This is a genomic window from Kaistia granuli DSM 23481, from assembly GCF_000380505.1.
In the GTDB taxonomy this organism is placed as follows: domain Bacteria; phylum Pseudomonadota; class Alphaproteobacteria; order Rhizobiales; family Kaistiaceae; genus Kaistia; species Kaistia granuli.
Genome location: NZ_AQYH01000003.1, coordinates 171,087 through 227,029, shown reverse-complemented (window position 1 = coordinate 227,029; position 55,943 = coordinate 171,087). Strand labels below are relative to the sequence as shown.

At 65.0% G+C, this 55,943-nt stretch carries 57 protein-coding genes and 1 tRNA gene (2 of these 58 cut by a window edge); 27 read left to right on the top strand and 31 right to left on the bottom strand.

The features are described from left to right. The 10 genes from xdhB to G342_RS0103400 form a co-directional block, all read left to right on the top strand. Window positions 1-2,071: the 3' portion of a xanthine dehydrogenase molybdopterin binding subunit gene (xdhB, locus tag G342_RS0103445; RefSeq protein ID WP_018181706.1), read on the top strand. Its footprint begins 248 nt before the window's first position; 2,071 of the gene's 2,319 nt are visible here — the last part of the coding sequence; its start codon lies beyond the left edge, outside the window; its stop codon occupies window positions 2,069-2,071. Window positions 2,072-2,074: 3 nt separating this feature from the next. Beyond that, window positions 2,075-3,085, top strand: a complete 1,011-nt coding sequence (gene xdhC / locus G342_RS0103440; RefSeq protein WP_018181705.1) for a xanthine dehydrogenase accessory protein XdhC — start codon at window positions 2,075-2,077, stop codon at window positions 3,083-3,085. Window positions 3,086-3,179: 94 nt separating this feature from the next. Next, entirely contained in the window at window positions 3,180-4,688 is a 1,509-nt protein-coding gene (locus G342_RS0103435; RefSeq protein WP_051094098.1) for an ABC transporter ATP-binding protein, read from the top strand. Next, entirely contained in the window at window positions 4,678-5,835 is a 1,158-nt protein-coding gene (locus G342_RS0103430) for an ABC transporter permease (protein WP_018181703.1), read from the top strand. Before G342_RS0103435 ends, G342_RS0103430 begins: the two co-directional genes overlap by 11 nt. 8 nt (window positions 5,836-5,843) lie before the next feature. Next, window positions 5,844-6,755, top strand: a complete 912-nt coding sequence (locus tag G342_RS0103425; protein ID WP_026304076.1) for an ABC transporter permease — start codon at window positions 5,844-5,846, stop codon at window positions 6,753-6,755. A gap of 90 nt (window positions 6,756-6,845) precedes the next feature. After that, complete coding sequence (locus G342_RS0103420; protein WP_026304075.1) at window positions 6,846-7,916, top strand: BMP family ABC transporter substrate-binding protein; 1,071 nt, start codon at window positions 6,846-6,848, stop codon at window positions 7,914-7,916. 169 nt (window positions 7,917-8,085) lie between these two features. Then, window positions 8,086-9,267 (top strand): urate hydroxylase PuuD, encoded by a 1,182-nt coding sequence (locus tag G342_RS0103415; RefSeq protein ID WP_018181700.1) that lies wholly within the window; start codon window positions 8,086-8,088, stop codon window positions 9,265-9,267. A gap of 33 nt (window positions 9,268-9,300) precedes the next feature. Beyond that, window positions 9,301-9,822: a 2-oxo-4-hydroxy-4-carboxy-5-ureidoimidazoline decarboxylase gene (uraD, locus tag G342_RS0103410; RefSeq protein ID WP_026304074.1), complete on the top strand. Its 522-nt coding sequence runs from the start codon at window positions 9,301-9,303 to the stop codon at window positions 9,820-9,822. Further along, entirely contained in the window at window positions 9,819-11,108 is a 1,290-nt protein-coding gene (locus G342_RS0103405) for an allantoate amidohydrolase (RefSeq protein WP_018181698.1), read from the top strand. Before uraD ends, G342_RS0103405 begins: the two co-directional genes overlap by 4 nt. Beyond that, a complete protein-coding gene (locus G342_RS0103400; protein WP_018181697.1) occupies window positions 11,105-12,322 on the top strand; it encodes an ArgE/DapE family deacylase in 1,218 nt (405 codons plus the stop codon). Before G342_RS0103405 ends, G342_RS0103400 begins: the two co-directional genes overlap by 4 nt. Here the strand turns inward: G342_RS0103400 and G342_RS0103395 are convergent. The 4 genes from G342_RS0103395 to G342_RS25100 form a co-directional block, all read right to left on the bottom strand. Beyond that, window positions 12,253-12,816: an isoprenylcysteine carboxyl methyltransferase family protein gene (locus G342_RS0103395; protein ID WP_018181696.1), complete on the bottom strand. Its 564-nt coding sequence runs from the start codon at window positions 12,814-12,816 to the stop codon at window positions 12,253-12,255. The genes G342_RS0103400 and G342_RS0103395 overlap by 70 nt on opposite strands. Before the next feature lie 7 nt (window positions 12,817-12,823). Then, the gene (locus tag G342_RS0103390; RefSeq protein WP_018181695.1) at window positions 12,824-13,954 is read right to left on the bottom strand and encodes a type III polyketide synthase; all 1,131 of its coding nucleotides are present in this window, start codon (window positions 13,952-13,954) and stop codon (window positions 12,824-12,826) included. 120 nt (window positions 13,955-14,074) lie between these two features. Next, entirely contained in the window at window positions 14,075-14,647 is a 573-nt protein-coding gene (locus G342_RS0103385; protein WP_018181694.1) for a tetratricopeptide repeat protein, read from the bottom strand. Window positions 14,648-14,837: 190 nt separating this feature from the next. Further along, window positions 14,838-15,512, bottom strand: coding sequence for a tetratricopeptide repeat protein (locus G342_RS25100; RefSeq protein ID WP_018181693.1), 675 nt, complete (start codon window positions 15,510-15,512; stop codon window positions 14,838-14,840). Between the two features lie 82 nt (window positions 15,513-15,594). Here G342_RS25100 and G342_RS0103375 point away from each other — a divergent pair, with 82 nt between their 5' ends. Both G342_RS0103375 and G342_RS0103370 read left to right on the top strand, forming a co-directional pair. Further along, window positions 15,595-16,134: an RNA polymerase sigma factor gene (locus tag G342_RS0103375; RefSeq protein WP_083931044.1), complete on the top strand. Its 540-nt coding sequence runs from the start codon at window positions 15,595-15,597 to the stop codon at window positions 16,132-16,134. Then, window positions 16,124-16,954, top strand: a complete 831-nt coding sequence (locus G342_RS0103370; RefSeq protein WP_156830770.1) for an anti-sigma factor — start codon at window positions 16,124-16,126, stop codon at window positions 16,952-16,954. The genes G342_RS0103375 and G342_RS0103370 overlap by 11 nt, the downstream gene beginning before the upstream one ends. A 39-nt stretch (window positions 16,955-16,993) precedes the next feature. Here G342_RS0103370 and rimO read toward each other — a convergent pair whose 3' ends face one another. Further along, on the bottom strand, window positions 16,994-18,310 hold the full coding sequence (gene rimO / locus G342_RS0103365) for a 30S ribosomal protein S12 methylthiotransferase RimO (protein WP_018181690.1): 1,317 nt from the start codon (window positions 18,308-18,310) through the stop codon (window positions 16,994-16,996). Window positions 18,311-18,558: 248 nt separating this feature from the next. Between rimO and G342_RS0103360 the strand changes: the two genes are divergently transcribed. The 3 genes from G342_RS0103360 to G342_RS23105 all read left to right on the top strand — a co-directional run bounded on the left by G342_RS0103360 (window position 18,559) and on the right by G342_RS23105 (window position 20,982). Beyond that, entirely contained in the window at window positions 18,559-18,984 is a 426-nt protein-coding gene (locus G342_RS0103360; protein ID WP_018181689.1) for a group III truncated hemoglobin, read from the top strand. A gap of 103 nt (window positions 18,985-19,087) precedes the next feature. Further along, window positions 19,088-20,149 carry an alkene reductase gene (locus G342_RS0103355; protein ID WP_018181688.1) on the top strand — a complete coding sequence of 354 codons (1,062 nt, stop codon included), beginning with the start codon at window positions 19,088-19,090 and terminating at the stop codon, window positions 20,147-20,149. 173 nt (window positions 20,150-20,322) lie between these two features. Beyond that, window positions 20,323-20,982: a GIY-YIG nuclease family protein gene (locus tag G342_RS23105; protein ID WP_018181687.1), complete on the top strand. Its 660-nt coding sequence runs from the start codon at window positions 20,323-20,325 to the stop codon at window positions 20,980-20,982. 16 nt (window positions 20,983-20,998) lie between these two features. On the opposite strand, the gene G342_RS0103345 is transcribed toward G342_RS23105, so the two are convergent. Then, on the bottom strand, window positions 20,999-21,715 hold the full coding sequence (locus G342_RS0103345) for a DUF1868 domain-containing protein (protein ID WP_018181686.1): 717 nt from the start codon (window positions 21,713-21,715) through the stop codon (window positions 20,999-21,001). A gap of 153 nt (window positions 21,716-21,868) precedes the next feature. After that, window positions 21,869-22,270 carry a RidA family protein gene (locus G342_RS0103340; RefSeq protein WP_018181685.1) on the bottom strand — a complete coding sequence of 134 codons (402 nt, stop codon included), beginning with the start codon at window positions 22,268-22,270 and terminating at the stop codon, window positions 21,869-21,871. 165 nt (window positions 22,271-22,435) lie between these two features. On the opposite strand from G342_RS0103340, the gene G342_RS0103335 reads away from it, so the two are divergent. After that, window positions 22,436-23,038 carry a TetR/AcrR family transcriptional regulator gene (locus tag G342_RS0103335; protein ID WP_040878127.1) on the top strand — a complete coding sequence of 201 codons (603 nt, stop codon included), beginning with the start codon at window positions 22,436-22,438 and terminating at the stop codon, window positions 23,036-23,038. Between the two features lie 181 nt (window positions 23,039-23,219). On the opposite strand, the gene G342_RS0103330 is transcribed toward G342_RS0103335, so the two are convergent. Next, entirely contained in the window at window positions 23,220-23,921 is a 702-nt protein-coding gene (locus tag G342_RS0103330) for a hypothetical protein (protein ID WP_026304068.1), read from the bottom strand. Window positions 23,922-24,220: 299 nt separating this feature from the next. Here G342_RS0103330 and G342_RS0103325 point away from each other — a divergent pair, with 299 nt between their 5' ends. Next, window positions 24,221-26,050 carry a glycoside hydrolase family 2 protein gene (locus G342_RS0103325; RefSeq protein ID WP_018181683.1) on the top strand — a complete coding sequence of 610 codons (1,830 nt, stop codon included), beginning with the start codon at window positions 24,221-24,223 and terminating at the stop codon, window positions 26,048-26,050. 145 nt (window positions 26,051-26,195) lie between these two features. Here the strand turns inward: G342_RS0103325 and G342_RS0103320 are convergent, their stop codons facing one another. The 3 genes from G342_RS0103320 to G342_RS0103310 form a co-directional block, all read right to left on the bottom strand. After that, window positions 26,196-27,128 (bottom strand): lysylphosphatidylglycerol synthase transmembrane domain-containing protein, encoded by a 933-nt coding sequence (locus G342_RS0103320; RefSeq protein WP_018181682.1) that lies wholly within the window; start codon window positions 27,126-27,128, stop codon window positions 26,196-26,198. A 121-nt stretch (window positions 27,129-27,249) separates the two neighbouring features. Further along, window positions 27,250-28,089: an MBL fold metallo-hydrolase gene (locus G342_RS0103315; protein ID WP_018181681.1), complete on the bottom strand. Its 840-nt coding sequence runs from the start codon at window positions 28,087-28,089 to the stop codon at window positions 27,250-27,252. Then, entirely contained in the window at window positions 28,082-28,894 is an 813-nt protein-coding gene (locus G342_RS0103310) for a TatD family hydrolase (RefSeq protein ID WP_018181680.1), read from the bottom strand. The genes G342_RS0103315 and G342_RS0103310 overlap by 8 nt, the downstream gene beginning before the upstream one ends. Before the next feature lie 157 nt (window positions 28,895-29,051). Between G342_RS0103310 and G342_RS0103305 the strand changes: the two genes are divergently transcribed. Beyond that, a complete protein-coding gene (locus tag G342_RS0103305) occupies window positions 29,052-30,095 on the top strand; it encodes a glycosyl transferase family 90 (protein WP_018181679.1) in 1,044 nt (347 codons plus the stop codon). A gap of 54 nt (window positions 30,096-30,149) precedes the next feature. On the opposite strand, the gene metG is transcribed toward G342_RS0103305, so the two are convergent. The 10 genes from metG to G342_RS0103255 form a co-directional block, all read right to left on the bottom strand. Next, window positions 30,150-31,712, bottom strand: coding sequence for a methionine--tRNA ligase (gene metG, locus G342_RS0103300; RefSeq protein ID WP_018181678.1), 1,563 nt, complete (start codon window positions 31,710-31,712; stop codon window positions 30,150-30,152). Window positions 31,713-31,781: 69 nt separating this feature from the next. Continuing rightward, window positions 31,782-32,852 (bottom strand): DNA polymerase III subunit delta', encoded by a 1,071-nt coding sequence (locus G342_RS0103295; protein ID WP_018181677.1) that lies wholly within the window; start codon window positions 32,850-32,852, stop codon window positions 31,782-31,784. 2 nt (window positions 32,853-32,854) lie between these two features. Beyond that, on the bottom strand, window positions 32,855-33,517 hold the full coding sequence (gene tmk, locus G342_RS0103290) for a dTMP kinase (protein ID WP_051094075.1): 663 nt from the start codon (window positions 33,515-33,517) through the stop codon (window positions 32,855-32,857). Then, window positions 33,508-34,695, bottom strand: a complete 1,188-nt coding sequence (locus G342_RS0103285) for a D-alanyl-D-alanine carboxypeptidase family protein (protein WP_156830768.1) — start codon at window positions 34,693-34,695, stop codon at window positions 33,508-33,510. The genes tmk and G342_RS0103285 overlap by 10 nt, the downstream gene beginning before the upstream one ends. Window positions 34,696-34,783: 88 nt before the next feature. After that, complete coding sequence (locus G342_RS25095) at window positions 34,784-36,127, bottom strand: septal ring lytic transglycosylase RlpA family protein (protein ID WP_051094073.1); 1,344 nt, start codon at window positions 36,125-36,127, stop codon at window positions 34,784-34,786. A gap of 308 nt (window positions 36,128-36,435) precedes the next feature. Continuing rightward, window positions 36,436-37,137 carry a VIT1/CCC1 transporter family protein gene (locus tag G342_RS0103275; protein WP_018181673.1) on the bottom strand — a complete coding sequence of 234 codons (702 nt, stop codon included), beginning with the start codon at window positions 37,135-37,137 and terminating at the stop codon, window positions 36,436-36,438. A gap of 35 nt (window positions 37,138-37,172) precedes the next feature. After that, a complete protein-coding gene (locus G342_RS23095; RefSeq protein WP_018181672.1) occupies window positions 37,173-38,540 on the bottom strand; it encodes a sensor histidine kinase in 1,368 nt (455 codons plus the stop codon). Further along, window positions 38,533-39,213: a response regulator gene (locus G342_RS0103265; RefSeq protein WP_018181671.1), complete on the bottom strand. Its 681-nt coding sequence runs from the start codon at window positions 39,211-39,213 to the stop codon at window positions 38,533-38,535. The genes G342_RS23095 and G342_RS0103265 overlap by 8 nt, the downstream gene beginning before the upstream one ends. Further along, the gene (locus tag G342_RS0103260; protein ID WP_018181670.1) at window positions 39,210-39,785 is read right to left on the bottom strand and encodes a cytochrome b/b6 domain-containing protein; all 576 of its coding nucleotides are present in this window, start codon (window positions 39,783-39,785) and stop codon (window positions 39,210-39,212) included. The genes G342_RS0103265 and G342_RS0103260 overlap by 4 nt, the downstream gene beginning before the upstream one ends. Continuing rightward, on the bottom strand, window positions 39,778-40,059 hold the full coding sequence (locus tag G342_RS0103255) for a PepSY domain-containing protein (protein WP_018181669.1): 282 nt from the start codon (window positions 40,057-40,059) through the stop codon (window positions 39,778-39,780). The genes G342_RS0103260 and G342_RS0103255 overlap by 8 nt, the downstream gene beginning before the upstream one ends. A gap of 269 nt (window positions 40,060-40,328) precedes the next feature. On the opposite strand from G342_RS0103255, the gene G342_RS0103250 reads away from it, so the two are divergent. Beyond that, window positions 40,329-40,418 (top strand) — tRNA-Ser (locus G342_RS0103250). A 353-nt stretch (window positions 40,419-40,771) separates the two neighbouring features. Beyond that, window positions 40,772-41,041 (top strand): hypothetical protein, encoded by a 270-nt coding sequence (locus G342_RS0103245; RefSeq protein ID WP_156830767.1) that lies wholly within the window; start codon window positions 40,772-40,774, stop codon window positions 41,039-41,041. 607 nt (window positions 41,042-41,648) lie between these two features. Here G342_RS0103245 and G342_RS0103235 read toward each other — a convergent pair. The 9 genes from G342_RS0103235 to G342_RS0103195 form a co-directional block, all read right to left on the bottom strand. After that, window positions 41,649-41,927, bottom strand: coding sequence for a hypothetical protein (locus G342_RS0103235; RefSeq protein WP_245557205.1), 279 nt, complete (start codon window positions 41,925-41,927; stop codon window positions 41,649-41,651). Continuing rightward, the gene (locus tag G342_RS26220; protein ID WP_198010727.1) at window positions 41,903-42,046 is read right to left on the bottom strand and encodes a hypothetical protein; all 144 of its coding nucleotides are present in this window, start codon (window positions 42,044-42,046) and stop codon (window positions 41,903-41,905) included. Before G342_RS26220 ends, G342_RS0103235 begins: the two co-directional genes overlap by 25 nt. Continuing rightward, complete coding sequence (locus tag G342_RS23090; protein ID WP_040878126.1) at window positions 42,030-42,227, bottom strand: hypothetical protein; 198 nt, start codon at window positions 42,225-42,227, stop codon at window positions 42,030-42,032. Before G342_RS23090 ends, G342_RS26220 begins: the two co-directional genes overlap by 17 nt. Window positions 42,228-42,274: 47 nt before the next feature. Continuing rightward, window positions 42,275-42,535, bottom strand: coding sequence for a hypothetical protein (locus tag G342_RS26390; protein ID WP_245557204.1), 261 nt, complete (start codon window positions 42,533-42,535; stop codon window positions 42,275-42,277). After that, window positions 42,532-42,936, bottom strand: coding sequence for a lysozyme (locus G342_RS26385; protein WP_245557203.1), 405 nt, complete (start codon window positions 42,934-42,936; stop codon window positions 42,532-42,534). The genes G342_RS26390 and G342_RS26385 overlap by 4 nt, the downstream gene beginning before the upstream one ends. Before the next feature lie 1,094 nt (window positions 42,937-44,030). Next, complete coding sequence (locus tag G342_RS0103215) at window positions 44,031-45,158, bottom strand: helix-turn-helix transcriptional regulator (protein WP_018181663.1); 1,128 nt, start codon at window positions 45,156-45,158, stop codon at window positions 44,031-44,033. A gap of 869 nt (window positions 45,159-46,027) precedes the next feature. Continuing rightward, window positions 46,028-46,156 (bottom strand): C40 family peptidase, encoded by a 129-nt coding sequence (locus tag G342_RS26540; protein WP_018181662.1) that lies wholly within the window; start codon window positions 46,154-46,156, stop codon window positions 46,028-46,030. A gap of 826 nt (window positions 46,157-46,982) precedes the next feature. Beyond that, entirely contained in the window at window positions 46,983-47,801 is an 819-nt protein-coding gene (locus G342_RS0103205; RefSeq protein WP_018181661.1) for a hypothetical protein, read from the bottom strand. Window positions 47,802-48,341: 540 nt separating this feature from the next. Then, window positions 48,342-49,274, bottom strand: coding sequence for a hypothetical protein (locus tag G342_RS0103195; protein WP_018181659.1), 933 nt, complete (start codon window positions 49,272-49,274; stop codon window positions 48,342-48,344). 282 nt (window positions 49,275-49,556) lie between these two features. Between G342_RS0103195 and G342_RS23070 the strand changes: the two genes are divergently transcribed. Further along, window positions 49,557-50,078: a tyrosine-type recombinase/integrase gene (locus G342_RS23070; RefSeq protein WP_018181657.1), complete on the top strand. Its 522-nt coding sequence runs from the start codon at window positions 49,557-49,559 to the stop codon at window positions 50,076-50,078. Here the strand turns inward: G342_RS23070 and G342_RS26630 are convergent. Next, on the bottom strand, window positions 50,029-50,544 hold the full coding sequence (locus tag G342_RS26630) for a transposase (protein WP_083931042.1): 516 nt from the start codon (window positions 50,542-50,544) through the stop codon (window positions 50,029-50,031). The genes G342_RS23070 and G342_RS26630 overlap by 50 nt on opposite strands. Before the next feature lie 295 nt (window positions 50,545-50,839). On the opposite strand from G342_RS26630, the gene kdpF reads away from it, so the two are divergent. The 6 genes from kdpF to G342_RS0103150 all read left to right on the top strand — a co-directional run. Next, window positions 50,840-50,929, top strand: a complete 90-nt coding sequence (kdpF, locus tag G342_RS26625; protein WP_018181656.1) for a K(+)-transporting ATPase subunit F — start codon at window positions 50,840-50,842, stop codon at window positions 50,927-50,929. Window positions 50,930-50,942: 13 nt separating this feature from the next. Then, window positions 50,943-52,658 carry a potassium-transporting ATPase subunit KdpA gene (kdpA, locus tag G342_RS0103170; RefSeq protein ID WP_018181655.1) on the top strand — a complete coding sequence of 572 codons (1,716 nt, stop codon included), beginning with the start codon at window positions 50,943-50,945 and terminating at the stop codon, window positions 52,656-52,658. A 3-nt stretch (window positions 52,659-52,661) separates the two neighbouring features. After that, the gene (locus tag G342_RS25910; RefSeq protein ID WP_018181654.1) at window positions 52,662-52,829 is read left to right on the top strand and encodes a hypothetical protein; all 168 of its coding nucleotides are present in this window, start codon (window positions 52,662-52,664) and stop codon (window positions 52,827-52,829) included. A 33-nt stretch (window positions 52,830-52,862) separates the two neighbouring features. Next, window positions 52,863-54,953 carry a potassium-transporting ATPase subunit KdpB gene (kdpB, locus tag G342_RS0103160; RefSeq protein ID WP_026304066.1) on the top strand — a complete coding sequence of 697 codons (2,091 nt, stop codon included), beginning with the start codon at window positions 52,863-52,865 and terminating at the stop codon, window positions 54,951-54,953. 11 nt (window positions 54,954-54,964) lie between these two features. Beyond that, the gene (locus tag G342_RS0103155) at window positions 54,965-55,570 is read left to right on the top strand and encodes a K(+)-transporting ATPase subunit C (protein WP_018181652.1); all 606 of its coding nucleotides are present in this window, start codon (window positions 54,965-54,967) and stop codon (window positions 55,568-55,570) included. 115 nt (window positions 55,571-55,685) lie between these two features. Beyond that, window positions 55,686-55,943, top strand: the 5' portion of a protein-coding gene (locus G342_RS0103150) for a sensor histidine kinase (RefSeq protein WP_018181651.1). The gene runs 2,463 nt beyond the window's last position; only the first 258 of its 2,721 coding nucleotides appear in the window; its start codon is at window positions 55,686-55,688; its stop codon lies off the right edge, out of view.

The following is a 55,943-nucleotide window of genomic DNA, read 5'->3' as shown; positions in this document are numbered from 1 at the left end:
TATTCCCGGCAGCAACGATGTGAGCCCGAAGCTGATCGGCGATGACCCGGCCCTGGCTGTCGATCGGGTCCGCTTCCACGGCCAGGTGGTGTTCATCGTCGTCGCCGAGACGCGCGACCAGGCTCGCCGCGCCGCCAAGAAGGCGAAATTCGTCACGGTCGCGGAGACGCCGGTCGTCGCGATCGCCGAAGCGACCGAGACCGTCCTGCCGGAATATTCGTTCGGGCGGGGCGACGTCGAAATGGGCCTCGCGGCAGCGCCGCTGAAGCTCGACGGCCAGTTCAGCATCGGCGGTCAGGAGCATTTCTACCTCGAGGGCCAGATCGCGCTTGCCGTGCCCGGCGAGGCGGGCGAGATGCATGTATATTCCTCGACCCAGCATCCAAGCGAAGTCCAGCATCTGGTCGCGCACGCCCTGCATGTGCCCTCCAGCGCCGTGACCGTGGAGATCCGCCGCATGGGCGGCGGCTTCGGCGGCAAGGAAAGCCAGGCTTCGCAATGGGCGGTGCTCGCGGCGGTCGCGGCGGTGAAGACGGGACGGCCCTGCAAGTTCCGCCTCGATCGCGACGACGACATGATGATGACCGGCAAGCGGCATGAGTTCGATGTCGAGTATCGCGTCGGCGCGACGTCGGACGGCATCCTGCGTTCCGTCGACGTGGCGCTCAACGCGCGCTGCGGCCATTCGGAAGATCTGTCGATGGGCGTCGTCGACCGGACGATGTTCCATTCCGACAATTCCTATTTCTATCCGACCTGCCGCATCCTGACCCGGCGTTTCCGTACCAACACGGTCTCCAACACCGCCTTCCGCGGTTTCGGCGGCCCGCAGGGCATGCTGTTCGCCGAGCGGATGATGGATCATCTTGCCTATACGCTGCAGAAGGACCCGCTCGACGTCCGCAAGGAGAATTTCTACCGGGCCGGCCGCGACCACACCCCCTATGGCATGCAGGTCACCGACAATCTGCTGCACGATCTCGTCGGTCAGTTGGAGCGGACCAGCGACTATCGGGCGCGCCGCGAGGAGATTACGGCCTGGAACGCCAAGAGCCGGATCCTGAAGCGCGGGCTGGCGCTGACGCCGGTCAAGTTCGGCATCTCCTTCACGCTGATGATGCTGAACCAGGCCGGCGCGCTGATCCATCTCTATCGCGATGGGTCGCTGCATCTGAACCATGGCGGCACCGAGATGGGGCAGGGGCTGTACCAGAAGGTGGCGCAGGTGGTGGCCGAGGCGTTCGGCGTCGATACGGCCAAGGTGGCGATCACCGCGACCCGCACCGACAAGGTGCCGAACACGTCGCCGACGGCGGCCTCTTCCGGTACCGATCTCAATGCCATGGCGGCGCAGAACGCCTGCAACATCATCAAGGATCGCCTCTTCGCCTTCATCGAGGAGAAGTGGCATGTCCGCCGCACCCAGGTGACGTTCCGCGACAACCAGGTCGTCTTTGGCAATCACGTGATGAGTCTGGCCGAGCTTGCCAACGCCGCCTATGTCGAGCGCGTGCAGCTTTCGGCTGCCGGCTTCTACAAGACGCCGAAGATCGCCTGGAACCGCGACAAGGCCGAGGGCCGGCCGTTCTTCTATTTCGCCTATGGCGCGGCCTGCTCGGAAGTCACGATCGACACCATGACCGGCGAGATGAAGGTTGATCGCGTCGACGTCCTGCACGATGTCGGCAAGTCGCTCAATCCGGCCATCGACATCGGCCAGATCGAGGGCGGTTTCGTCCAGGGCATGGGCTGGCTGACGACCGAGGAACTGGTCTGGGACAAGCAGGGGCGGCTGCGCACCCATGCGCCCTCCACCTACAAGATCCCCGCCGCCTCGGACATTCCCGAGCATTTCAAGGTCGAGCTTTTCCAGTCGGAAGGGCCGCGCGAAGACACTATCTTTAAGTCGAAGGCCGTGGGCGAGCCGCCCCTGATGCTCGGCATCTCGGTCTTCTGTGCGATCGCCAATGCGATCGCCAGCCTGAAACCGGGCGTGATGCCCGCCCTCAACGCGCCGGCGACGCCGGAGGCCATCATGCGGGCGGTTCGAGGGATGACGACGACAGGATAGAACATGCTGGTCTGGCAGCGCCTTCTCGAAGCGATCGATCGCCACGGCAAGGCCGCCATGGCGACGGTGGTGGAGACACGCGGGTCGGCGCCGCGCGAGGCCGGTGCCCGCATCGTGGTGCTGCCGGATGCCTCTTTTTTCGGCACGATCGGCGGCGGTACGCTCGAATGGCGGGCGATTGCGGATTTGCAGGCGGCGCTGGCGCGGCCGGTGCCGCATTTCTACGAGAACCGGCGCGTCGCGCTCGGCCCTGAGCTCGGCCAGTGCTGTGGCGGCCGAGTCGACCTTGCGCTCGAGGTGTTCGATCGGACGCGGCGGCAGGAAGTCGCCGAGCTGGCGGAGGCCGAACGGGCGGGCCTGTTCCGCACCCGGGCCGAGCAGAAATCGGACGGCAAGCTGCACCGGATCCCGGACGGCGCGAGCACGGTTCCGATCGGCTCGGTGCATGTCGATCACGGCATCATCGAAGAGGGATTTGGCGACGACCGGCGGGTTCTCTACCTGTTCGGCGCCGGCCATGTCGGCCGCGCGCTGGTGCTGGCGCTGGCGCCGCTGCCCTTCCAGGTCGTCTGGGTCGATCCGCGCCCCGACGCCTTTCCACAGCATGTTCCGGCCAATGTGCGCTGCGTCCAGCCGGCCGACACGCCGGCGACGCTCGACGGCGCGCCGCGTGACAGCCTGGTTCTGGTGATGTCGCATAGCCATGCCCTCGACCTCGCCATCGTCGCCAAGGCGCTGAAAGGCCAGCATTTCGCCTATGTCGGGCTGATCGGCAGCGAAACCAAGCGTGCCCGCTTCGCGAGCCAGCTCTCTGGCGCGGGTCTTGCGAGGGAGGAAATCGACCGCTTGGTATCGCCGATCGGTGTCGAGGGGATCCGGTCGAAACTGCCGGCGGCTATTGCGGCTTCGGTCGCCGCCGATCTACTGGTGCGCGATGAGGCCATGCGGCAGGTTCTTGCGGACGGGGCGCTGAGGCAGGCCGAGCTGGGGAAGCGCGGATTGAGGGGACGCTGAGGTGGAGCTTATCAGGAGTGGGGCAGGGAGCGCGGGGCCGGGACGACAACGTCCGGACAGCGCGCCGCTGTTGCGGGCGATCGGCATCACCAAGATGTTCGGCAGCTTCACGGCCAACGACACCATCGACCTGACGATCCGCCCGGGCGAGATCCATGCGCTGCTCGGCGAGAACGGCGCCGGCAAGTCCACTTTGGTCAAGATCCTGTATGGCTCGCTGCAGCCGACCGATGGCAGCATCGAGTGGAAGGGACGGCCGGTCGGCATATCCAGCCCCTCCGCCGCGCGAAAGCTCGGCATCGGCATGGTGTTCCAGCATTTCTCGCTGTTCGAGGCGCTGACCGTCGTCGAGAACATCGCACTGGCATTGTCCGACCGGAAGAGCCGCTCCGCGCTGTCGCGCGAGATCGAGACGATCTCGGCCGAATACGGCCTGCCGCTCAATCCCAATTCGGTGATCGCCGATCTCTCGGTCGGCGAGCGCCAGCGCGTCGAGATCGTGCGCTGCCTGCTGCAGAACCCCGAACTGATCATCATGGACGAGCCGACCTCGGTGCTGACGCCACAGGAGGCCGACGATCTCTTCCTCACCCTCGACAAGCTGACCGCGCGCGGCTGCGCCGTGCTCTACATCAGCCATCGGCTCGAAGAGGTGAAGCGGATCTGCCATCACGCGACGATCCTGCGCCACGGCAAGGTGGTGGCGGAATGTGATCCGCAGAAGGAGACCGCAGCCCGCCTGGCGACCATGATGGTCGGCGCCGAGGTGCGCAGCCTGACGGCCGACATCCCGCCGCCGCAGAACGCCCGGACGCGTCTCGCCGTCCAGGACCTGTCGTTGCCGAAGCCGCATCCCTTCGCGGTCGCGCTCCATGCGATCTCGTTCGAGGTCAAGGCGGGTGAGGTGATGGCGATCGCCGGCATCGCCGGCAACGGTCAGGGCGAGCTGTTCGATGCGCTGTCCGGCGAACGCCTGTCCGACGGAGCCGCCACGGTGGTGATCGACGGCAAGGCCTGTGGCGGGCTGGGCGTCACCGCGCGGCGAAAGCTTGGCGCGGCCTTCGTTCCGGAAGAGCGCATGGGCCATGGCGCCGTTCCGCGCATGAAGCTCTCCGACAACGCGCTGCTGACGCGCCATGCAACCGGAGATCATTTGCTGCGCGGCGGCGTCATCAATCCGGAGGCGTCGCGGCAGCTCGCCGAGCGCATCAGCCGCTCCTTCGATGTGCGCAAGGGGGCGCCGGATCCGGAAGCCGGATCGCTTTCGGGCGGCAACCTGCAGAAATTCGTCGTCGGCCGCGAGATCGACCGCCAGCCCGGCGTGCTGGTCGTCAGCCAGCCAACCTGGGGCGTCGACGCCGGCGCCGCGGCGATCATCCGCCAGGCCCTGATCGACCTGGCCCGGTCGGGCTCGGCGATCCTGGTGATCAGTCAGGATCTCGACGAGGTATTGGAGATCGCCGACCACGTCGCGGTGATCTCGAAGGGTCATCTTTCGCCGTCGCGGCCGACCTCCGGGTTGACGCGCGAGGAAATCGGCCTGTTGATGGGCGGTGTCGGCGAACCGACGATGACGGGCCGGGGGGCTGTTCATGCGGGTTGAGTTGGTCCGCCGTGGCGAGCGTTCCGCCGCCATGGCCTATCTGTCGCCCTTGCTGGCGCTGCTGTTGACGCTGATCGGCGGGGCGCTAATCGTCATCGTCTGGCGCGTCGTCGCGATGGATACGTCGGCGCCGGATTCGGGCGGTCTGTTCGGCGCGATCCAGCAGGGCTTCGCCGACTACGGCCGGTTTCTCTACGTCTTCTTCATCGAGCCGCTGACGGCGATGTGGTCGATCGAGGACCTGATCGCCAAGGCGACGCCGATCATCCTGGTGGCGATCGGCCTGTCCTTCTGCTTCCTCTCCAACACCTGGAACATCGGCGCGGAAGGCCAGATCGCCGTCGGCGCGATCACCGGTTCGTTCCTGCCGATCTTCTTCCCTGAATGGCAGGGGCCGTTCATCCTGCCGGCGATGCTGATCCTCGGCATGCTGGGCGGCATGGCCTATGCCTCAATCCCGGCACTCCTGAAGATCCGCTTCGGCACCAACGAGATCCTGACCAGCCTGATGCTGGTCTATGTGGCGCAGCTCTTCCTCGACTGGCTGGCGCGCGGGCCTTGGCGCAATCCCGAGGGACACAATTTCCCGGACAGCCGCCCCTTCGACGGCGACCAGCTGCTGCCCACGCTGTTCGGCACCAATATCCGCATCAGCGTCCTCTTCGTGTTCGTCGCCGCGTTTGCCGCCTGGTTCCTGATGCGCTGGACCAAGACGGGCTTCCAGATCCGCGTGCTCGGCCAGGCGCCACGGGCAGGGGCCTTTGCCGGCTTCAGCCAGAAGCGGATGGTGCTGCTGACCTTCCTGATCTCGGGCGCGCTGGCGGGGCTTGCCGGCGCTTCGGAGATCGCCGGGCCGGTCGGCCAGTTGCGCACCACGGTGTCGCCCGGCTACGGCTTCACGGCGATCATCGTCGCGTTTCTCGGCCGGCTGAACCCGATTGGCGCCATCTTTGCCGGCTTCCTGCTGGCGCTTTCCTATCTCGGCGGCGAGGGCGCGCAGATCGCGCTCGGCATGTCCGACCAGACGACGCGGGTGTTCCAGGGCATGCTCCTGTTCTTCGTGCTCGCCTGCGACAGCTTCATCTTCTACCGGCTGCAGATCGTGCGCCGTCCCGTCGTCCCCCAGACCCAGGCGGTGGCGTCATGACCGCGCTCATGCTGGAAGGGATCCTGCTCACCATCATCACGGCGGCGACGCCGTTGCTGTTCGCCTCGATCGGCGAGCTGGTGACCGAACGATCCGGCGTTCTCAACCTCGGCGTCGAGGGCATGATGGCGATGGGCGCGGTGATCGGCTTTGCCGTCGCCCACACCACGGGAAATGTCGCGCTCGGCGTTGTCGGCGCCATCCTCGCCGGCATGGCAATGGCGGCCCTGTTCGGCGTCGTGACGCTGATCTTTGTCGCCAACCAGGTCGCTTCCGGCCTGGCCTTGACCCTGTTTGGCCTCGGCCTGTCCGGCCTGATCGGCGACGCCTTCGTCGGCGTTCCCGGCGCCGGCCTCGCCCGTGTCTCGATCCCGGTCCTCAGCGACCTGCCCGTCATCGGCCTGCTGTTCCGCCTGGATCCGCTCACCTATCTCGCCATCGCGATCACCATCGGCGTGTCGTGGTTCCTGTTCCGGATGCGCGGCGGGCTGATCCTGCGCGCCGTCGGCGACAGCCACACCTCGGCGCATGCGCTCGGCTACAGCGTCATCCGCGTCCGTTTCATGGCGGTGCTGTTCGGCGGCGCCTGCTCGGGGCTTGCCGGCGCCTATCTGTCGCTCGTCTACACGCCGCAATGGACCCAGGCGATGACGGCGGGCCGCGGCTGGATCGCCCTGGCGCTGGTGGTGTTCGGCACCTGGCTGCCGCGGCGCGTGCTGGTGGGGGCGCTGCTGTTCGGCGGCGTCAGCATCCTGCAGCTGCATGCCCAGGCGCTGGGCGTCGGCGTGCCGTCGCAGTTCCTGTCGGCGCTGCCCTATCTGACGACGATCGTCGTGCTGGTGATCATTTCGCGCAATCGCGCGCTCGTCCGGGCCAACACGCCGGCGGCGCTCGGTCAATCCTTCGTTCCCGACCGCTAGGGAACATCTTGCCGGGACGTGCCGCAGCGATCCGCGGCGATCTCCTGAACGAGTGGATCGCACTGTAAGACGTACAGAGGGGAACAGGCCTTGAAACATATTCTGACCGCAGCCACAGCAGTGATTGCACTCACCATCGGCATCGGCTCCGCCAACGCGGCCGACAAGCTGAAGGCATGCTGGATGTATGTCGGCCCGCACAATGACGGCGGCTACAGCGAGGGCCACAATACCGGTCGCCTGATGGTCGAAAAGGAGCTCGGCGACAAGGTAGAGACGTCCTATGTCGAGAGCATCGCCGAGGGTCCGGACGCCGAGCGCGCGCTCGAGCGCCTCGCCCGTTCCGGCTGCCAGATCATCTTCTCGACCTCGTTCGGCTTCATGGACCCGACCATCAAGGTCGCGGCGAAGTTCCCTGACGTGAAGTTCGAGCACGCCACCGGCTTCAAGTCGGCACCGAATGTCGGCACCTACAACGCCCGCTTCTACGAGGGCCGCTACATCGCCGGCCAGATCGCCGCCAAGCAGTCGAAGTCCGGCGTCGCCGGCTACATCGTCTCCTTCCCGATCCCCGAAGTGGTGATGGGCATCAACTCGTTCATGCTCGGCGCGCAGTCGATCAACCCGGACTTCAAGATCAAGGTGGTCTGGGTCAACTCCTGGTTCGATCCCGCCAAGGAGGCCGACGCGGCCAAGGCGCTGTTCGACCAGGGCGCCGACATCATCACGCAGCACACGGATTCGCCCGCGCCGCTGCAGATCGCCCAGGAGCGCGGCCTGCACGGCTTCGGCCAGGCGCATGACATGTACAAATTCGCCCCCAAGGCACAGTACACCGCCATCGTCGACACCTGGGGCCCGTACTACGTCAAGCGTGTCAACGCCGTGCTGGATGGAACCTGGAAGGCCGAGCAGATCTGGGACGGCCTGAAGGACGGCATCATGGAGATGGCCGACTACACCAACTTGCCGGACGATGTCGTCGCTTCGGCCAAGAAGACCCAGGCCGAGATCGAGGCCGGCACGCTGCATCCGTTCAAGGGACCGATCTTCAAGCAGGACGGCACCGAGGCGATCGGCGAGGGCAAGGTGCTCGACGACGGCACGCTCCTCAGCATGAACTGGTACGTCAAGGGAATCGACGACCAGCTGCCCAAGTAGTCGCTGCGCGACCGATCGCCCGGAACGCTTTGCCGCGCTTCCGGGCGATTTTCTCCGCTCCACCGGCCTTGCGCCGCTCGATCCGGATGCGGCAGCGCAGGATTGGGCGACGCCGGGCTCTCCTCCGATCTTTCGGAACCGGCACAACAACGAGACCGAAGCCCGCCCGATGTCCGCATTCTATGTCGACTGGTTGAACCTCCTGATCCGCTGGGCCCACATGGTCGTCGGCATCGGCTGGATCGGAACCTCCTTCTATTTCATCGCGCTCGACCTCTCGCTGAAGAAGCGCGAGCAGATGAAGGAAGGCGTCTACGGCACCGCCTGGGAGGTGCATGGCGGCGGCTTCTATCACGTCGAGAAATACCTGATCGCGCCGCCGGCGCTGCCCTCCGACCTGATCTGGTACAAGTGGGAGGCCTACCTCACCTGGGTCACCGGCTTCCTGCTTCTGGTCGTCCAGTACTACTGGAACGCCAACACCTATCTGATCGACCAGTCCGTTCTGCCGATGCTGCCGTCGCAGGCGATCGTCATCTCGATGCTGTCGCTCGTGGGCGGCTGGGTCCTCTACGACCAGCTCTGCAAGTCGATCATCGGCCGCAACACGCCGCTGCTCGCCGTCTGCCTGTTCGTGCTGATCGTCGGCGCCGCCTACATGTTCACCCATGTCTATTCGGGCCGCGGCGCGCTGATCCATGTCGGCGCCTTCATCGGCACGATCATGGCGGTCAACGTCTTCGGCGTGATCATCCCGAACCAGAAGAAGATCGTTGCCTCGCTTTTGAAGCACGAGAAGCCCGATCCGCGCCTCGGCGCCATCGGCAAGCAGCGCTCGGTGCACAACAACTACCTGACGCTGCCCGTGCTGCTGATGATGGTCTCGAACCATTATCCGATGCTGTCGAGCCACCCGAACAGCTGGATCCTCGTTGCCTTCGTGCTGCTGCTGGGCGGCTCGATCCGACATTTCCTCAATCGACACGAGGCGCATGATCCGTTCCGCAAATTCGCCTGGACGATCCCCGCTGCGGCGGTGGCGTTCGGCGCCCTGCTGGTCATGACGGCGCCGCGCCCGGTCGAGATCGACCCGAGCCTGATGGTGTCGGACGCCGACGTGTTGACGCTGACGGCGAAGCATTGCGCCGCCTGCCACGCCACCAAGCCGACGCATGACGGCTTCGACGCGGCGCCCAAGGGCGTCGTCCTGACCTCGACCGACCAGCTGGCGGCGCACAAGCAGCAGATCATGGCGCAGGCGGTGAACGGGACCGCCATGCCGCTCGGCAACGAGAACGGCATGACCGAGGACGACCGCAAGAGGCTTGGCGCGTGGCTGCAAAGCCATTAGACAGACCGGAGTATGGCCTGCAACCGGGATGAAATGTCGACCCAACCGCTGACGCTCGCCGCGGTCAACCGCATGGATGAGGAAGCCTTCGTGACGCGTTTCGGCGATATCGCCGAACATTCGCCATGGGTGGCAGACGTGGCGGGGAGGGCGCGGCCCTATCCCGACAGGGAAGCGATGGTGGCGGCCTTTGCCGACGCCGTGCAGGCCGCCGGCGTCGAGGCGCAGCGGGCGCTGCTCCTGGCCCATCCCGATCTCGCCGGTCGCGCCGCGATCGCCAACGAACTGGCGCCGGAATCGCGCAACGAGCAGGCGAGCGCCGGGCTCGACCGCATGAACGCCGCCGAATACGCTGAGTTCTCCGAGCTGAACGCGGCCTATCGCGCGCGGCACGGCATTCCCTTCATCCTCGCCGTCAAGGGTGCCACCAAGCAGCAGGTGCTTGATGCCTTTGCCGCGCGGGTCGGCAACGATCCGGAGGTCGAGTTCGCGACCGCCCTAGCGCAGGTGGAACGGATCATCCGCTTCCGTCTCGAAGACCGGGTCGCAGCATGACCGATACCCAGACGACGAACGCGGCGACGATGCGCGCCATGGGGGAACGCGCGCAGCAGAAGATCGACGCGCTGGCCGCGATCTCCGCCGATCCCGATCGATTGACCCGCCTATATCTGACGCCCGAGCACAAGCGCGCCGCCAAACTGGTTGGCAGCTGGATGGACGAGGCGGGGCTTTCTGTCCGCATGGACGCCGCCGGCACCATGCGCGGCGTGCTGCCTCCGGGCCGTCCCGGCCGCAGCGGCAACAAGACCCTCCTGATCGGCTCGCATATCGACACCGTCATCGACGGCGGCCGCTATGACGGCAATCTTGGCGTCGTGGTCGGCCTGCTCGCCGTCGAGGCGCTGAAGGCGCGCGGCGAGACACTGCCCTTCGCCGTCGAGATCCTCGCCTTCGGTGACGAGGAGGGCGTGCGCTATCCGGTCACGCTGACCTCCTCGGCGGTCGCCGCCGGCGTGTTCGATCCGGCCACGCTCGACCAGAAGGACCGCTCGGGGACGACGCTGCGCGATGCCCTGGTCGCGTTCGGCGGCGATCCGGCTGCTCTGGCCGGCGAAGCCTTCCAGCCTTCTTCGGTGCTCGGCTATCTCGAGGTGCATATCGAGCAGGGACCGGTGCTGGAGCGTATCAACGCGCCGCTCGGCGTCGTCACGGCGATTGCCAGCCAGAGCCGCCACCGGATCCGCATCCGGGGCGAGGCGGGTCATGCCGGCACGGTGCCGATGGCGATGCGGCGCGATGCGCTGGTCGCCGCTTCCGAGCTGATCGTTGGCATCGAGGCGATCGCCCGCAAGGACCGCAAGAACGCGCTGGTGGCGACCGTCGGCGAAATCGAGGCCCTGCCGGGTGCGTCGAACGTCATTCCGGCCGAAGTCCGGCTTTCGCTCGATGTTCGCGCCGCCAGCGACGAGGCGCGCCGCGAGGCCGTCGCCGCGATCCTGTCGCTCGCCCGCAAGACCGAAGCGGTGCGCCAGGTGGCGCTGACCTTCGAGACCGTGCTGGAGAAGCCGGTGGCGGCCTGCGGCCGGCGCATGATGGCGGCGATCCAGGAAGGCGCCTCGCGCGTGATGGGCAAGCCGGCGCAAACGCTGCTTTCGGGCGCCGGGCATGACGGGCTGTCGATGGTGCGTCTCTGCGAATACGGCATGATCTTCGTGCGCTGCCGGGGCGGCATCAGCCACAACCCGGCCGAGTTCGTCACGATCGACGACATGGGGGCGGCCGTCGAGGGGCTGGTCGAGACGATCCTCGCGCTGGCGCGGCAGGAAGACGACCAATGATCCGCGAAACCGTCACCGCCAATTGGGAGCGCGAGGTCGCGTTCCTGAAGGGCCTGATCCAGATCCCGAGCGACAATCCGCCCGGCCATTGCGCCCCGCATGCCGAGGCCACGGCGGCCGCGCTCGAGGCGCTCGGCTTCATGGTCGAGCAGCATCCGGTCGCCGAGCCCTATGTTCGCCAGCACGGCATGAAGAGCGTCACCAACCTGATCGTCCGCAAGAGTTTCGGCGACGGCGAGGGGCCGGTCATCGCCTTGAACGCGCATGGCGACGTGGTGCCGCCCGGGCTTGGCTGGACCGCCGATCCCTATGGCGCCGAGGAGCGAAACGGCGCGCTTTACGGGCGTGGCGCGGCTGTCTCGAAGTCGGATTTCGCCACCTATGCCTTTGCGCTGCTCGCGCTGGAGCAATCGGAAAAGCGCCTTTCGGGCGGCGTCGAGCTGCACCTGACCTATGACGAGGAGACGGGTGGTTTCGTCGGGCCGCAATGGCTGCTGGCGCACGATCTCTCGAAGGCCGACTTCGCCATTTCGGCTGGATTCTCCTATGCTATCACCACCGCGCATAACGGCGCGCTGCACCTCGAAGTCGTCGTGCGCGGCCGCCAGGCCCACGCGGCGATGCCGTCCTCCGGTGTCGACGCGCTGGAAGCCGCGACGCCGATCCTGACCGCCATCTATGCCGAGCGGCGACGCCTCGCGGAGCGGGTCTCGACCGAGCGCGGCATCGGCTCGCCGCAGATCACCGTCGGGCTGATCTCGGGCGGCATCAACACCAATGTCGTGCCGGACAGGATCTCATTCCGGATCGATCGCCGGCTGATCCCGGAAGAGCAGGGTGAAGCCGTCGAGGCCGAACTGATCGCGCTGATCGAGGCGGCGACGCCTGACACCGAAGGTGTAGAAGTCGAATGCCGCCGGATCATGCTGGCCGAACCCCTCCGGCCACTGCCGGGCGTCGAGCGCCTCGTCGCCGCGATCCAGGGACCGGCCAAGGCCGTGCTCGGCTTCCCGATCGAACCGACCGGGGCACCGCTCTACACCGATGCGCGGCACTATTCGGCGGCCGGCATCCCGACGATCCTCTATGGCGCCGGCCCGCGCTCGATCCTGGAAGCGAACGCGCATTCGGCCGACGAGCACATTCAGCTGTCGGACCTGCGCGCAGCCACCGAGATCGTCGCTCTGGCGCTGGAGGACCTGCTGTCGGCCTGACTTCTTCGGCCCGAAAGGGCCGCGTTCTCGACCCGGATCCGGATGCCGAGCAGGATGAGATTCAGCGTGCCGAATACCAGCGCGACAACAGGCAGATCGAGCACGAGCGCCAGCAGCGGGATTTCCAGCGCGACGACCACGTAGTTCGGGTGGCGCAGGAAGCGATAGGGGCCGGTCGCTCGCAGCGGCGCATCGTCGAGCGTGATGATGCGCGTCGTCCAGTAGGGGCCGAGCGTCGCGAGCACCCAGAGGCGCAGGACCTGCAGCAGCGCGAAGGCGGCGATGAGGATCCAGTTCACCGGCGGGCTCGGCGCAGTCCAGGCGGCAAGCGTCACTAGCCAAGCGGCGTGCAGCAGCACGATAATCGGATAGTGCTCCGCCCCGACCTCTCGACCGCCCCGCGCCAGCAGGTCGCGCGTGTTGCGCCGGGCATAGGCGAGCTCGACGCCCCGTTGCAGCGCCACCGCGAGAAGCAGCCAGTAGCCCCAGCCCATATGCATGTCAGCCTGCCACCCGGACCATCTGGAAGGCCGCGGTGAATCCGGGGCCCAGCGACGACATCAGCAGATTGCCCTTTGCGCCCGATCCGAGCAACTCGTCGAGAACGAAGAGCACGGTCGGCGCCGACATGTTGCCATAGGCGGCGAGCACGCGCCGCTCGGCCTCGAGGCCGAATTTCGGATAGTTGAACACTTTTTCCAGTTCATCCATCACCTTGGCGCCGCCTGGGTGGCAGCAGGGGCGATCGATATCGGCCATCGTCAGGCCGTGGCCATCGAGAAAACCGGACAGCGCCGCCGGATAGTCGTCGGCGATGATCTGCGGGATGCTCTGCTGGAAAATGACGTCGAAGCCCTGCGCGTCGATGTTCCAGCCCATCACGTCGAGCGTTTCCGGCCAGCAATGCTCGCCGCCGAGGCCGAGAGACGCGAGTTTCGCCGGGGCGGCATCGGATGTGGCAAGGCCGGCCGGACCGGTGGTGACGACCGCCGCTGCTGCGCCGTCGCCGAACAGTGCGCTCGCGACCAGATTGCTCTTGGTCAGCCGATCATAGCGGAAGGCGAGGCTGGAGAGCTCGACGACGATCAGCAGGCAATTGAGACCGGGTTGGGAGCGCGCCATCTGGGCGGTGCGGGTCAGGCCGAGCACGCCGCCGGCGCAGCCGAGCCCGAACACCGGCAGGCGCATGACATCGGTGCGAAACGGGATCAGGTTCAGCAGCCGCGCGTCGATGCTGGGCGTCGAGATGCCGGTCGACGACACGAAGACGATGACGTCGATATCCTGCGGCCGGAGCACGGCCTGGTCCAGCGCCCGATTGGCGGCCTCGAAGGCGAGGGCGGTTGCGTGTTGCTGGTACAGTCGCGTCTTCTCCTCGAAATCCGCCGGGCCGAGGAACCATTCGACCGGCAGGCAGCTGTAGCGCGCCTCAATGGCGGCGTTGTCGAACACCTGCTCGAGCTGGTCGAAGAACGGCATCCGCGAACCGAACACCTCGCGCGCCCGTTCCTTGGCGATGGTCTGCGGGATCCGGTGCTCTGGCACAACCGTGACCAGCGACCGTAGCAATGCCTCGACCACCGGCGCCTTGCCGAACGGCGCCGCGCTATCCGGCATGCGGATCACATTCATGAAAGTCCCCTCAGCGAAATGGCACGACGTAGGGCGGAGCGGCGAAGTGGGACGACCGCCGCTCCGGCTGGTTGCGACATCGGACCGATGGCCGACAGGCCATCCGATGCGCGGCTGGCTTCAGTCGACCGGATTGCCCGCGATCGCGGCGGCCAGATCCTCGTACTGCTCGCAATCCTTGCCGCCGCAAAGCTTCTCGACGATGCCGAGCTCTGCCTTGGCAAGCTCCATCCGGCCGGCGCTGGCATAGCCCTCGCCGAGATATTCATGCGTGTTCAGATTGTCCGGATCGATGGCCAAAGCCTGCTTGTAGTAAGCGATGCCGGTGTCGGTATCGCCCTTCTTGCGGTGGCTGTAGCCGATATAGGTCAGCACCATCGCGTCCTGCTTGTTCTTCACCGCGTCGAGCACGATCAGGGCATCGTCATAATGGCCGGCAAGGGCGAGGGCGCGGCCCTGCTCCAGCAATTCCTTGTCCGGCAGGTTGCTGGCCTGGGCCTTGACGCAACGCCCCACCTTCTGGTCCCAGACGAGACCCTGGCGGCATTTCGGCGGTGTGCTGCTGCCCGAGGATCCGCCACCACCGCCGCCGCTGGCGGCGAAGGCCGGCATCGCGGCCCCGAGGCCGATCAGGCCGGCGAAGGCAACCACGATCGTCGCGCGGGTGATGCTGTCGAAAGAAGTCCGAGTCATTGTCGCTACCCTCTGACGTTGTTGGCAGACGCGGTAACGTTCATAGGTGGCGTCCTATTCGGCGCCGGCAGGCTGGACGTCGATCACGAAGCGGTGAGGCGAGGGGCCCAATAGCTTGGCCGGCGGCACCTGGCGGGCGTCGCCGGCCCTGGGACCCGCCGGAGAGCGGGTCTTCGACGGCAACCGGCTGCTATTCGACCGGCTTGCCGGCGACTGCGGCAGCGAGGTCTTCATATTGCTCGCAGGAGGTATTGCCGCAGAGCTTCTGGACGATGACCAGCTCGTCCTTGGCGAGTTGGATACGGCCGGCGCTGGCATAGCCCTCGCCGAGATATTCATGCGTGTTGACGTTGTTCGGATCGATCGCCAAAGCCTGCTTGTAGAAGCCGATGCCGACGTCGGTATCGCCCATCTTGCGGTGGCTGTAGCCGATATAGGTCAGCACCATCGCGTCATGCTTGTTCTGCACGGCGTCGAGCACGTCGAGCGCGTTGACGTGATAGCCGGCAAGGGCGAGCTGGCGGCCTTGCTGGAACAGCTCCTGGTCGGTGAGCCCGCTCGATTTCGCCTTCACGCAGCGATGGACTCTCTGGCTGTAGACGAGGCCGCGACGGCAGACCTGATCGCTCGGCATGAAGTGGCTGCTGCCGCTGCTGGCTCCCCCTCCGCCCATGCTGCCGCCGCCGCTGCTTCCGCCGCCTCCACCGCCGTTGCTGCTACCGCCGCCACCACCGCTGCTGCCTCCCCCGCCGCCGCCGCCACCGCCACCACTGCTGTGGCCGAGCGCAGCGCCCGTCGAAGCGAGCAGGCCAATGAACGCGATCGTGAGGACGGAACGCGTCGTCTTTTCGAACATGGTTGTCATCGGAGCCTCCGACTGATTTCCTCTCGCCTCTGAGACGAGTCGCGGCAAGAACAGCAGGGGCGGGAGCCCTATTCGTTCGCCCATGTCGAGAACCGGTAACGATGCGGTGAAGCAAGGCCTGGCGCTCCATCTCGAAGCGCTGTGGCGCTATGGACTTGTGCTGTCGCGGAACCGCGATGCGGCGGAGGATCTGGTGCAGGCCACTTGCCTGCGCGCGCTGGAGCGCTCGGACCAGTTCGAACCGGGCACCCGGCTCGACCGCTGGCTATTCGCCATCGAGCGCTCCATCTGGATCAATGAGCTGCGGTCCCAGCGGGTCCGGCAGGGTAGCGGCGTCGTCGACGCCGAGATCGCGCTCGTCTTCGACGGCGAACAGGCGGTTGAAACGAATATTATGGCTGCTCAGGTGTTAAGGGAGATCGGACGGCTGGCCGAGGCACAGCGGGAAACCGTCCTGCTCGTCTACGCGGAGGGCTTCTCCTATCGCGAGGCAGCGGAATTCCTCGGCGTGCCGATAGGAACGATCATGAGCAGGCTGGCAGCCATCCGCGAACGACTGAGTCCCCTGGCGGAAAGCGCCGGGCATGCGACGCCGGACGCAAGGCGAGGGGATGATGGCTGAGCACACCCATCCCGATGACGAGCGGATCGTCGCCTATCTCGACGGCGAGCTGGACGAGCCCGGCCACAGCGAATTTGCGGCGCGGCTCGCGTCCGAGCCGGATCTGCGCGCCCGGCTGGACCTGCTCGAAAGCGGCGGCGCCGGCATATCGGCTGCCATGGAATCACTGAAGGCGCAGGCGCCGAAGGCCAGGCTGGACGACATCCTGGCGCAGGCGATCGAGCAGAGCCGGGACAGCGGGGACAATGTCGTGCCGCTCCGGCGGATGTGGCCGCAGGCGCCGCTGACCACCCGGCAGATGGTCGCCGCCGCTGTGGCGCTGTTCCTGCTCGGCGGTATCGCCAACGAATTCGTTCGCGGTCGGGAAGCGCCGCGGCCGGCCGCACCGGTGGCGGAGGTCGCCTCGGTCGAGGACTGGCGTCAGGCGGTCGCCGAATACTGGTCGCTGACGACGCCCGACACACTGGCGATCGCGCCGACGCCGGAGCGCGCGGCGGCCGAGCTTAGCCTCGCCTCGCAGAAGCTGGGCGTCGACCTCGCCGACGTGCCGGAGGCCTTTCCCGGTCTCTCCTTCCGGGGAGCGCAACTCTTCGATTTTCGCGGCAAAGCCTTGGTGCAGATGGCGTTTCTCGACCCGGAGCATGGACCGATCGCCTATTGCGTCATCGAGAACCCGACGCGCGCCGAGATCCCACCGACGACGGAGACGCTTGACGGCTTCACCATCGTCCACTGGGCATCCGGCGGTCAGTCGCGCCTACTGATCGGCCGCGCCCCGGCCGAGCGGCTGCAGGCGCTCGCCGGAAAGGTCGCCGGCTGAGAGTAGGCGGGCAGGGCCTCCCTTCAGACCGACCGATTCTCACACCACCACGCCGTGCAGGTCGTAGGCGTCGGCGCCTTCTACCTTCGCCGTATAGATCTCGCCGACGCGCATCGGACGACGCGATGTCAGGTGGATGGCGCCATCGATCTCCGGCGCGTCCCAGACCGTACGCCCCTTGGCGGTGAGGCCGTTCGACTCGTCGATGATCACCGGGATCCGGCGGCCGACCTTCTTGGCGAGCCGCTTGGCGCTGATTTCCTGCTGGCGCTTCATGAAGCGGTGCCAGCGGATTTCCTTGACCTCTTCCGGAACCGGATTGGCCAGTTCGTTCGCCGGCGCGCCGTCGACCGGCTCGAACTTGAAGCAGCCGACACGGTCGAGCTTCACGTCGTCCAGCCATTCGAGAAGGAACTCGAAATCCTCGTCCGTCTCGCCGGGGAAGCCGACGATGAAGGTCGAGCGCACGGCGAGATCCGGGCAGATTTCGCGCCACTTGTGGATGCGGTCGGCGGTCTTCACCTGGTTGCCAGGGCGGCGCATCGCCTTCAGGACGTTCGGGCTCGCATGCTGGAACGGGATGTCGATATAAGGAAGGATCTTGCCCTCGGCCATCAGCTCGACGACTTCGTCGACATGGGGGTAGGGGTAGACATAGTGCATGCGCACCCAGGCGCCGAGCTCGCCGAGCGCCTGCGACAGATCGAGGAACTTCGCCCGGACCTCGCGGTCGCGCCACTTGCTGGCTTCGTATTTCAGGTCGACGCCATAGGCGCTCGTATCCTGCGAGATGACGAGCAGTTCCTTGACGCCGGCCTTCACCAGCCGCTCCGCCTCGCGCAGCACGTCGCCGGCCGGCCGGCTGACCAGGTCGCCGCGCAGCTTCGGGATGATGCAGAAGGTGCAGCGGTTGTTGCAGCCTTCGGAGATCTTGAGATAGGCGTAGTGGCGCGGCGTCAGCTTGATGCCCTGCGGCGGCACCAGGTCGACGAACGGGTCGTGCGCCGGCGGCACGGCCGTGTGCACCGCGCCGAGCACGCTCTCATATTGCTGCGGTCCGGTGATCGCCAGAACGTTCGGGAAGGCTTCGCGGATCTGCTCGGGCTCGGCGCCCATGCAGCCGGTGACGATCACCTTGCCGTTCTCCTTCATCGCCGTGCCAATGGCTTCGAGCGATTCCGCCTTGGCGCTGTCGAGGAAGCCGCAGGTGTTGACGATGACGACATCGGCGCCGTCATGGTGACGCGACAGCTCGTAGCCCTCGGCGCGCAGATGCGTCAGGATCCGCTCGGAATCAACCAGGGCCTTGGGGCAGCCGAGGCTGACAAAGGAAATGCGCGGCGCTTCGCTGTTCATGCAAGATGTCTCGGTTGTTCTGCGGCGGGTCCGGTGCGACGGGGCGTCAGGCGCGGCCAGCGCTTTTGCGCGGTCGGGTCGACGGGACGGCCACCTTTTCATCATTCTATTCTGGCGCGTTTTCTGTCGAACTGGCCGGTATCTGTCAATTGAAACATTGGCAAACCTTGCGGCGGCTTGTCGCCCGGGCTTGTCCGGCCGCGCTCGCGCGCCTAGCTGTGGGACGATCGGGCGCATCGGAGAAGGACATGACCGTGGAGACCAGCGGGTTCGGGCACAGCATCGCCGGCGTGGACGAAGCCTCGATCCGCACCCTGGTGCATACGTTCTATGACCGCGTCCGTCGCGACGAACTGATCGGTCCCGTTTTCGAGGCCCAGGTCGACGACTGGCCGGAGCATCTCGAAAAGCTCTGCGCCTTCTGGTCCAACGTCGTGCTGCGGACGGGGCGCTATCAGGGACGGCCGATGCAGAAGCATCTGCGGCTGCCGATCGAGGCGGCGCATTTCGACCGCTGGCTGGCGCTGTTCCGCGCCACGGCCACCGAGATCATGCCGCCGGACGGCGCGGCGATCTTCATCGACCGCGCCAATCGCATCGCCGACAGCTTCGAGCTCGGCATCGGCAGCGTGCGCGGCGAAATCCGGGCGCCCCGGCACGCCTTCAAGCTCTAGCCAGCGGCCGCGAGCCCGGCAGAGATTGCGGCTCTCGAGGCGTTCCCTATATTTGCTCAGGAAGCCTAACCAATCGGCGCGCGCCGCGAGGAATTCTCAACTCATGTCTCTGCTTTTCGAACCGCTTCGGGCGGGAGCCCTCCGCCTGCCCAACCGTATCATCATGGCGCCGCTGACCCGAAGCCGGGCAGGGGCCGAGCGCGTGCCGAACGCGCTGATGGCCGAATATTATGCGCAGCGCGCCGCTGCCGGCCTGATCATCAGCGAGGCGACCAGCGTCACCGCGCAGGGCGTCGGCTATCACGGCACGCCGGGGCTCTGGTCCGACGAGCAGGTCGAAGGCTGGAAGCTCGTCACCAAGGCGGTGCATGACGCCGGCGGCCGCATGGTCGCGCAGCTCTGGCATGTCGGCCGCATCTCCGATCCCGAACTTCTCGGCGGCGATCTCCCGGTCGCTCCCTCAGCCATCCGTATCCCCGGGCATGTCAGCCTGCTGCGCCCGATCCGGCCCTATGTCGTGCCCCGCGCGCTGGAGACGGACGAGATCCCCGGCATTGTCGAGGATTTCCGGCGCGGCGCCGAGAATGCCAAGCGGGCCGGCTTCGACGCCGTCGACGTGCATGGCGCCAATGGCTATCTGATCGACCAGTTCCTGCAGGACAGCAGCAACCAGCGCACCGACCGCTATGGCGGATCGATCGAGAACCGAGTCCGCTTCATGCTGGAGATCGTCGACGCGGCGATCTCGGTCTGGGGTCCGGATCGCGTGGCGGCCCATATCCGTCCGCGCGGCGACGATCACGGCATGGGCGACAGCAACCCGCGCGCGCTGTTCACCTATCTCGCCGAGCAACTCAAGGCGCGCGGCATCGCCTTCCTGTTCGTGATCGAGCGCGAGGGGCCGGATAGCCTGCTCGTCGAGATCAAGCGCGCTTTCGGCGGGGTTGTCATCGCCAACCAGGGCATGAGCCAGGCCGATGCCGAGCGACTGATCGCCGACGGCACGGCCGACGCGGTGGCCTTCGGGCGCAACTACATCGCCTCGCCGGATCTCGTGCGTCGCTTCTCCCTCGGCGTACCGCTCAACCAGCCGGACCCTTCGACCTTCTATACCGCCGGCAGCCGGGGCTACACCGACTATCCCATGCTCGAGACGGTCGACTGAGGGTCGCGCCGCGCCGCAATTTCAGACAGAATGGCGCGGGTAACGACCGCGCCATTCCCGCATTCTGGCGCGTATTGCGTGCAAATCTTCATATGATACAACTGGACTGACAGACGGTGCGCTTCGGCTTCCCCCGGGCCGAGCGTGACGGATCGGGATGACGGGGAGGGCGCATGGACACCATCTCGGCAATCTGGCTCGATGCTCTGGTGATGCTGGTCGTGACGCCGGTGCCTTTGCTCGCGGCTTCGATCCGGCTTCGGCGCAGCTGCGCGGAAAAGCGCCGGTTGGAGGCTCGGATCCATGCCGCCTTGGCACAGGGCGACGACGCGCTCGCCAGGCTGGTATCCGATGGGCAGGGCCGGGCAGGGTGGAACGGCCCTGCTCCGCGGCGGGCGCAGGCGATGGCCGAGCGGACCCGCTCTGGATATGTCTATGTCATCTCGAACAACGGGTCGTTCGGCAGCGATGTCGTAAAAATCGGCCTGAGCCGTCGTCTCGACCCGGCCGAACGGGTGCGGGAGCTTGGCGACGCCAGCGTTCCCTTCGATTTCGACGTGCATGCCATGATCTACAGCGACGACGCCCCGGCGCTGGAGCGGGCGCTGCACAGCGAGTTCCACCGGCTGCGCGTCAACCGGCAGAACGACCGCAAGGAATTCTTCCGGACCGGTCTCGACGATGTCGAGCGGGCCGTTCGCCGGCTCGAGCCGGCGGCCGTCTTCTTTCGCGATATCGAAGCGCGGGAATTCCTCGAACTGCGATCGCGACGGCGGCAAGCGCTGCTGGCGCGGGCCGGGAAGGGGCGGCGGCTTTATCCCGCCCTGACGTGAGCCGATCGCCGTGATCCTATTCGGCCAGGACCCGCAGAACCTCGAAATGGTTCATGTCGTCGAAGCTGCAGAAGCTCGGCGGATCGAGCTCCAGCACCGGGGCTTCGCGGGCGAGCAAGGCGCGGCAATCGTCGAACAGCGCCTGCCAGGCGGGCAGTCGATCATCCGGGAGCCAGTCGATCATATAGGCTAGCGTCACGTGGAAGACGTAGTCGTCATGGTCGGGATGGCGGTAGCCGAAGGTATCCGCCAACCGGTCCCGCCACGCCTTCATGCAGCGCCGGTCGGCGTCCGTGGCGCCGGCGACGGTCAGGCCGGTCGGCACGACATCGACGACTTCGACGCGAAACGGTCCGGCATCCTGAAAAACTTCTAGCCGGTCCAGATAATGATGCGTCATGGCATCGATCCCGGTATCGAGCGGCATCGATTGCGGCCAATAGGGAAGGTGGCGCCGATCTTCGAGGATGCCCTGAAACAGCGTCATATGCAGGCTGGAGACGGGCGTGAAGGCAAGCTGGCCGGCATCGGGCATCGCCATCATCCGCCGCCGAACTTCTGCGACAGCCGCCTGCGAGCGCGATCCTTCGACCAGGTGGCATACCACCGTGTTGCCCGGCTCCGGCAGGAAGACGCCGCTCTGGTCATAGCGCCGTCCGAGATGCCTGGGTGGCGTCGTGTGAGCGCTGACGGCATAGCGGGTGAGCGAGGCGGAGGCGAGCGTCGTTGTCATCAAGAAGACCGTTCGTTGGCGTCAGGAGCCGGCAAGGGCACGTCGACGCCATATAGCGCGCGACCGTGAAGCGTACGTGACGATGCCGCCGGCGACCGTCCGGCGGGCGCGGGCAGGGCGGACGGGCGCCCTGCCCGATCCGCCGCCGCACAATCAGCCGCGCTTGTCAGGAATACGCGCGATGACCTTGATTTCGAACTCAAATCCAGCGAGCCAGCTCACGCCGATCGCAGTCCAGTTCGGGTAGGGCGCCTCGGTGAAGATCTCATTTTTCACGGTCATGATGGTTGCGAACTGACGCTCAGGATCCGTGTGAAACGTCGTGACATCGATAATGTCCTCAAACGTGCAGCCGGCGGCAGCAAGCGTTGCCCGGAGGTTTGCGAAGGCAAGACGCACCTGGGCGTCAAAGTCGGGTTCGGGCGTGCCGTCGCCGCGGCTGCCGACTTGGCCGGAGACAAATAGCAGGTCGCCTGATTTGATCGCGGCAGAATAGCCGTGCGCCTCGTAGAGGGCGTGGCGGTTGGCGGGGAATACCGGCTCAGGTTTCGTCATATTGCGGTTCCTTGCATTGGCGTCGTCCGGCGTGGCGCAAACCACCCGCGAGTGGGCCGGGTTTCCAAACGAGATCGACTTTTATATACGAGCGGTATGTGAATAGTTCAGATACGCACCGTATGTCAATTTGGTATACGCGCCGTATGTGAGAAGGGGAATTGAATGCCACCGAAAAGTCGCGCCGAAGCCATGGGGGAAACCCGGGAGAAGTTGATAGCCGCGGCCCGTAAGGCCTTCGCGCAAAAGGGTTTTTCTGCGGCCTCCATGGATGATCTGACCGCCGATGCCGGGCTCACGCGCGGCGCGCTCTATCACAATTTCGGTGACAAGAAGGGACTTCTGGCCGCTGTCGTTGCCCAGATGGATGGCGAGATGGCAAGTCGCGCGCAAGCTGTGGCGTCGCAGGCCACGGACGAATGGGCTGGGCTGCTTGCGGAGGGTACGGTCTATATCGAGATGGCGCTCGATCCAGAAGTGCGGCGGATTGTGTTGCTGGATGGGCCCGCGTTCCTGGGAGATCCGTCGCAATGGCCGAGCCAGAATGCCTGCCTCGAACTGACAAAGCAGACCGTCGGGCGGTTGCTCGAAGCTGGCAGGATGAAGCCGGTAGATGTCGAGGCAGCGGCGCGTCTGCTCAACGGCGCCGCGTTGAATGCCGCCTTGTGGGTGGCCGCCAGCGATGAACCTCGGTCGGTCTTGCCCAAGGCTATCGAGGCGTTCCACGTGCTGGTGTCCGGCCTGTTGCTGGATCCGGGTCAGGCATAGTCGCAAGACCGGACAGGTGCGATCTAGCGAACCCGCCGGCAAGCTCGTCCTGTGGCACAGGCGAGCCGAGGCTTCTTCAGTTAAGCCGGAAGCCCTTCAGAAGCGTTGAGGGGGCTTGGTCGTCCTGCAAACTCCCATCCCCCTCTGCACATCCTCAATTCGCATAAGATATATTATGGAACTAGTTTGGCACTGCTTCTGGCGGCGTATGGTCCCGCCGGATGCCGACGCCCGAAACCGCCGTCTCGCTCCAGCGCATCAGATTGTCGACCAGCTTGCTGCTCTGCGTGACGACGGTTGCCGCGGCCGACGTGGTTGCCGAGCGCGCCATGCCGCCGATCGATGTCGGGCCTTCGCGTTCGATGACGCGCGGCTCGTTCGCCGAGAACTCGGCGGCCATGGGTGCTGCCGAGCTTGCCGGATCGAACGGCAGCGCTTCACGTGGCGCCGAGGCCTGGATTGGCGCCGGACGGCTCTGCGTCGTCGGTCCGGTGGCCAGCGCCTTGTTGACGATCGATTCCCAGGATGGGCAGTCGCCGCCTTCGCAGGACTTGGCCGCCGCCTTGATGGCGGGCCTGGCGACCGGCTTGGGCGGGATCGGCGCCTCGGCGACTGGCTTCGGCACGGCGTCCGTGCCAGCGGCGGTTACCGGCGCAGCGGTGCCCTGCGACGGGGCCATATCCGGCTGGGAGGCGTCTGGCAGCACATAGATCTGCGCCGTGGCAGGTGCCGCCGTCATCGGGCGCGGATCCTCAGACGCCATCATCATGTGACCGACCAGGCCGGCGCCGATGATGGCGACGAGCCCGGCGGAGCCGTGAATCGCCAGCCGTGGGAGAATGTTGGGGCGCTGCCGAGATGCGCCGTCATGGATCGTATCCATCGCGAATCCTCTGCTCGATCGAACCGATGCCAGAGAGATTGCCAGCGATTCCCGACGTCAATGGGGCTGCTTTCGGGCGAAGCCGCGACAGAAGTGGGTTCTTCGGGAGACGTGGCCGATCGGCAACGGCAGCGAATTGACACCTCAGAACGCCAATCTTATCATAATACCATTGATCCGGTTGATCATCGCAGGTTGGAGGAGGGCAGTCCCCTGCCCTTGGGTTTGCTGACGGGATGCTTCCGGCATCGCGGCTGTGGCCCGCTGCGTCTTGTCTGGTTGGATTTGGAGGAAGTCCCTTGGTCTACAGTACCCATCCGCGGCCGCAGATGGAGCGCAGCCTATGGCAATCGCTCGATGGCGCCTGGCAGTTTGCCTATGACGATTCGGCCGCCTGGCAGCGACCGGATCAACCGGATTTCAAGCTGACCATCGAGGTCCCCTATGTGCCGGAATCGCCGCGCAGCGGCATCCATGACGAAGGCTTTCATCCCGTCGTCTGGTATCGTCGCACCGTAGAGCTGCCGGAAGCACTGGCGCTGGACGACGGGCATGACCTGATCCTGCATTTCGGCGCTATCGATTATAAGAGCGACATCTGGATCGACGGTCAGCACGCCGCCTCGCATACGGGCGGTCACACGCCGGTCCGCGTCGCGCTCGCCGCCCTGGTCAAGGGCCGCTCCTTCGAGATCGTCGTGCGCGCCGAGGACGATCCGGCCGACATGCACAAGCCGCGGGGCAAGCAGGACTGGCTCGCCGCGCCGCATGGCATCTGGTATCCGCGCACGACCGGCATCTGGCAGAGCGTCTGGATCGAGCGGGTGGCGAAGAGCCATGTCGACCGGCTGCACTGGACTCCGGATTTCGGCCGCTTCGAGATCCGCCTCGACGCCCGTGTCGCGCGACCGGAAGGCTGCCGCCTCCGCGTAAAACTCTCGATCGAGGGGCGGGTGCTGGTCGAGGACGAATACACCCTCACCGGCAAGGATACGGGCAGGGTGCTCGCCCTCCCCGACCCCGGCATCGACGATGCGCGGGCCGAGTTCGTCTGGTCGCCCGAGCATCCGCAGCTGATCGACGCGGAAGTGACGCTGGTCGATGCCTCCGGCGCCGTGATCGACACGCTGAAGAGCTATACGGCGATGCGCGGTGTCTCGACGGCCAATGGCCGTTTCGTCATGAATGGCCGCTCCTATTTTCTGCGGCTCGTGCTCGACCAGGGCTATTGGCGCGAAGGCATCATGACGGCCAGCGACGATGAACTGCGTCGCGACGTGGAGTTGACCAAGCAGCTCGGCTTCAACGGCGCCCGCAAGCACCAGAAGATCGAGAATCCGCGCTACCTCTATTGGGCCGACGTGCTCGGCCTGCTGGTCTGGGAGGAAATGCCGAGCGCCTATGCCTTCTCCAGCGAGGCGGTGACGCGGGTGACGGCTGAATGGCAGGAAGCAATCGAACGGGACTATTCGCATCCCTCGATCGTCACCTGGGTGCCGTTCAACGAGTCCTGGGGCATTCCGGAACTGCCGCATGATGCGCGCCAGCGCAGCTATCAGCAGTCGCTCTATCACCTGACCAAGTCGCTCGACGCGACGCGCCCGGTGAGCGGCAATGACGGCTGGGAGCAGATCGAGACCGACATCTTCGCCGTGCACGACTATCACCACGACGGCGACGTCCTCGATGGCCGCTATCGGTCGGAGACGGTGTTTCGCGATACGCTGACGACCTTCCGCTCGGCCGGTCGCGCGCTGGCGATCGACGGCCATGCATGGGCCGGCCAGCCGGTCATGCTGACCGAGTTCGGCGGCATCGCCTTCTTCATGGGGCAGGAAAAGGGCTGGGGCTACAGCCAGGCCACGGACGCCGAGGACTTCCTCGTGCGCTATGCCGACGTGCTGCGCGGCACGACGGGTTCGACCCTCCTCGCCGGCTATTGCTACACGCAGCTGACGGACACCTACCAGGAGCAGAACGGCGTTCTGACCATGGATCGCAAGCCGAAGGCGGATGTCGCGCGCATCCGCGCCGCCAATCTCGGCGTGCCGGTCGAACGGCTGCCGGCGCATCCGCTCGGCTACAATGCCCGCTGGCTCGCCCGACATGGGGAAGGGCAGGCTGGCTAGCCCCCTGCCCTTGTTTACGGATTGAGAAAGGCCGCGGACGAGCCATCGCCGCGGCCTTTTTTGTCAGCACGAAAGCGGATAATTCGCTCTAGAATATCGTCATATCTATTTGATATTTAACAAATATGCTGGAGTCGAAAGTGAGCTACTCGGTGTCCTTGCGGGCGAGCTGGGTGCGCTCGAAAAGCAGCACCACGACGAGCGCGATGGCGAACGGGACCAGCAGATAGAGCAGCCGGAAGACGATCAGCGCGGCCAAGACGTCGTTCGGATCCATCTCGTGCAGGGCCGCCAGGAAGGTCACTTCCAGCACACCGAGGCCTCCGGGCGCATGCGACAGCAGCGCCAGGGTGAAGGACGCCAGGAAGATGCCGAGAATAACCAGATAGCCGGGATTGCCTGCTGCCGGCAGCGCGAAATAGATGATGGCGGCGGCGGCGGCGAGCTCCAGCGGCCCGGCAACCAGCTGCCGCATCACGATCGGCAGGCGGGGATATTGCAGCGTGAAACGCTTGTACTGCCAGGCCGGGAAATGGCGCCAGGATCCGAGCACGTAGAGGCCTACCAGTCCAAGCAGGACGAGGCCGAGCGCGAAGGAGATCCAGATCGGGATATCAGCCAGGCGCAGCACGATTTCCGGCTCGATCGTCAGCACGAAGCCGCCCATCAGCACGGTGCCGAGCGCGAAGGTGAACGAGCAGAAGACGATCAGCAGGCCGATTTCCTGGGGCGTCAGGCCACGCGTCGAATAGGCCCTGTAGCGGACCACCGCGCCGGAGATCACCGAGGCGCCGATATTGTGCGACAGCGCGTAGGTGGTGAAGGAGCACAGGGCGATGAACAGCCAGGAGACCTTCTTGCCGAGATGCTGGATGGCGATCCGGTCGTACCAGGCGAGCGCGCCATAGGCGACCAGCGTGGCGCAGATGGCCAGGCCCCAATTGCCAAGGGTGATCGCCCTCAGACTGTCGGCGACCTCGGCGAAGGATATCCGCCGGAACTCCTGGTAGAGAATGAAGACAGAGACAGCGACCGCGCCGATCCCGAAGATGGACCAGGCAGCGTTTCGAACTTTCATTAGGCAGCATCTCCCCTTCGATCCACTCTGAACGAGATACTGCCGCATCCCGAATCCAAGATTGGCACGTCCTTTTCCGTGGAGCCAGACCGAAGCTCGCCGTGCCGTGTCGTTTTCTCGACTACAGGCCGACGGTCAGGACCATGCCGTCATAGGCGGGTTCGACATCGCCCGGGACGTAGGCTGCGAGCGTCTTGTAGTCGAGGTCGCCATGCATGTGGGTCAAAATGGTCCGGCGCGGCCGGAGACGTTCATGCCAGGCGAGCGTGTCGTCGACGCTGAAATGGCTCGGATGCGGCCGCCAGCGCAGCGCGTCCACCATCCAGAGCGAGAGGCCGGCGAGATGCGGCAGGGTCTCGTCGGGCACGGCGCTGATGTCGCTCGAATAGACGAAATCGCCGATCCGGAAGCCGAGGCTGTCGATGTCGCCATGGACCTGGCGCAGCGGCAGGATATCGAGCCGGCCGCCCGGGCCGTCGATGGCGAACCCCTGCCCCGCCTCGATCCGCGTGCGGCCCAGAATCGGCGGATAGCTGCCGCCGGTCGGTGTGCGGAAGCAGTAGCCGAAGGCTTCCTCCAGCCGCTCCTGGGTGAAGTCGTCCGAATAGATCGGCACCAAGCGGTGCGTGTCGAGCCAGAACGAGCGCAGGTCGTCGATGCCGTGGGTATGATCGGCATGCGGATGGGTGAACAGCACGGCGTCGAGCCGGTCCACCCGCGCATCGAGCATCTGGCTACGGAGATCCGGTCCGGCATCGACGAGTATGCGCGTCGGATAGGGATGATCGCCGCGAAAGCCGTCGATCAGGATCGACGAGCGCGTGCGCCGGTTCTTCGGCTCGGATGGGTCGCAGGCGCCCCAGTCATTGCCGATCCGTGGCACGCCGGGCGACGCGCCGCAGCCGAGCACGGTGATGCGCAGGCGGTCGGCCCGGGGGCTCTCCGGCGCGCCATCAGCCATGGTGGGGCACCGCCGCTTCCGCCAGCGCGTCGCGCGGGACCTTGGTGAACAGGCGCAGGAAGTTTTCCGTCGTGATCCCGGCCATCTCGTCGAGCGAGACGCCCTTCACCTCGGCGAGGACGGCGGCGGTGTCGCGCACATAGGCCGGCTCGTTGCGCTGGCCGCGATGCGGCACGGGCGCCAGATAGGGCGCGTCAGTCTCGACCAGCAGCCGGTCGAGCGGCACGTCGCCGGCGATGTCGCGCAGCGCCTGGGCGCTGCGGAACGTCAGGATACCGGAGAAGGAGACATAGAGACCGAGCTCGAGCCCGACCCTGGCCAGCTCCGGGCCGGAAGAGAAGCAGTGCAGGATGGCCGGGAAGGCTCCCTTCCCCATCTCGTCGCGCAGGATCGCGATCATGTCCTCGTCGGCGTCGCGGGCGTGGATGACCAGCGGCAACTGGGTGATGCGGGCGGCGGCGATATGGCGGCGCAGGCCCTGGGCCTGCAGCGCCTTGTGCTCGGCGCCGTAGAAATAGTCGAGCCCGGCCTCGCCGATCGCCACTACCTTCGGGTGCTTCGACAGTTCCACCAGTTCGTCGGTGGTGATGTCCGGCTCTTCATGGGCGCTGTTCGGATGAGTGCCGACCGAGCAATAGACCTCGGGATGCGCCTCGGCTAGCGCGCGGATCTTGTCGAACTGGCGGACACGGGTCGAGATCGTGACCATCAGGCCGACGCCGGCGGCGCGCGCACGCTCCATCAGCGCCGCGCGGTCGGCTTCGAAATCCGCGAAATCCAGATGGCAATGACTGTCGACCAGCATTCTCTTCGACCGTTCGGATGATTGCATAAGGGCAAATATGGGGTGTTTCGTGTGCAGTCAGTAGCGGCTATGCGGCGCTCTGTCGACCGTTGTGGACAGTCGCGAGATCGCCCCACTAGAGTGCGGCTTGTGACAGCACGCGGCCGGGGATTCGTACGTGCAATTCAGCCAGCGTACCCTCTATCGACTTCTGCCGCGCCGCTTCAAGGAAGAGGCTCTGGTGCGGAAGCTGGCCGCCGAATTGCCAACCATCGCCGGCGCCCCCGCCTCGATCGTCATCAACCAGGCCAGCGAGCCGGGACGGCATCGCTTCCAGATCGATTTCCAGCGGATCGGCAACCAGCTGCACGTCAATCTCGATCGCGACCTGATGGCGCGCGACGCCTTCCAGTTCGAGATGATGTGGCGGCGCCTGCCCGCCTTCGTCCGGATCATGAGCCGCACCGCCGCCGGCGTGACCTCGGCGACCGCCAACGTCTCGGATGGCGGCGACAACATTCCCAACGAGCTCGCCTACGCCACCAACGAGCCGCAATCGATCCTGGTGCCGGATCCCGGCTTCATGACGCCGGAATATTATCAGCCCTACCGGACGCTGGCGGAGAACCGCCCGGGCCAGTGGGCGAGCCGGCAGGACACCCTGCTCTGGCGCGGCGACATTTCGGGGCATGGCGACACGACGACCGAGCAGATGGACATTGACGATCCCAACCTGAAGCAGCGGGTTCGGCTTTGCCTGGCCCTGCGCGGGATCGATGACGTCGACGTGCGGCTGATCGTGCCGGAACGCGATCGCGCCCACCACGCGACGCGGGAAGCGATGGAGGCGCATGGCATTCTCGGCAATCACGTAGCCCCGTCGCGCTGGATCGACATCAAGTTCGCCATCGACATCGACGGGTCCAGCACCAGCTGGGGTAATCTCTACACCCGGCTGCTGCTCGGCTGCTGCGTGCTGAAGGTGGCGTCGCCGGTCGGTTTCAAGCAGTGGTTCTACGACGAGTTCGTGCCGTGGACGCATTTCGTCCCTGTGGCGGCCGATCTGTCGGATGTGATCGAGAAGGTGGAATGGTGCCGCGCGCACGATCAGGCCTGCCGCGAGATCGCGGCGGCCGGCCAGGATTTCGCCCTGCGCCGCACGCGTGAATCGGAGACCGTGGTGACGGTGCAGCGGATCAACGAGATCCTGGGACCGGGATAGCTCCGAGGCGAGAGAAGGGTCCCGACCGATCGCCGATCGATCGGGACGATGGTCTCAGGCGGTTTCGGCGCCCTCTTCCCGCTCGACATAGCGCGGGAACACGCCCGACGGCGTCGGCAGGGCCGAGCCGGACGCCAGGCGTCCGGCGGCCCCGAGCGAGGCGAAGCTGCGGCTCTCGGCCGGAATGGCCAGCAGATCGAGCAGCTTGGCCGCCGAACCCGGCATCACCGGCTGCGACAGGATCGCGATCTGCCGCACGACTTCCGCCGTGACGTAGAGCACGGTGGCCATGCGGGCCGGATCGGTCTTCTTCAGCTCCCACGGCGCCTGGCCGGCGATATAGCGGTTCGCTTCGGCCACCACGCCCCAGATCGCGTTCAGCGCCTGATGGATCTGCTGCGTCTCCATCGCGGCGCGGCAGAGCTGCAGCAGACCGTCGGCAGCCCTGAGGATCGCCTCGTCGGCCTCGGTCAAGGCGCCCGGCTCCGGCACGACGCCGCCGAGATTCTTGCCGATCATCGACAGCGAGCGTTGCGCCAGATTGCCGAAATCGTTGGCGAGATCGGCATTGATCCGCGTGATGATCGCCTCGTGGCTGTAATTGCCGTCCTGGCCGAAAGGCACTTCGCGCAGGAAGAAGAAGCGCACCGGATCGACGCCGTAATGCTCGATCAGCGCCATCGGATCGATGACGTTGCCGAGCGACTTCGACATTTTCTCGCCGCGGTTGAAGAGGAAGCCGTGCGCGAATACCCGCTTCGGCAGCGGCAGACCGGCGGACAGCAGGAAGGCGGGCCAGTAGACCGAATGGAAGCGGACGATGTCCTTGCCGATGACATGGACGTCGGCCGGCCAGTAGCGCTTGAAGGTCTCGCTGTCGGCATCCGGATAGCCGACGGCCGTGATGTAGTTGGTCAGCGCGTCGACCCAGACATACATCACATGCTTCGGATCGCCGGGAACAGGGATGCCCCAGTCGAAGGTCGTGCGCGAGATCGAGAGATCCTTGAGACCGCCCTTGACGAAGCTGACCACCTCGTTGCGCCGTTCGTCCGGCCCGATGAAGTCGCGGTTGCCCTCGTAGAGAGCGAGCAGGCGATCCTCGTAGGCCGAGAGGCGGAAGAAATAGCTCTCCTCCTCGACCCAGTCGACCGGCGTTCCCTGCGGCCCATAGCGGACGCCGTCGGGACGGACCTCGGTCTCCGATTCGGCGTAGTACGCCTCGTCGCGAACCGAATACCAGCCGGCATAGGCATCCTTGTAGATGTCGCCATTCGCTTCCATCCGCCGCCAGATCTCTTGCGAGGCCGCGTAGTGGCGCGGCTCGGTCGTGCGGATGAAGTCGTCATGCGAGCAGTTCAGCGCCGCCGCCATCGCCTGGAAGCGCGGCACGTTGCGATCGGCCAGCTCGCGGGCGGTGATGCCGTCGCGCCCGGCCGTCTGCACCATCTTGATGCCGTGCTCGTCCGTTCCCGTCAGGAAGAAGACGTCATAGCCATCCAGGCGCTTGAAGCGCGCCAGCGTGTCCGTCGCCAGAAGCTCGTAGGCATGGCCGATATGCGGCGCGCCGTTCGGATAGGAAATGGCTGTCGTGATATAGAATTTCGGCGCTGTCACCGCTGTCTCGCTTTTCTTTGAACCCGACCAATAGTCTCATAACCAGCAATCGCCGGTCGCTCGACAGCTTCACATTCGGGTCGCGCGAGCGAGGATGTTCATGGTCGTGAGCACAAACTGTTTGCGGTCGAGATTGAGCGCCTCGACATCCGCCGAAGACTGACGGAGCTTTTCCCACACCTCCGCCCAAGTCGCAAGCGGGGTCGCTGCAACGCTTTGGGGTATCGCGGCACCGTCGGGTTCGGCCTCGCCACGGGCGCGGCGGCTGAGCCAGGCGAAGACGAGGTCGGTGAAATTGGCGAAGGCTTCGTCGGCGCCGCGCTGGGCGACGAGATCGCCGAGTGCGTGGGCGCCCTGCCCGTCCAGTTGCGGAAAGCGCGCCACCACGCGTGAAAAGGCGCGGCCGATGGCGGCGGCGTCCTCGTCGAGGAAACCGATCGCCTTGCGCAGGCTGCCCTGCCCGGCCTCGGCGGCGAAACGGCGGATATCGGCGGGACCGTCATCACGCTGCGCGAGCGCGCCCTCGATGGCCGACGGGGTCAGCGGCGCCAGATCGAGGCGCCGGCAGCGCGAGCGGATGGTCGGCAACAGCCGGCCGGGTGCGTGCGAGATGACGAGGAAGAGCGACCGCCGCGGCGGCTCCTCCAGGATCTTCAGCAGCGCGTTGGCCGCATTGGCGTTCATGTCGTCGGCCGAATCGACGATGGCGATCCGCCATCCCGCCTCGCCCGCCGTCGAACCGAAGAACGGAATGGTCCGGCGAATCTCGTCGATGGTCAGGCTCGCCTTGAAGCGCTTGCCCTGCTCGTCCCAGGGGCGCGACAGCGTCAGGATGTTCGGATGCGATCGCGCCGCGATCTTGGCCGCGGCCTTCGACGTGGCGGGCACGGCCAGCGTCTCGGCATCCGGCGCGCTGGCCGGGTCCGGATAGGTCAGCGCGAACCGGGCGAAGCGATAGGCGAGCGTCGCCTTGCCGATGCCGCGCGGTCCGCCGATCATCCAGCCATGATGCATGCGGCCGCCGCGATAGGCTTCGACCAGAAGCCGTTCGACGGCGGGATCGCCATACCACTCGGTCTGCTCTTCCGGCAGCGGCCAGCCTTCGATGGCATCGGGGCGCGTGACGTCGGGTCCGGCCATACTCAATTCACGCTTTCGTTCACACGTTGCAGGACGGCCTGCCAGATCGCGTCGGCGACCTGGTCCTGGCTCTGGTTGGCGTCAATGACGAGACACCGCTCGGGCTCGCGCGCCGCGATTGCCAGGAATAGGTCCCGGCGGCGCTGATGCCGCTCGATGGTTTCGCGCTCGAAGCGGTCGGCGGGGCCGGTCTCGCCGCTGCGCCGCCGCGCCGCCCGGTCGAGACCGATCTCGACGGGAAGGTCGAGGATGAGGGTCAGATCGGGGCGCGCCTCGCCGATGGCGATCTTCTCGAGGCTGTCGAGCAGATGCGCGTCGACGCCGTCCGAACCCTGATAGGCGCGGGTCGAGTCGATGAAGCGGTCGCAGAGGACCCAGTTGCCGCGCTCGAGCGCCGGTCGGATGACGCGGTCGACGTGATCGGCTCGCGCCGCCGCGAACAGCATCGTCTCGGCTTCCGGGCCGAGCGGTTCGGCGGCGCCGGAGAGAATGAAGCCGCGGATCGCCTCGGCGAGCTCGGTGCCGCCCGGCTCGCGCGTCACGACGACGGTGCGGCCTCCGGCCTGGAGCCTCTCCGCGAGGCGGCGGATCTGGGTGGATTTGCCCGATCCCTCCCCGCCTTCGAAGGTGATGAAACGGCCCGGCAATCTTGACGTCATTTCCATTGCGGCAACCAGCCGATCAGCAATTGCTGGACCGCATCGAGCGCTCGCTGGTCCATCGATCCCTTGTCGATGGCCGCCATCGTGTAGACCGGCTTTTCCAGCACCTGGACGTCGCCGACCGAGACGCGAACGACGCCGACCTGCGCGCCCTGCCGGACCGGAGCGACAAGGGGGCCGTCATAGACGACCCGGGCGCGGATCCGTTCGCGGTTGCCGCGCAGGAGCAGGATGTCGAGCGGCTCTTCGGTCGCGAGCCCCACGCCCCGCGTCGTGCCGCCATAGACGCGTGCCTGGGCCACCGCCTCGCCGCGATCAAAGAAGCGAAGGCGCTCGAAGGCGGTATTGCCCCATTCGAAAAGCTTGCGCGCTTCCTCGGCACGCTCCTTGTCCGTCGGAAGTCCGCTCACCACCAGCGTCATGCGATGGCCGTCGCGGATCGCCGACGCGGTGAGCCCATAGCCCGATTCCGGGGTGAAGCCGGTCGAGAGCCCGTCGACGCCGATCCCGGCGGACAGCAGCGGATTGCGGTTGCGCTGGTAGATCTTGTTCCAGGTGAAGTCCGGCTCCGCGTAGATCTTGTAGAGGTCCGGATAGGTGTGAATGATGTGATCGGCGATCTTGTATAGGTCGTCGGCGGTGACCTTCTGGGCCGGATCGGTCAGGCCCGAGACATTGGTGAAATGGGAGCCGGTCAGGCCGAGCTCCGCCGCCTTGCGGTTCATCATGTCGACAAAGGCGCCCTCGGAGCCGGCGATGCCCTCGGCCAGGATGATGCAGGCGTCGTTGCCGGCCTGGACGATGGCGCCGCGCAGCAGGTCGGCGACGGGGATCGAGGATTTAAGCGCGGCGAACATGGTGGCGCTGCCGGACGGCGCGCCGCCTGTCCGCCAGGCATGCTCGCTCACCGGAAAACTGTCGTCGAGCTTGAGCTTGCCGGACTGGATGGCGTCGAACACGACGACCATGGTCATCATCTTGGCCATGGCCGCGGGCTGGAACGCCGCGTCTGCGGCCTTGCGGTAGAGGATGGTGCCGGAATCGACGTCGACGAGGATTGCGCTGGTGGCCTTGCTCTCATACGGCGTGGCGGCGACCGCGCGCAGTTCCGCCGTCGCGCCGAGGACCGTGAGCACGGCCGGCGCGATCAGCAATCGCAGCGGAAACCAGCGAGACATCATGACAAACTGCCGGGCGCCATAGCCAAATCACGGATGGCCGATGGCCACCCTGCTCTGGTTAACAGGCGAGACGCCCTGCGATCAATGGTCAGTGGTTGACCAGATAGGCGCCAGAGAGACCCGCCGCCCGGACCTGGGCGATGGCGGCCTCGCCCGTCGTTGCCGGATCCGCGATGACCAGGCGCACCGATTGCATCGTCCTGCCGCCGACCGCAATCTCGGTCGTGGTGACGCGGCCGAGATCGGCAAAGCGGCCTGCCAGCGTTTCCGCGTTGGCGCTGTTCGAGAAGACGCCGAGCTGGATCACCGGAACGTCGGTGCTGCGCTCCGCCGCTGCGCGGGCAACGGCGGCATCGAGCGCCGCCTGCAGACGGTTGCCATGGCCCGACGCCATCTCGGCGACGGCGCGCTGCGCCGGCGAGGCGGTCGGATCGGCCGCATAGGACGAGCGGGCCGAACGGGGAACCGGCGGATAGTAGTCGTCCTCGGTGGCCGAGGCGGGCGTGACGCCCTGGTCGTAGCCGACGGGATCGGAAATCGTGTAGGTGCCGAGCGAACGCTCGCCGTAATTGCTGCCGGCCGGCGCCGGACGCGCCTCGGCGACGACGCGCGCCTGCGGCTGCGCGTCATAGACGGCGAGCGCCGGATCATAGGCGTTGCCGCCATAGTCCATCTCGGGACGCGAGCGGGGCAACGGCGCCAGCGCCGCCATCATAACGGCCGGGCTCGCGGTCGGCGCGCGCATCGTCGGCGCCTGCAGGGCCAGCATGGTGCCGCCGGAAACACTGCTGCCGGGCCCCTTGTAGGTCGCCATCAGCATCTTCTGGTCATGCCCTTCCATGCGGGCCGGGCCGACATATTCGACCTTCACCTTGGCGGTGCCGTGGTGCTTCATGTCGAGCACATCGGCCGTCTTCGACGAAAGATCGATGACGCGGTCGCTGGCATAGGGACCGCGATCGTTGACGCGGACGACCACGGAGCGGCCGTTGCGCGTGTTGGTAACGCGGGCATAGCTCGGCAGCGGCATCGTCGGATGGGCGGCCGACAGTCCGTCCATATCGTAGACCTCGCCATTGGCCGTATAGCGGCCATGGAAGGCGGAACCGTACCAGGAAGCGAGGCCGACAGCCTTGTAGCGCGGGTTCTCACGCGGCGTGTAGACCCGGCCCCTGACCGTATAGGGTTTGCCGACCATGTAGCGGCCGCCGCCCTGCGGCACGGCCTGGCCGTGCTGAACGACACGGGGGCTGGCTTTGACGCCGTATTCCTTCTCGGAGAAATATTCCTTGCTGCGCTTGGCAGGCTTGGACGGGGCGGTGGCGCAGGAGGCAAGCAGAGCGGCAGCTGCGACGGCGGTCGCGACCCTCAGCAAAACCCTGCCCTGCGGCGCTTCCGAGCGCAAAAGGCTCAGAATCTGAATTTTGGACATCCCCATCTCGCCTAATCCGATAGCAGCAACCGCGGTATTTGTCGATCGTTCTCGACCGGTGCCGACGCCTTTCGGGTCCAAACGGGCCTTTGCGCTGTCGCGCGGAGCCCACCGGACATGAGATGGCATTCAGCCGACCGCGCCTTTCCGGCCGGTTAACGAACCATGGCCGAATTGCGTCAATTGCGCGGAACATCGGCGGCAGGGCCCGTCGCCCCTGCGGAACCTACCGGAAGCCCGACTTCATCCTGCTGCGTTCAAGCGTTCTGCCTGCATTCAGCCCTGGCAGAGGGTTGGCCCAGAGCCCCTCAGACAACCGTGCCGAACAAGGCGCCGATTCCGGCCGTGACCGCCATGGCCATCGCGCCCCAGAAACTCACGCGGATGGTCGCCTTCAGGACATCGGCCCCGCCGGCTCTCGCCCCTATCGCCCCGAGCACGGCAAGAAACGCGAGCGATGCCACCGACACGGCCGGAACCAGCCAGTCTGTCGGGGAAATGAGAACCATCAGGAGTGGCATCAGTGCTCCGAAGGCAAAAGTAGCCGCCGAGGCCAGCGCCGCCTGGACAGGCCGCGCCGTCGTGATCTCGGAAATTCCGAGCTCATCACGCGCATGGGCGCCGAGAGCGTCCTTTGCCATCAACTGCTCGGCCACGCGTCGGGCGAGTTCCTTGTCCAGCCCTCGCTGCTCGTAGATCTGCGCAAGTTCCCGATGCTCCGCCTCAACATCGCTTGCCAGTTCCGCCCGCTCGCGGGCGAGGTCGGCATTCTCGGTATCCGATTGCGAACTGACGGAGACATATTCTCCCGCCGCCATCGACATGGCGCCTGCCACCAGTCCCGCGATACCGGCGAGCAGGATCTCGTTCGGACCCGAAGCCGCGGTGGCCACCCCGACGATCAGGCTGGATGTCGACAGAATGCCATCATTGGCACCCAGGACTGCGGCCCGCAGCCAGCCGATGCGATGGACGAGATGGTTTTCCCGATGGGTCAAATGACGCGGCATCTTTGCGTTCCTGAATGCGAGGACTGAATCCGGATCTATGGGTGGCGGCTCGCGCCCTGTGTGGGCGACGACGGAAAGTTGAGCACCGCCATCGTGCCGATCGCGGGATCTACCGAGATCGCGAAGGTGCCACCGTGAATGGCGGCGATGCGTTTGACGATTTCAAGTCCAACGCCAAGGCTGTCACCTGCCCTGGCCATCGGCGACTTATCACAATCGCCGGGGCGATAGAGGCCTGCCTTATCGATCACCGCGATGCGGGGGCCTGGACCGGCACAGACCTCAATCTTGGTGCCGGCCGGCGTGTGGGTGACAGCGTTCGTGATGAGGTTCGTCAAGGCATCCTCCAGCAGCCCGCCATCGCCCTGGATCGACATCGCAGCACTCTCGCAGAAGGCGATGGAGTGGGCATGGTCATAGACCCACGGTCCGACCGAGGCGACGACGCTCCGCCCAAGTCCGGCCAGGTCAACCGGCTGGAAGCCCTTGCGCTCAATGGCCTCCAGGCGACCAAGGGCCGTGATCTGGCCGACCAAACGGGCCAAGCTCTCGACGTCCCGTTCCATCCGCCTTGCGCGGGGACTATCGATTTGGCCGAGCTCGAGCTGCATCATGGCCAGCGGGGTGCGGATCTCGTGCGCGACGGCGGTGGTGAAAAGGCGCTGGTCCCTCATGAGGCGCCCAATGCGCGCGAGCGAGCGATTGACGGCAGCGCCGAGCTCGGCGACCTCCCTCGGCATTTCGCTGACGTCGATCCGGTGTTCCGGATCGAGCGGGTCGATGGAGCCGGCCTGGCGGGCCGCCGCCTTGACCGGCCTGAGCGCCAGCCAGGTCGAGACCAGCGAGCCACCGAGAACGAGAACGAGCTGCAGCAGCATCGGGATGGCAAGATGATCGGCGAACTCGTGCCCCAGTGCCCGCCACATCACCGCTTCGTTCCGGTCCAGGATGGCAATCTCGATAATGATCTGCTTGCCGTCGATCCATACCGAGCGTCCGCCGGCCACGGCGATCGGCTTGCCCTGGCCGAGGAGCCGCGTCCAGCGGTCGGGCGGATCGACCTCCTCCGGCAGCAGATGGAGCAGGCATTGCGTGCCGCAATTCGAGAAGATAATGCCGCCATCGACCGCCCGGATACGGGCGAGCCGGGTGGCGCTGCCGGGGTCATAGCCCTCGATCCCTTCGGGAAGCCGGAAGGTCCAGCGTCCATCCTGCGCGGACACGCCCCGCGCCAGCAGGGTGGATTCCCGCTCGATCATCAGCGAGCCAAGCTCGGAATTGTCGAAATAATAATCGGCAAAGACGATGACGACCTGCGCCGCCATCGCAATGATCGCGAAGAAGACGATGCGCCAGGCAATGGTTGCAACCAGGCCGGGCCGACGCGCTGCCTGATCAGGCATTCGTCAGGTCTCGAAGTAGGTAGCCGGCCCCGCGCACCGTCTCGATCGATAGGCCGGCTTCGATGCCGTCCAGCCGCCGGCGAAGCCGTGAGACCGCGAGCTCGATGGCATTGGCGGACAGCTCATCGCCAAATTCCGACAATTTCGCTTCGATCCGCTCCTTCGGCACGACGGAACCGGCATTGCGAAGCAGCACGGCGAGCACCGAGCGCTCGCGCGGCGACAGCGCAACGGTCTTCCCGGCGCAGGACAGGACAGCGCTCGTCGGATCAAAGGCGACATGGCCCAACTCGATCAGGTCGGCGACATGCGCCGGCGCCCGCCGCAGCAGAGCGCGGCAGCGGGCCAGCAGCTCATGATGGTTGAAAGGCTTCACCAGATAGTCGTCCGCGCCCGCATCGAGACCGGTGATCCGTTCATCCACCGCGCCTCGCGCGGTCAGGATGAGGACCGGGGTCGTCTGGCCCTCGGCCCGAATGCCCCGGATCAGATCAAGCCCGTCGCCGTCGGGCAGACCCAGATCGACGAGCAGGAGGTCATAGGGCGCGACCGCGATGGCGGCTTGCGCGTTGGCAACCGTGTCGACGGCGTCAACGCGCCACTCCACCTTGTGGATGGTTTCAACGAGGAGCTCGCGAAGGCGCGGGCTGTCTTCGACGAGCAGGATTCTCATGCTTTCTTGCGACCCGTCACCATCGACAGAACCAGATTTTCGCGATGCCGGAAGCTCTCGAAGAGCGCGGCGGCGGCGTGAAATAGCGCGAGCACCAGAATGGAATTGGCCAGAGTGCCGTGCAGTTCCTGCAGCCAGTCCTCGCCCCAGAAGGCGTCGAGCCCCATCATCCAACCGGTCAAGCATACGCCGGACAGAAGGAGCATGAGAAGGATCATCATAACCGCGCCGGCCGGATTGTGTCCGAGATGCCGCGGCTCCCGGCGTTGAGCCAGAGCGCGCAGATACGGCACGAGCCGGCTTGGTGTGGGAAAGAAGTCGGCAAAGCGTGCATGGCGGGTGCCGATGAAGCCCCACACCAGTCGGATCGCCAGGGCGGCGGCAACCGTGTAGCCGGCCGCGCGATGCAGAGCGTGGCCAGGTTCCAGTACGAACAGGTTGAGGATGCAGGCGGTGACGACCGTCCAGTGAAAGAGCCGGACGACCGGGTCCCAGACGCGGATCGTGGCCGCCCCTTCCGGGGCGACCGTGACATCGACGAGCGAGACACTTGCTTCGTCGCGATCAATCACCGATCTCGGCCTTCACGATGGAGCCGTCGACCGGGTTGAAATAGACCTCGGCCTTCTTGTTGTTCTTGTCGTAGCCATAGATCTCATAGCAGGAACCGGTGACCTTGAAGGCCTTGATCTTCTGGTAGCCCATCTCGGCGATCTTGGCCTTCATGGCGTCCTGGCTCATCCAGGCGGATTTTGGCTCCTTGGTGCAAGCCGGGCTGGCAAGGGCAGCGCCGGCCATGATGGGAAGCGAGAGGGCGGCGATAGCGACAGTCGAGAGAATGCGCATGGTAGCTCCGGGGTTGGGTTGGACCGGCCAGGGCCGGCAACGGCAATGTGACGGAGCAAGCTGTCAGTCCGCTGTCAGGCGAACGCGTTCAGCGCTGGTGCATTTTTCCCCAGCCTTCCCCGGCATGGGCGCCGAGGCGGCCGAGCGTGTTGACGCCGTCGTGCGGAGCGCGGTAAAGCCCACCCCGCAAAGTCGTTCGGTCGCAATTCGGTAGCAAGCTATTCTAGGTTCCTCTGCCGAGAGGGCACTCACCAACGATTGCAAGGCTTGGATGGGTGGCCGAGTGGTTTAAGGCAGCGGTCTTGAAAACCGCCGTGGGTGCAAGCCCACCGTGGGTTCGAATCCCACCCCATCCGCCACAACCTGCTGATCTTATTGATTTATTTAGCCGGTTTCGGAAACGGCATTCCGCATTCTTTCAGAGAACGAAACGGCACCGTTCGGGACGAAAGGAGCTAGGAACGGCTGAATCGGTGCAAAATCCCCGAACAATGTTGCCTAGCCGTTCTCAGCGTCAGGCGGGCTATCCCGCATGTGTCTACGCGAGAGGCAGCGTCTTGATCGCCGCTTCGAGCTGCTATCTGGCTCTACCCACCCAAACGCCAACGCGCCGCCAACTCGCAGTCCGCGATTCTCCTCAAAGCATCCCCCGATTGGGGTATTGATTTCATATACCTGGGATTGCAGCGTGCTCCCGCTTTGGGGGGACAACATGAGTGAACAGCATGGAAACCCGCGGACCCGCCCGCCGAGCGCGGTCGACATTCAGTTGGCAACTATTCTCAGCAACGCCCTTGTCAGCGCGCTAGACGCCCTCGCCGCCATGCATCAGCATCGGCCAGGCCCTTGGCTCGACCTGATTGAAAAATCCCTTGTTCGTGAAGCGAAAGGCACCGGCGCGACGATCGAGGACATCAACCTACTACAAACCGTCGTCCAGCGCGTCAGGCACCGCCTCGTGAACGAGGCATTCGAGGTTTAGCCAGGCTGCCTACACAGCGTCGAATCCAACCCGGGGCAAATCGAGATAAGCCAAGTTGCAGCCTATGGTTGCCAAGGCGCCGGCAGCGGGGGCGCTCAAGCGGAAGCGGAGACGCCACCCAACAGCTTCTGAACCTGGGAACTTCACTCATCATACAGGGTCTCTCGCGGGAGAATAGCAACGACGATGCCAATGCTGCTCGGCAGCGGCGGGAGAATGAGCTTTATCTGCAAAGATCCCGAGAAGCAGAAGCTCGCGGCAAGGAAGACGCAAGCCGGCTAACGGCCGCAAATTCCAACGCGAACGGTACCGACCCCTGGTCTAAGCCCAAGACGACGAAGAAGGCTGCAGCGAAATACAAAGACGCCGTGAAATGCGTCTCGTTTGATCGCACAAGCAATTCAATGGCTCATTTCATCGTGAACAAGTGCAATGTCCCCATTGCAGTCCGATGGAGGGACGAAGGCTTTTGCGGGACCGGCGGCGCCTGCCTCGAGTTCGCCAAGCCAAGAGGGAAATCGACAATCTACAAGCTTAAGGGGAAAGTGCGGTTTACGGCGTGTCAGGGGCAATATTGCTCTCCAAAGGAACTGTAGCGCCCCCGCACTTACGGCCCCCGATGCGGGAGCCAGTTCCAGATCTTCATGAGCGCCTCGATCAGCATTGGCAGGCCGATGACCAGGCCGAGGATGGCGCCAGCCACATAGGCAAACGCCCTCCCCGCCGTGCCGAACGACATCACCATCCGGATGAGCTTTTGTAGGAATGCGACCTCATCCGGTCGCAGACCTTCCAGCATGCGCCGCGTTTCCTCCGGCAGGTCGCCATAGCGCTGGGCGGCAGGTTCATGTTCCGGCTGCATCATCGCCCCGCCTTCCAGCCGCATGCCTGCGCGCCATAGGTGTTGTGCTTGAGGATCTGGCGGGCGGTGCCGTCCGTGAACTGGTCATCGACGGACGGACGGATCGGCCTCGAGGTGTCGCAGAAGCTAGCGCGAGCGGTCACGCACCCACTCGCCAAGCTTGTCGCGCATAGAATCAGGCCCAAGGCCATCAACCTTTTCATCGCTGGTGTTCCTGTTCCTGATAGCGGTGAGGTCATTGGCCTGCTGGCGGGATCGCTCCTGCTGCTTGCCGACCGAGATGAGCTTGAGAGCGGCGAGGCCGAGGCCGGCGACGATGGCCAACCCGGCGGCGCAAGCTCTCCCGGCCGGGGTGGCAAGGAGGCAGGCGATCACCTTGAGGCCTGCAACTGCTTGCGAATGAAGTAGAGGGCCGCCACGAGGCCGCCGAGGATGATCAGCGCACCGATGGCATAGGCGATGGGGCCAGGTCCGTTCGCCGCGGCGATCACAGTGCCGGCGGCGCCAGCGATGGGCGTCAGGATCTCCGGCTTCGTCAGGATGCTCGGCTTCGGCGGCTCGGCCGGGACGGAGGAGCTTGAGACGAAGGAACCCTTCACCCACAGGCCGCCTTCGGCGTTCCGCCGATTCACCAGCCCCGTGAGGCGCTTGCCATTGTCGTAGACCCACTTCGAAGCTCGGACGGGACCGATGCGTAGCCGCCCTTGTTCAGCTTCTTCAGCAGGGTGGAGCCCTTGAACTGGCCCTCCCCCACGTTGAAGACGAACGATACGAGAGCCGCGAATTGGTTGTCAGTGAGCGGGACCTTCACCAGTCGCTCGACAGCCTCTTCCGCCTCCCGCAGATCCAGCTTCAGCAGCGCCTCCGCCCTGGCCTCTGTGATCACGGCGCCCGGCCGAACGACATAGTCGCTGTCGGAGGTGTGACCGTAACCGATGGTGAGAACCTTGCCGGTGTCGAGGTAGGCCTTGGCGCTGAAGCCCTCGAACCGTTTGACCATGGCAATCCCATCGCTCGAAACTGTGCGGGTCATATCTTGTCTCCGGTGGTGTGAGAGTTGACGCTAGGGCGTCGCCCCTAGCCTTGGGTTGAACTTATCAGGGAGGGCACGGAATGCTTGCGCCGCATTGGTCTTTGAACGACGAAAGAACCCGGCTTGTCATGGACTTGCCGACAGATCCGCCTATCCGCTTCGACTTCGATGCGGATGAAGTGGACCACTTCATAGAAAACCTTGCTCAGATGCGTGCGGCCATGTTGCCTCCGGCGCCCCTCGAGGCGGACCCAGATCCAGGTTCAATGATTAAGGTGTCGACCGAGGGCCGATGGTTCGTGACGACGATGCCTGACCAGCAGGGCATCGCGTTGCTCCTCCTGACCCCTGGCTACCGATGGATAGGAATGACGCTAGACCGCGAGATGGGGCGAGCCCTATCCGACACGGTCCTCCAGTGCCTCGGCCAAGACAAACCCAATCCTGGATAGACCTTTCTGCCCGAGGCAGATCCCATGTCTGCATCGTCATGTCTTGCCTCCGGTGATGTGGGGAAATGAGCTTGATCAGGGCCTGCTTGGCTCTAAATCAAAAATAGTCATGCAGGCCATTCATGCCCGTCGGCTTCGCGACGGGCATCATTTTGCTTCGGCCGCGTCGCGGACGGAACTCATTCGCTATCTGTCGTGTTGATTGCTGCGGGCGTGCTTTAGAGCAGGCTAGTTAGGCTCACATCCTAACCGGCAGCGCGCAGGAAGGTAGGGAGCTGCCAGCGCCCGCCCGTAACGACCCCTTTGAGGCGGCTGATTGGGGACGGACCAACCAGCCGGTCCTCTGCCCGCCACCTAGCCATCCGCCCCCGAAGCTCGTTGGCGGGCAATTCTTGGCCAGTATCTATCCCATGCCCTCGCGCCAGTTGGGCACTCCGGTGGGCGTCCTAGAGCGCCGAGGCGGCCACTAAGAAGGCGGGTACGGCTCGATAGAGCCGGTGAGGCTCAAGAACCGCGGAAGGATGAGATTTCGCGGGCGAAGGTGTTGGACCACTCGAATGCGACCCGGCTCAGCAGGCGCTGCTGTCGATCCACTCCTCGCAACGCATATTGGTTTTGCGGCGCAAGCGACCAAGATCGGCCTCAGATCCTGAAGTGGTGCAATAGCAGAGCTACAAGTTCAATTTGACTGTGCGTTTGCGTTTTGCCGAATACGGATTTCAATTGCGACCGGATCGTGTGACGCGAAATGGACAGCGATTCCGCCATGGCGTTGATGCTCGTTCCGCGCCCCAACGCCACTACCAATCGAGTTTCAGCTGGCGTCAGTCTATAGCGCATCGCAAGCCGCTCAGCCGTCGCCTCCTCTAGGAGAGGGCGAGCCATTACCCGAAAAATCGCGAGAAAATGGCGGCGAACAGGGAAGAGCCCAGCAATTCCGCGGACGTCATTAACGTTCGGCCGTATCGGAAGAACGGCAATCGAGATAGACATTTCCGGATACCGAGCGACTAAATCCCCCCCACCCAGACTTCGCTCCCGCAATTGGCGCAAGAACGCACTTTGCAATTCAGCCGATCCAAAATCCAGCCGGTCGTCACCACCAATCCTGATCCTCTGATACTGAGTCGCGAATTCCACGAGGGCATCATTCGAAGCGAGGACGCGCCCACTTTGATCCACAATCGCAGCAGGCTCAGCTAAAGACAGTAAAAGTGAAGTGTCCGTGGTAAACTGGCTGGAACTTGATGCCAACGCCTGATTGACATTGATCGCTTGGCGCATACGCACCGAAACCCCGTTTAATAACGAAGTCGCCAAGTCATTCATGCGCTCGGTTGATTTGCTGCTATAGTGTATCGCGATCGACGCCCTTCGAGAACGATCACTAATGAGATTCAAGCCGGTCGAGCTATCGACTTCACCCTCTTGTCGAAGCAAATCGTTGTAGAACTCCGTCCGGTGAAGAGTCTTGATGGGGATATGCTCGTCAGCCCATACGGTCTGTCCCTCCTTCAAGCCGACAAGAAGATCGCGCCAAGGCGATATTGAGGCGAAGTAGCCCGAATAGTCTTGCAATGCCTTTTCGCTGAACCCACGGCTCAGGATGGGCGTCCAGCGAGACGAATGCAGATCTGCGACCTGAAACAGGATCGTGGAATCGTGGGTTTTCTCTGCCAGCAGCTCAAGAAAATCCACCCAACGATCCGGATCCAACGCGGCCGCGTCAGCAACATCGTTGAGTTCGCCCACAGAGCGAGCAAGCGTCAATTCTCCTGATCTCATTCACATAGTGCCCCCCACCTTTGGCGAGGCTAGGACATCTATTCGAGAAAGAACACATCGAGATAGAAGGCACACCTATCTGACGAGCCGCGAGCAGACGATCTGGGGGGAGCAAAGCTGCAGCGTGAGGGGCGAGCAGAGGAGCACCGAATGCCAACTGCCCGTGGCGAGTCCTCGACTGGTCGCCATGAAAGCCCGTTGTCATTCCGACATAGCCCATATGAGGGATGCGGCACAGCAAGCTTGAACGGAGTCTCCAGCTAAGGGGAACTTTCCCAGCAACCGTATAGGTGGAGCTCGATCATGAAATCTGGACTTCTCTTCTTGACTGGAATCGGAGTCTTAATGGCATCAAGCGCAGCGGCTACGCCGCGGCTGATTACGAGGGAGCATTGCTACGATGCCGCTACGGGTGATCATAAGGCAGCCAATGCGGAACAGAGAATCGAGCTGCATAAGTGCCTAGCCGGGCAGCCCATCGAGGACCAGAGGTGCTTACCGGGCGGCTATATGTACGGCAGGGATTACTGCACGTCCTACGAAAGAGCGTCCAAAGCAAAGCCGACCCGACAGAAGTCTGACACCCAGAAGGCCACCAAGCAGACCGCTCAACCCACTTCAAAGCAAACGAAGGATTGGGGACCTGCGAACGTAGAGCCTCGGAAGCCAGGAACGTTTGCCCCGCCCGCCAACAAGCCACCCAAGAAGGGCGGAGGAAGCGGGAATAGCAAGGGCATCCGCTGACCAAAGTGAAGCGCCATGCCCGCAGCATACCTTGAAAGGAAGTTGCGGGCTGAGCCATGTCTGCCTTCGCCCAAACCCTACCGACGAACGCCCCGCACCACGGCGTTTCATCATCCTTCAACCAAGGACGCTCCAATCGCCCGCCACCACTCCAGGATCTTCGGATGATGGCTGCCGCCCTTGATCTCGCGGACGCCGACATAGCCGCGCGCCTGCGCGACCCACTTGGGATCGTTCATGTCTCGCCTCCAGGGGGTATGGGGAATTCGTGCAGCGCTAGAGCGCCAATATCACTTCAGATCGAGGCGAGAGCCGTCACCTTACGATGACCCTTCCATTCGCGCCGGCGCCGCCGCTGCTGTTGGCAGCTGAGGAAGTAGGTGCCACACCCCCCTTCCCGACGGTGAGGGGGCCGGAGGACGGAAGATCGCCAACCGCATAGATACTCTTTCCATAGGCTCCTGCACCCCCGCCTCCGCCGGAACGACGTGAGCTGGTGCTACCGCCCCTGACAGCTCCCGAACCGCCACCACTAGGAGCGGAACCCTGCGCGCCTGCGACGGGGCTACCGGGCGAGGAACTGGACCCGCCCAGAGTATTGCCGCCGCCGTTCGGAGCGCCTGCACCGTCTCCGCCTTCGGTCGGATTACCCAAGATGCCAGCGCCGCCATTGGCGCCGTTTGTATTCGCAGTGTTACCTCCAGATGCTACGCCGCCTGCGCCGCCGGCGATGGAGCCGGTAAGTGTAACGCCCTGGGAAAATCCAGCCTTCCCGCCGCCTGCTGTCATGGAAAAGAAAGCCTGAACTCCTGCCTTCCAGGTCATTAATGGTGATCTCGGAATTCGAGTTGCCAATTGCGCCGCCCGCGCCGCCGGCGCCCCAGGCCTCCACGGTGCCGGAGAACCCGGGCCCGGGCGTTATCGTCCAAGTTCCGGGCGTGGAGATTGACAGTGGACCATCCAAATCAAGGTCCCACGTCGTCTTGCCTCCAAAGGCGGGGGAGATGCCAAAGGCGCGAGGAGCTTTCCCCGCGAAAAACACTGGGGCAAATGAAGGAAGGACCATCACGCCACCTTGATGATGTTCATCACCGCCATGTCGGCCGTCACCAGACATGAACAAACAAACTTGCTGCCATTCGTTGTGTCGAAGCTGTCGCCTTTGACCACCCAACCCGTCGTGGCAATCGCCCCCGCGCCCCCGGCATTGATGACCTGAAGCAGATAGGTTCCGTAGTTCGAGCCAGGCGCGATCGTTCCGGCCCCATTGTTCGTAATCTTTTGAATCGGCCGATCGCCAGGGTCGGGCGTCTTCGTGGCGCCGGAGAGATTGCCGAGATCCTTGACCGTGACACGCGCACCGCCACTGATCATCTGATCTTCGACGCCCGGCTGCATCGCACTGTCCGCCTTCCCCCCCTGAGCGGCGTCAGCGAAGGCGGTGGCGGGCTGCTCGGCTGCGGTGCCAAGCCCCAGTGCCGTCTTCAGCGCGACTGCCGTGATCACGCCCATCAGACCGGCGACGGAGGAAACCTTGTCCGAGCTGTCAATCTTGTTCCAGGATGTCCCGTTGGAAACAATCCAGTCGCCGAGTTGCCAATCCGTGATTCCGGATACGTTGGCCGTGCCGGCAGAGGCGACGACATAGTAATAGCCCTTGTTCCCGGCTGCGGCGGCCGGGATGGCCGGCGAATTCGTCGAGGCATTCCAGGTGCCCCTGTAGTTCATGGCGCCGATCAGCGCTTCGTTAATCTGAGCGAGCGGAACCTTGCCGGCGCTATCGAGGCCGGCATAGCCGTTGGCATTCCCCATATTCGCGGCATTCTCGGGCGTGAAGCCAAGGGACGCCTGCTTTCCGCTGAGCGCGGACTGCAGGCCGGTCACGGTCGAAATCGCCTGCTCCCCGCTGTGGTTTGCGCGGTTCGTCAGATTCGTGTCGGTGTCGTTTTTCGTCGGTCGCTATACCACTGAGCTTGGCCCGCTCGTCCGGCGTGAAGACGTCACCGGCCAGAAGGCCGATATAGATCTCGGCATTGCCGGAGAGGCTGAGATGCGTACCGGTCGAAGAATCGATCAGCGTCCGTGCCAGCAGCACCCCGGACAAGGAACCCGTCCCCGTCTCCCATGCATTGCCGTCCTCGATTACATAGCGGAATGTGTCTCCATTCGAGACGCCTGCTGCAGCGAACGACCGAAAGCGGGGCACCGCCGACCCGAGCGTAAGCGTGCCTGCGCCGACGGTGGCGGTGGTCATCCGCACCCGGTCCTTGAAGACAAAGGCGATGGTTGTTCCTTACTGGTAGAATTGTTTCCAGGCACCGCCGCGGCCGATCCAGCCGACCGAGACCGCCTTCCAAGCACCGGAGTGGCGGGCGTATATCGTCGGCGGGACCCAGGTGCCGTCCCGATAGACGGTGAGGAGGCTCACCTCTGCGACGATGGGAGATCCCAGCACGACCGTCGCGGCGAGGAAGCCCCCGCACTGATGACGTGGTGCTGGCCAAAGGCTGGCTTGCCGACGACGGCCGTCAGGGCGTTTGCCGTCATGCCGTAGGTTTCGGACGTAACCGGCGGGCCGAGTTGGACCGTCCCGGCCAGCATCCCGGGCGCCGCCACAGCGTGGGTCTGTCCCACGAGCGGAGACCCGATCACGGCTGTACCGGCCGTCCAATCAGCCGCCGTCACTGCATGGGCTTGCGTCACAGCAGGCGAGCCTAGGTTCGCAAACCCAGCCGCAAGCCCCGCCGCACTGAGCGCATGGTTCTGGCCAAGAGCCGGCTCGGCAAACATGACCGGGCCGGCGGCGATGCCGTTCGCGGTCAGTCCGACAATCACGGATGTGGATGGCGCGCCAACGTCCACCGTCGCCGTGATGCCGGCTGCGGCCAGAGCATGGGCCTGGGCGGCAGCAGGTGAACCGAGGCTCGCGCTTCCTGCCAACATCGTCCCGGCGGTCAGGGCATGGTTCTGCCCGACGGCGGGAGATCCTGGATCAACCGCCCCCGCGAGAATGCCGTTCGCAATGAGCGCATAGCCGGCCTCGGCCGCCGCTGGCGAGCAGAGGACGACTGGCCCGGAAAGCATCCCGGGCGCCGCAATGGCATGGACCTGCGTAACAGAAGACGCGCCCAGGACAGCGGCGGCGGAGAGCCCGTTGGCGACGACGGCATGGCCCTGCCCGACGACCGGCGGCTCGAGCGTGACGCCACCCGCCGTGACACTATTGGCCACCACGGCAGGCGCCTGCGCCACGGGCGGCGAGCCGACGCTGGCCCCGGCCGCCTTCACGACGTCGCCGACGGCCTGGCGTTTGCCGAGCGCAACCCAGATCCAAACGGTTGGAAATCCATGACCCATCCCTTCGAATATAGGGTGAAGGTGAAAGACAAGGAGGCAGCCGGTGATTACTGGTGTTGAATTGCCCGAGCAGGTAAGGCGAGCTTTTGACGCCTCCCCCTACCTGACCCTAGGGCGATTGGCCGAAGTGATTGGCATAGACGAAAAGACCCTCCGCGCTCATGTTGTTTCGGGCGACCTCCCCTATGTCCGCTTCGGCGCCGGCGAGAAGAGACCGCGGCGACTGTTTGGCCTTGCCGATGTCGCGACCTTCCTGCGAACCCGTCAAAGAAGAGATGCGCCATGTCAGTCTATCGGCCGAAAGACAAAGCGGGAACCGTGGTCAGCACGAAGTCAAAGCGGCCAGGCGGTCGCGCCGTACGCATCCCCATCACCCGGGCTATGAAAATCCTGCTCGCCAATGAGCTCGGTAGGCATCCTGATGCCGTCTTCACCTATGAGGCCGCGCGGACCGAGGATGACCGCATTCGCGAGCAGCGATATCCGATCGCCTACGGCACCTTCTATCACGAGTTCAAAATAGCAGCGAAAGAGGCCGGCAGGCCGGAGTTACGGCCGCACGACCTTCGGCATACAGCAGCCACCCGCACATTGATGGAGACAGGGAACATGCGGCTGGCGCAGCAGCAGCTTGGCCACACACGCCTTTCGACGACGGAGCGCTACACGCACCCTCTCGTCGAAGACCTCCGCGCCGCACTGGAAGCAATCCACATCACCGAACCAAATACCGAACAGAATTCAGAAACGGCTGCTAACCACTTGAAATCTCGTCGGAAACTGCGTCGGCCCAACAGGTCTTGAAAACCGCCGTGGGTGCAAGCCCACCGTGGGTTCGAATCCCACCCCATCCGCCAATTATTTCCATCAAGATTTTGATTTTGTTGCCGACAGGGTGATGGCGACGGGCAGGCTGCGTCCGTTGCTCATGGCATTGATCTTGGTGCCTAATCCGCCAGAAGAACGACCGAGGGCGTGATCCTTTGTGGGACGCCGACTGCTGGTGTGCCCGGACGATTGAACGGTCGATCCACAGCATGCTGTCGGCTGACTTCTCGGCCAAGACTCCGAAATCCCCGATCCAGATGCCGGCATTCGCCCATCGTTGAAAGCGATCGTGGACCGTCGCCGGCGGCCGGGACAGATCGCGCCAAGGCGATCTCGTCCGAACAACACAGATAGTCCCTCCCCCAAGGTCATCCTCCTGTGCAACGCCGCGCGGCTTGTTTGGCAAATGAGGCCGGATCAGCCCCCATTCGAAGTCCGTCAGATCAAGACGCGCACGGCACCTATGAGATTCCTATGCGCGCGCGCCCTGCCCCCGCTCGAATCCCTATGTCGGTCTCGCCATTCTGACAGGGCAACGGAACCGGCGTGCCTTCTGGGCGAAAGCTGGCGCTTCCCGCTTGCCATCCGGCGCGCGTCGAGACTTTTCCGGCGGCGTCGACAAGAGGTTCAAGTCCAATGTCCGATATCGGCCTGCTCTCGCTAGGGATCGGCTTCTTCATCGTCGCCATCTTCTACACATCAGCCTGCGATCGTCTCTGAGATCGAGGAGATATACCATGGTTTTCGACTACGTACTCGGTAGCGGCGTAACGTTGCTGCTGCTTACCTATCTAATCTACGCCCTGCTCCGCCCCGAGCGGTTCTAGGAAGGCGATCAACATGACCATCAATGGCTGGATCCAGATCGCGCTGTTCTGCGCGATCATTCTCGCGCTCGTGAAGCCGCTCGGCTGGTACATGACGCGCGTCTTCAAGGGCGAGCGTACCTTCCTCTCGCCGGTGCTGCGGCCGGTGGAGGCGTGGCTCTACAAGCTCGCCGGCACCAGCGACCGTGAGGAGCAGCATTGGGCGACCTATGCCGTCGCCATGCTGCTGTTCAACCTCGCCGGTTTCCTCCTCCTCTACGCCCTGCAGCGCTTCCAGGCGTCGCTGCCGTTCAACCCGATCGGTATGTCGGCGGTGCCGGCGCCGCTTGCCTTCAACACGACAGCGAGCTTCGTCACCAACACCAACTGGCAGAATTACGGCGGCGAAAGCACGATGTCCTATCTCGTGCAGATGACCGGCCTCGCGGTGCAGAACTTCGTCTCCGCCGCGACCGGCATCGCGCTGGCGATCGCGCTGGTTCGCGGCTTCGCCCGGCATTCCGTCCGGTCGGTCGGCAATTTCTGGGTCGACCTCACCCGCGCGACGCTCTACGTGCTGCTGCCGATCGCGATCGTCTTCACGCTGTTCCTGGTCTGGCAGGGCGTGCCGCAGACGCTCGGCAATTACTTCGAGGCGACGACGCTCGAAGGCGCCAGGCAGACGATGGCCGCCGGCCCGATGGCCAGCCAGATTGCCATCAAGATGCTCGGCACCAATGGCGGCGGCTTCTTGAACGCCAATGCGGCGCATCCCTTCGAGAACCCGACGGCGCTCACCAATCTCTTCCAGATGGTCGCGATCTTCGCCATCGGCGCCGCGCTGACGAATGTCTTCGGCCGCATGGTCGGTGACCAGCGCCAGGGCTGGGCGATCTTCTCGGCCATGGGCGCGCTGTTCCTCGTCGGCGTCACCGTCTGCTACTGGGCCGAGGCTTCCGGCAACCCGCTCGTCCATGCGCTGGGCGTCGATGGCGGCAACATGGAAGGCAAGGAGGTCCGCTTCGGCATTGCGCTGTCGGCCCTGTTCGCCGTGGTGACGACGGCCGCCTCCTGCGGCGCGGTCAATGCCATGCATGACAGCTTCACGGCGCTCGGCGGCATGATCCCGATGATCAACATGCAGCTCGGCGAGGTCATCATCGGCGGCGTCGGCGCCGGCCTCTACGGCGTGCTGCTGTTCGTCGTCATCGCGATCTTCATCGCCGGCCTGATGGTTGGCCGCACGCCGGAATATCTCGGCAAGAAGATCGAGGCCAAGGAGGTCAAGATGGCGCTGCTGGCCCTGCTCGTCCTGCCGCTCGCCATGCTCGGCTTCACGGCGATCTCGGTCGTCATGCCGTCCAGCGTCGCCTCGATCGCCAATCCCGGTCCGCACGGCTTTTCGGAGATCCTCTATGCCTTCACCTCGGCGGCGGCGAATAACGGCTCGGCCTTCGGCGGCCTGACCGGAAACACCGACTGGTACAACGCCACGCTCGGCCTCGCCATGCTGATGGGTCGGTTCCTGATGATCCTGCCCGCGATGGCAATCGCCGGGTCGCTGGCGGCCAAGAAGACCGTGCCCGCCTCGGCCGGCACCTTCCCGACCCATGGCGGCCTGTTCGTCGGCCTGCTGGTCGGCTCGATCCTGATCATTGGCGGCCTGACCTTCTTCCCGGCGCTCGCCGTAGGGCCGATCGTCGAGCACCTCTCGATGATGCAGGGCCAAACCTTTGGCTCAGGGGGCTGAACCATGCGCAACGGACCGCAACCAAGGAGGATCCGGGCCAGCGCCCGGGTCCTGGCGACACCGGATGTCTGCCGGGCCTCCGAACTGCTGATCGCCATGCTCGCCACGCTCGGCGCGGTGGTCGGCCTCCTCTATCTCATCGCCACGCTCTTTCCGGCGCTCGCCGCCTGACGGCGGTCCTCCGGATCATTTCGGGATCATCCCATGAGCCACATAAAATCCACGAGCTTGTTCGACGCTCGTATCCTCGTGCCGGCGATCGGCGCTTCCTTTGCGAAGCTCGATCCCCGGACCCTCGCCGGGAACCCGGTGATCTTCGTCGTCGCGGTCGTCTCGGTGCTGACGACGGTGCTGTTCGTCCGTGACCTAGTCACCGGCCGCGGCGATCTCGGCTTCTCGTTCCAGATCAATGTCTGGCTCTGGTTCACCGTCCTCTTCGCGAACTTCGCCGAGGCAGTCGCCGAAGGCCGGGGCAAGGCGCAGGCGGAATCGCTTCGCCGGACCCGTACGGAGACGCAGGCCAAGCGGCTCGCCGGCCCGGATGCCGATCTGTCCGTCTACACGATGGTGCCTGGCAACAGCCTGCAGATCGGCGACGTCGTGCTGGTCGAGAGCGGCGACATCATCCCTTCCGACGGCGAAGTCATCGAAGGCGTCGCCTCGGTCAACGAAGCGGCGATCACCGGAGAATCGGCCCCGGTCATCCGCGAATCCGGCGGCGATCGCTCGGCCGTCACCGGCGGCACGCAGGTGCTGTCCGACTGGATGCGGGTTCGCATCACCGCGGCCGCCGGCTCGACCTTCATCGACCGGATGATCGCGCTGGTCGAAGGCGCCTCGCGGCAGAAGACGCCGAACGAGATCGCCCTCAACATCCTGCTCGCCGGCATGACGCTGATCTTCGTCATTGCAACCGCCACGATCCCGAGCTTCGCCGCCTATGCCGGCGGATCGATCCCGGTGATCGTGCTCGTCGCGCTCTTCGTCACGCTGATCCCGACGACCATCGGCGCCCTGCTGTCGGCGATTGGCATCGCCGGCATGGACCGGCTGGTGCGCTTCAACGTGCTCGCCATGTCGGGCCGCGCCGTCGAGGCCGCCGGCGACGTCGATACGCTGCTGCTCGACAAGACCGGCACGATCACGCTCGGCAATCGCCAGGCGACGGAATTCCGCCCGGTGCGCGGCGTCACCGCCGCCGAGCTCGCCGATGCCGCGCAATTGGCATCGCTGGCCGACGAGACGCCAGAGGGCCGCTCGATTGTCGTTCTCGCCAAGGAGAAATACGGCATCCGTGCCCGCGACATGGCGCAGTTGCATGCCCATTTCGTGCCCTTCACGGCGCAGACGCGGATGAGCGGCGTCGACGTCGACGGCTCCTCCATTCGCAAGGGCGCGGTCGACTCGATCCTCGCCTACGTCGACACCGTGCCGATCGCCGCCGGCAGTTCCGCGCTGAAACTCGCCGTGAATCCCGAGATCATGCGGGAGGTGAAGGCCATCGCCGAGGAGATCGGCAAGTCCGGCGGCACGCCTTTGGCGGTTGCCCGCGACGGAGCCCTGCTCGGCGTCGTCCACCTGAAGGACATCGTCAAGGGCGGCATTCGCGAGCGCTTCGCCGAACTCCGCCGCATGGGCATCCGCACCGTGATGATCACCGGCGACAATCCGATGACCGCGGCGGCGATCGCCGCCGAGGCTGGCGTCGACGACTTCCTCGCCCAGGCGACGCCGGAGAACAAGCTGGCGCTGATCCGCGAGGAACAGGCCAAGGGCAAGCTGGTCGCCATGTGCGGCGACGGCACCAATGACGCGCCGGCGCTGGCGCAGGCGGATGTCGGCGTGGCGATGAACACCGGAACGGTCGCCGCCCGCGAGGCCGGCAACATGGTCGACCTCGACAGCGATCCGACCAAGCTCATCGAGATCGTCGAAATCGGCAAGCAGTTGCTCATGACGCGCGGCGCGCTGACGACCTTCTCGATCGCCAACGACATCGCCAAGTATTTCGCGATCATCCCGGCAATGTTCGTCGCCTTCTATCCGCAGCTGGGCGTGCTCAACGTGATGGGGCTCTCGACGCCGCAGAGCGCCATCCTGTCGGCGATCATCTTCAACGCGCTGATCATCATCGCGCTGATCCCGCTCGCTCTCAAAGGCGTCCGCTATCATGCAGTCGGTGCGGCTTCCCTGCTCCGTCGCAATCTCCTGATCTATGGCCTTGGCGGTATTCTGGTGCCCTTCGTCGGCATCAAGGCGATCGACGTGATCGTCACCGCGCTCGGCCTCGCTTGAGGACAAGCATCATGCTGAAGCAAATCCGCCCTGCCCTTGTGATGATCGTCGGCCTGACCGTCATCCTGGGTCTCGCCTATCCCCTCGCCATGACCGAAGTGGCTCAGCTGATCTTCCCGGACCAGGCCAATGGCAGCCTGATCACGAGGGACGGCAAGGTCGTCGGTTCGGAACTGATCGGGCAGTCCTTCACCAGCGACCGCTATTTCCACGGCCGGCCTTCCGCCACGACGGGCGCCGATCCGAGCGACCCGTCGAAGTCGGTGGCGCAGCCCTACAATGCGGCCAACTCGATGGGCTCGAATCTCGGCCCGACCAACCCGGCGCTGATCGACCGCATCAGGGCCGACGCGTCTGCCCTCAAGACGGAAAACCCGAGCGCGCCGATTCCGATGGATCTGGTGACGACGACCGGCAGCGGCCTCGATCCTCACATCACGCCGGAAGCGGCGAACTTTCAGGTGCCGCGCGTCGCCAAGGCGCGCAACCTGCCGGAACAGCAGGTCGCGGCGCTGGTTGAGGCCGGCACGGAGGACAGGCTGTTCGGACTGATCGGCGAGCCGCGGGTCAATGTGCTGAAGCTCAACTTGGCGCTCGACGCGGCGGCGGCGAACTGATCATCTCCGCCGAAACCTTCTAGCGTGTCCGCCGGCTGACGGCGACACGCAGGCTCCTCACTTGTATGGCAGGGCGGATCGGGAGATCCGCCCATCGCCGTTTGATCGGTAGCTGATGAACGACTTCCAGAACCGGGAAGATACGAGACCGTCCCCCGACGCCCTGCTGGCCGCGGCGCATCGCGAGGGCCGCGGCCGGCTGAAGATTTTCCTCGGCGCGGCGCCGGGTGTCGGCAAGACCTATGAAATGCTGCAATCCGGCCATGCGAAGCGGCGCTCCGGCGTCGATGTCGTCATCGCCGTCGTCGAGACGCATGGCCGCGCCGAGACCGAGGCGCTGGTCGACGGCTTCGAGGTCGTGCCTCGCCGCAAG

Coding starts and splice junctions, on each gene's coding strand:
- uraD (WP_026304074.1), top strand. CDS start 9,301: ATGTCGACCCAACCGCTGACGCTCGCCGCGGTCAACCGCATGGATGAG.
- kdpA (WP_018181655.1), top strand. CDS start 50,943: ATGACCATCAATGGCTGGATCCAGATCGCGCTGTTCTGCGCGATCATT.
- G342_RS0103155 (WP_018181652.1), top strand. CDS start 54,965: ATGCTGAAGCAAATCCGCCCTGCCCTTGTGATGATCGTCGGCCTGACC.
- G342_RS0103285 (WP_156830768.1), bottom strand. CDS start 34,695: ATGATGTCTCGCTGGTTTCCGCTGCGATTGCTGATCGCGCCGGCCGTG.
- rimO (WP_018181690.1), bottom strand. CDS start 18,310: ATGAACAGCGAAGCGCCGCGCATTTCCTTTGTCAGCCTCGGCTGCCCC.
- G342_RS0103295 (WP_018181677.1), bottom strand. CDS start 32,852: ATGGCCGGACCCGACGTCACGCGCCCCGATGCCATCGAAGGCTGGCCG.
- G342_RS0103195 (WP_018181659.1), bottom strand. CDS start 49,274: ATGGGTCATGGATTTCCAACCGTTTGGATCTGGGTTGCGCTCGGCAAA.
- G342_RS23070 (WP_018181657.1), top strand. CDS start 49,557: ATGTCAGTCTATCGGCCGAAAGACAAAGCGGGAACCGTGGTCAGCACG.
- G342_RS25910 (WP_018181654.1), top strand. CDS start 52,662: ATGCGCAACGGACCGCAACCAAGGAGGATCCGGGCCAGCGCCCGGGTC.
- G342_RS0103370 (WP_156830770.1), top strand. CDS start 16,124: ATGATGGCTGAGCACACCCATCCCGATGACGAGCGGATCGTCGCCTAT.
- G342_RS0103355 (WP_018181688.1), top strand. CDS start 19,088: ATGTCTCTGCTTTTCGAACCGCTTCGGGCGGGAGCCCTCCGCCTGCCC.
- G342_RS0103330 (WP_026304068.1), bottom strand. CDS start 23,921: ATGGATACGATCCATGACGGCGCATCTCGGCAGCGCCCCAACATTCTC.
- G342_RS23105 (WP_018181687.1), top strand. CDS start 20,323: ATGGACACCATCTCGGCAATCTGGCTCGATGCTCTGGTGATGCTGGTC.
- G342_RS0103275 (WP_018181673.1), bottom strand. CDS start 37,137: ATGCCGCGTCATTTGACCCATCGGGAAAACCATCTCGTCCATCGCATC.
- G342_RS23095 (WP_018181672.1), bottom strand. CDS start 38,540: ATGCCTGATCAGGCAGCGCGTCGGCCCGGCCTGGTTGCAACCATTGCC.
- G342_RS0103395 (WP_018181696.1), bottom strand. CDS start 12,816: ATGGGCTGGGGCTACTGGCTGCTTCTCGCGGTGGCGCTGCAACGGGGC.
- G342_RS0103375 (WP_083931044.1), top strand. CDS start 15,595: ATGTCGAGAACCGGTAACGATGCGGTGAAGCAAGGCCTGGCGCTCCAT.
- G342_RS0103400 (WP_018181697.1), top strand. CDS start 11,105: ATGATCCGCGAAACCGTCACCGCCAATTGGGAGCGCGAGGTCGCGTTC.
- G342_RS0103390 (WP_018181695.1), bottom strand. CDS start 13,954: ATGAATGTGATCCGCATGCCGGATAGCGCGGCGCCGTTCGGCAAGGCG.
- kdpF (WP_018181656.1), top strand. CDS start 50,840: ATGGTTTTCGACTACGTACTCGGTAGCGGCGTAACGTTGCTGCTGCTT.
- G342_RS0103310 (WP_018181680.1), bottom strand. CDS start 28,894: ATGCTGGTCGACAGTCATTGCCATCTGGATTTCGCGGATTTCGAAGCC.
- G342_RS0103265 (WP_018181671.1), bottom strand. CDS start 39,213: ATGAGAATCCTGCTCGTCGAAGACAGCCCGCGCCTTCGCGAGCTCCTC.
- G342_RS0103335 (WP_040878127.1), top strand. CDS start 22,436: ATGCCACCGAAAAGTCGCGCCGAAGCCATGGGGGAAACCCGGGAGAAG.
- kdpB (WP_026304066.1), top strand. CDS start 52,863: ATGAGCCACATAAAATCCACGAGCTTGTTCGACGCTCGTATCCTCGTG.
- G342_RS0103320 (WP_018181682.1), bottom strand. CDS start 27,128: ATGAAAGTTCGAAACGCTGCCTGGTCCATCTTCGGGATCGGCGCGGTC.
- G342_RS0103415 (WP_018181700.1), top strand. CDS start 8,086: ATGTCCGCATTCTATGTCGACTGGTTGAACCTCCTGATCCGCTGGGCC.
- G342_RS26385 (WP_245557203.1), bottom strand. CDS start 42,936: ATGACCCGCACAGTTTCGAGCGATGGGATTGCCATGGTCAAACGGTTC.
- G342_RS0103255 (WP_018181669.1), bottom strand. CDS start 40,059: ATGCGCATTCTCTCGACTGTCGCTATCGCCGCCCTCTCGCTTCCCATC.
- G342_RS25095 (WP_051094073.1), bottom strand. CDS start 36,127: ATGTCCAAAATTCAGATTCTGAGCCTTTTGCGCTCGGAAGCGCCGCAG.
- G342_RS0103360 (WP_018181689.1), top strand. CDS start 18,559: ATGACCGTGGAGACCAGCGGGTTCGGGCACAGCATCGCCGGCGTGGAC.
- xdhC (WP_018181705.1), top strand. CDS start 2,075: ATGCTGGTCTGGCAGCGCCTTCTCGAAGCGATCGATCGCCACGGCAAG.
- G342_RS26540 (WP_018181662.1), bottom strand. CDS start 46,156: ATGAACGATCCCAAGTGGGTCGCGCAGGCGCGCGGCTATGTCGGCGTC.
- G342_RS0103385 (WP_018181694.1), bottom strand. CDS start 14,647: ATGACTCGGACTTCTTTCGACAGCATCACCCGCGCGACGATCGTGGTT.
- G342_RS0103315 (WP_018181681.1), bottom strand. CDS start 28,089: ATGGCTGATGGCGCGCCGGAGAGCCCCCGGGCCGACCGCCTGCGCATC.
- G342_RS0103340 (WP_018181685.1), bottom strand. CDS start 22,270: ATGACGAAACCTGAGCCGGTATTCCCCGCCAACCGCCACGCCCTCTAC.
- G342_RS0103345 (WP_018181686.1), bottom strand. CDS start 21,715: ATGACAACGACGCTCGCCTCCGCCTCGCTCACCCGCTATGCCGTCAGC.
- G342_RS0103235 (WP_245557205.1), bottom strand. CDS start 41,927: ATGCGGCTGGAAGGCGGGGCGATGATGCAGCCGGAACATGAACCTGCC.
- G342_RS0103245 (WP_156830767.1), top strand. CDS start 40,772: ATGAGTGAACAGCATGGAAACCCGCGGACCCGCCCGCCGAGCGCGGTC.
- G342_RS0103425 (WP_026304076.1), top strand. CDS start 5,844: ATGCTGGAAGGGATCCTGCTCACCATCATCACGGCGGCGACGCCGTTG.
- G342_RS0103405 (WP_018181698.1), top strand. CDS start 9,819: ATGACCGATACCCAGACGACGAACGCGGCGACGATGCGCGCCATGGGG.
- G342_RS0103435 (WP_051094098.1), top strand. CDS start 3,180: ATGTTCGGCAGCTTCACGGCCAACGACACCATCGACCTGACGATCCGC.
- tmk (WP_051094075.1), bottom strand. CDS start 33,517: ATGGAAATGACGTCAAGATTGCCGGGCCGTTTCATCACCTTCGAAGGC.
- G342_RS0103430 (WP_018181703.1), top strand. CDS start 4,678: ATGCGGGTTGAGTTGGTCCGCCGTGGCGAGCGTTCCGCCGCCATGGCC.
- G342_RS25100 (WP_018181693.1), bottom strand. CDS start 15,512: ATGACAACCATGTTCGAAAAGACGACGCGTTCCGTCCTCACGATCGCG.